At 71.5% G+C, this 52,426-nt stretch carries 42 protein-coding genes and 2 tRNA genes (1 of these 44 running past the window's edge); 35 read left to right on the top strand and 9 right to left on the bottom strand.

The annotated features are described in order from the left end of the window. The 4 genes from ACIRQH_RS25265 to obgE form a co-directional block, all read left to right on the top strand. The coding region (locus tag ACIRQH_RS25265) for an iron-containing alcohol dehydrogenase family protein (protein ID WP_388864574.1) at positions 1–948 on the top strand (948 nt) is incomplete at its 5' end. A 199-nt stretch (positions 949–1,147) separates the two neighbouring features. Beyond that, a complete protein-coding gene (gene rplU / locus ACIRQH_RS25260) occupies positions 1,148–1,468 on the top strand; it encodes a 50S ribosomal protein L21 (RefSeq protein WP_081221565.1) in 321 nt (106 codons plus the stop codon). A gap of 16 nt (positions 1,469–1,484) precedes the next feature. Then, on the top strand, positions 1,485–1,739 hold the full coding sequence (gene rpmA / locus ACIRQH_RS25255; protein WP_107016287.1) for a 50S ribosomal protein L27: 255 nt from the start codon (positions 1,485–1,487) through the stop codon (positions 1,737–1,739). 190 nt (positions 1,740–1,929) lie between these two features. Continuing rightward, a complete protein-coding gene (gene obgE, locus ACIRQH_RS25250; RefSeq protein ID WP_358821420.1) occupies positions 1,930–3,366 on the top strand; it encodes a GTPase ObgE in 1,437 nt (478 codons plus the stop codon). A 229-nt stretch (positions 3,367–3,595) separates the two neighbouring features. Here obgE and ACIRQH_RS25245 read toward each other — a convergent pair whose 3' ends face one another. Continuing rightward, complete coding sequence (locus ACIRQH_RS25245; RefSeq protein WP_404227034.1) at positions 3,596–5,704, bottom strand: hypothetical protein; 2,109 nt, start codon at positions 5,702–5,704, stop codon at positions 3,596–3,598. 535 nt (positions 5,705–6,239) lie between these two features. Here ACIRQH_RS25245 and proB point away from each other — a divergent pair. From proB to ACIRQH_RS25220, 5 genes are all read left to right on the top strand, one after another. Continuing rightward, positions 6,240–7,346: a glutamate 5-kinase gene (gene proB, locus ACIRQH_RS25240; RefSeq protein ID WP_388864579.1), complete on the top strand. Its 1,107-nt coding sequence runs from the start codon at positions 6,240–6,242 to the stop codon at positions 7,344–7,346. Positions 7,347–7,541: 195 nt separating this feature from the next. Further along, the gene (locus ACIRQH_RS25235; protein WP_358821456.1) at positions 7,542–8,000 is read left to right on the top strand and encodes a hypothetical protein; all 459 of its coding nucleotides are present in this window, start codon (positions 7,542–7,544) and stop codon (positions 7,998–8,000) included. Positions 8,001–8,061: 61 nt separating this feature from the next. Next, a complete protein-coding gene (locus ACIRQH_RS25230) occupies positions 8,062–9,348 on the top strand; it encodes a glutamate-5-semialdehyde dehydrogenase (protein ID WP_358821423.1) in 1,287 nt (428 codons plus the stop codon). A 167-nt stretch (positions 9,349–9,515) separates the two neighbouring features. After that, entirely contained in the window at positions 9,516–10,151 is a 636-nt protein-coding gene (locus tag ACIRQH_RS25225) for a hypothetical protein (protein WP_404227033.1), read from the top strand. 124 nt (positions 10,152–10,275) lie between these two features. After that, on the top strand, positions 10,276–11,343 hold the full coding sequence (locus ACIRQH_RS25220) for a hypothetical protein (protein WP_388864583.1): 1,068 nt from the start codon (positions 10,276–10,278) through the stop codon (positions 11,341–11,343). Between the two features lie 34 nt (positions 11,344–11,377). On the opposite strand, the gene ACIRQH_RS25215 is transcribed toward ACIRQH_RS25220, so the two are convergent. Next, positions 11,378–12,535, bottom strand: a complete 1,158-nt coding sequence (locus ACIRQH_RS25215; RefSeq protein ID WP_358821457.1) for a M48 family metallopeptidase — start codon at positions 12,533–12,535, stop codon at positions 11,378–11,380. 103 nt (positions 12,536–12,638) lie between these two features. On the opposite strand from ACIRQH_RS25215, the gene ACIRQH_RS25210 reads away from it, so the two are divergent. The 10 genes from ACIRQH_RS25210 to ACIRQH_RS25165 all read left to right on the top strand — a co-directional run bounded on the left by ACIRQH_RS25210 (position 12,639) and on the right by ACIRQH_RS25165 (position 18,063). After that, positions 12,639–12,797 carry a hypothetical protein gene (locus ACIRQH_RS25210; RefSeq protein ID WP_358821426.1) on the top strand — a complete coding sequence of 53 codons (159 nt, stop codon included), beginning with the start codon at positions 12,639–12,641 and terminating at the stop codon, positions 12,795–12,797. Positions 12,798–12,939: 142 nt separating this feature from the next. Continuing rightward, positions 12,940–13,101 (top strand): hypothetical protein, encoded by a 162-nt coding sequence (locus ACIRQH_RS25205; RefSeq protein WP_095934250.1) that lies wholly within the window; start codon positions 12,940–12,942, stop codon positions 13,099–13,101. Positions 13,102–13,171: 70 nt separating this feature from the next. Continuing rightward, positions 13,172–13,900, top strand: coding sequence for a nicotinate-nucleotide adenylyltransferase (gene nadD, locus ACIRQH_RS25200; RefSeq protein ID WP_358821427.1), 729 nt, complete (start codon positions 13,172–13,174; stop codon positions 13,898–13,900). A 19-nt stretch (positions 13,901–13,919) separates the two neighbouring features. Continuing rightward, entirely contained in the window at positions 13,920–15,707 is a 1,788-nt protein-coding gene (locus ACIRQH_RS25195; protein ID WP_404227032.1) for a LytR C-terminal domain-containing protein, read from the top strand. Positions 15,708–15,817: 110 nt separating this feature from the next. Next, entirely contained in the window at positions 15,818–16,261 is a 444-nt protein-coding gene (gene rsfS, locus ACIRQH_RS25190; protein ID WP_358821429.1) for a ribosome silencing factor, read from the top strand. Then, positions 16,258–16,944: a histidine phosphatase family protein gene (locus ACIRQH_RS25185; protein ID WP_358821430.1), complete on the top strand. Its 687-nt coding sequence runs from the start codon at positions 16,258–16,260 to the stop codon at positions 16,942–16,944. The genes rsfS and ACIRQH_RS25185 overlap by 4 nt, the downstream gene beginning before the upstream one ends. A 118-nt stretch (positions 16,945–17,062) precedes the next feature. Continuing rightward, positions 17,063–17,135, top strand: a tRNA-Ala gene (locus ACIRQH_RS25180). A gap of 282 nt (positions 17,136–17,417) precedes the next feature. Next, complete coding sequence (locus ACIRQH_RS25175) at positions 17,418–17,591, top strand: hypothetical protein (RefSeq protein ID WP_358821431.1); 174 nt, start codon at positions 17,418–17,420, stop codon at positions 17,589–17,591. Between the two features lie 3 nt (positions 17,592–17,594). After that, on the top strand, positions 17,595–17,828 hold the full coding sequence (locus tag ACIRQH_RS25170; protein ID WP_010986886.1) for a hypothetical protein: 234 nt from the start codon (positions 17,595–17,597) through the stop codon (positions 17,826–17,828). A 162-nt stretch (positions 17,829–17,990) separates the two neighbouring features. Continuing rightward, positions 17,991–18,063, top strand: a tRNA-Ala gene (locus ACIRQH_RS25165). Between the two features lie 66 nt (positions 18,064–18,129). Here ACIRQH_RS25165 and ACIRQH_RS25160 read toward each other — a convergent pair. Together ACIRQH_RS25160 and ACIRQH_RS25155 are read right to left on the bottom strand one after the other, a co-directional pair. Continuing rightward, positions 18,130–19,749, bottom strand: coding sequence for an NADH-ubiquinone oxidoreductase-F iron-sulfur binding region domain-containing protein (locus tag ACIRQH_RS25160; RefSeq protein WP_358821432.1), 1,620 nt, complete (start codon positions 19,747–19,749; stop codon positions 18,130–18,132). Beyond that, positions 19,746–21,056, bottom strand: coding sequence for a cytochrome b/b6 domain-containing protein (locus ACIRQH_RS25155; protein WP_404227031.1), 1,311 nt, complete (start codon positions 21,054–21,056; stop codon positions 19,746–19,748). The genes ACIRQH_RS25160 and ACIRQH_RS25155 overlap by 4 nt, the downstream gene beginning before the upstream one ends. A gap of 422 nt (positions 21,057–21,478) precedes the next feature. On the opposite strand from ACIRQH_RS25155, the gene leuS reads away from it, so the two are divergent. The 8 genes from leuS to holA all read left to right on the top strand — a co-directional run bounded on the left by leuS (position 21,479) and on the right by holA (position 33,616). After that, positions 21,479–24,364: a leucine--tRNA ligase gene (gene leuS, locus ACIRQH_RS25150; protein ID WP_358821434.1), complete on the top strand. Its 2,886-nt coding sequence runs from the start codon at positions 21,479–21,481 to the stop codon at positions 24,362–24,364. Between the two features lie 139 nt (positions 24,365–24,503). Continuing rightward, positions 24,504–25,235 (top strand): hypothetical protein, encoded by a 732-nt coding sequence (locus ACIRQH_RS25145; RefSeq protein ID WP_404227030.1) that lies wholly within the window; start codon positions 24,504–24,506, stop codon positions 25,233–25,235. A 72-nt stretch (positions 25,236–25,307) separates the two neighbouring features. Beyond that, entirely contained in the window at positions 25,308–26,153 is an 846-nt protein-coding gene (locus ACIRQH_RS25140) for a DegV family protein (protein ID WP_358821436.1), read from the top strand. Positions 26,154–27,124: 971 nt separating this feature from the next. After that, positions 27,125–27,919 carry a helix-hairpin-helix domain-containing protein gene (locus ACIRQH_RS25135; RefSeq protein ID WP_404227029.1) on the top strand — a complete coding sequence of 265 codons (795 nt, stop codon included), beginning with the start codon at positions 27,125–27,127 and terminating at the stop codon, positions 27,917–27,919. Positions 27,920–28,410: 491 nt separating this feature from the next. After that, a complete protein-coding gene (locus ACIRQH_RS25130; RefSeq protein ID WP_404227028.1) occupies positions 28,411–30,996 on the top strand; it encodes a ComEC/Rec2 family competence protein in 2,586 nt (861 codons plus the stop codon). Positions 30,997–31,000: 4 nt separating this feature from the next. Continuing rightward, the gene (locus ACIRQH_RS25125; RefSeq protein ID WP_388929981.1) at positions 31,001–31,831 is read left to right on the top strand and encodes an arylamine N-acetyltransferase; all 831 of its coding nucleotides are present in this window, start codon (positions 31,001–31,003) and stop codon (positions 31,829–31,831) included. A gap of 367 nt (positions 31,832–32,198) precedes the next feature. Then, positions 32,199–32,444, top strand: coding sequence for a hypothetical protein (locus tag ACIRQH_RS25120; protein ID WP_355863492.1), 246 nt, complete (start codon positions 32,199–32,201; stop codon positions 32,442–32,444). A gap of 185 nt (positions 32,445–32,629) precedes the next feature. After that, the gene (holA, locus tag ACIRQH_RS25115; protein WP_358820789.1) at positions 32,630–33,616 is read left to right on the top strand and encodes a DNA polymerase III subunit delta; all 987 of its coding nucleotides are present in this window, start codon (positions 32,630–32,632) and stop codon (positions 33,614–33,616) included. 253 nt (positions 33,617–33,869) lie between these two features. Here the strand turns inward: holA and rpsT are convergent, their stop codons facing one another. Continuing rightward, complete coding sequence (gene rpsT, locus ACIRQH_RS25110; protein ID WP_358820788.1) at positions 33,870–34,136, bottom strand: 30S ribosomal protein S20; 267 nt, start codon at positions 34,134–34,136, stop codon at positions 33,870–33,872. Between the two features lie 323 nt (positions 34,137–34,459). On the opposite strand from rpsT, the gene lepA reads away from it, so the two are divergent. Continuing rightward, on the top strand, positions 34,460–36,328 hold the full coding sequence (gene lepA / locus ACIRQH_RS25105) for a translation elongation factor 4 (protein ID WP_358820787.1): 1,869 nt from the start codon (positions 34,460–34,462) through the stop codon (positions 36,326–36,328). Between the two features lie 213 nt (positions 36,329–36,541). Further along, a complete protein-coding gene (locus tag ACIRQH_RS25100) occupies positions 36,542–38,413 on the top strand; it encodes an AMP-dependent synthetase/ligase (RefSeq protein WP_388864600.1) in 1,872 nt (623 codons plus the stop codon). 91 nt (positions 38,414–38,504) lie between these two features. Here the strand turns inward: ACIRQH_RS25100 and ACIRQH_RS25095 are convergent, their stop codons facing one another. Continuing rightward, positions 38,505–39,083, bottom strand: coding sequence for a response regulator (locus tag ACIRQH_RS25095; protein WP_388864602.1), 579 nt, complete (start codon positions 39,081–39,083; stop codon positions 38,505–38,507). 12 nt (positions 39,084–39,095) lie between these two features. Further along, the gene (locus ACIRQH_RS25090) at positions 39,096–43,208 is read right to left on the bottom strand and encodes a HAMP domain-containing protein (protein ID WP_404227044.1); all 4,113 of its coding nucleotides are present in this window, start codon (positions 43,206–43,208) and stop codon (positions 39,096–39,098) included. A gap of 181 nt (positions 43,209–43,389) precedes the next feature. On the opposite strand from ACIRQH_RS25090, the gene ACIRQH_RS25085 reads away from it, so the two are divergent. Together ACIRQH_RS25085 and hemW are read left to right on the top strand one after the other, a co-directional pair. Then, complete coding sequence (locus ACIRQH_RS25085; RefSeq protein ID WP_404227027.1) at positions 43,390–45,597, top strand: SpoIIE family protein phosphatase; 2,208 nt, start codon at positions 43,390–43,392, stop codon at positions 45,595–45,597. A gap of 99 nt (positions 45,598–45,696) precedes the next feature. Continuing rightward, positions 45,697–46,929: a radical SAM family heme chaperone HemW gene (hemW, locus tag ACIRQH_RS25080; protein ID WP_358820784.1), complete on the top strand. Its 1,233-nt coding sequence runs from the start codon at positions 45,697–45,699 to the stop codon at positions 46,927–46,929. A 114-nt stretch (positions 46,930–47,043) separates the two neighbouring features. Here hemW and ACIRQH_RS25075 read toward each other — a convergent pair whose 3' ends face one another. Both ACIRQH_RS25075 and ACIRQH_RS25070 read right to left on the bottom strand, forming a co-directional pair. Continuing rightward, positions 47,044–47,850: a DUF3097 domain-containing protein gene (locus ACIRQH_RS25075; protein WP_358820783.1), complete on the bottom strand. Its 807-nt coding sequence runs from the start codon at positions 47,848–47,850 to the stop codon at positions 47,044–47,046. Between the two features lie 31 nt (positions 47,851–47,881). Next, positions 47,882–48,613, bottom strand: a complete 732-nt coding sequence (locus tag ACIRQH_RS25070) for an MBL fold metallo-hydrolase (RefSeq protein WP_388864605.1) — start codon at positions 48,611–48,613, stop codon at positions 47,882–47,884. Between the two features lie 179 nt (positions 48,614–48,792). Between ACIRQH_RS25070 and hrcA the strand changes: the two genes are divergently transcribed. The 4 genes from hrcA to ACIRQH_RS25050 all read left to right on the top strand — a co-directional run. Then, a complete protein-coding gene (hrcA, locus tag ACIRQH_RS25065; RefSeq protein ID WP_358820781.1) occupies positions 48,793–49,809 on the top strand; it encodes a heat-inducible transcriptional repressor HrcA in 1,017 nt (338 codons plus the stop codon). After that, positions 49,810–50,943 carry a molecular chaperone DnaJ gene (gene dnaJ / locus ACIRQH_RS25060; RefSeq protein ID WP_358820780.1) on the top strand — a complete coding sequence of 378 codons (1,134 nt, stop codon included), beginning with the start codon at positions 49,810–49,812 and terminating at the stop codon, positions 50,941–50,943. A 113-nt stretch (positions 50,944–51,056) separates the two neighbouring features. Next, positions 51,057–52,151, top strand: a complete 1,095-nt coding sequence (locus tag ACIRQH_RS25055) for a nitronate monooxygenase (protein WP_404227026.1) — start codon at positions 51,057–51,059, stop codon at positions 52,149–52,151. Next, positions 52,148–52,426 carry the beginning of a 16S rRNA (uracil(1498)-N(3))-methyltransferase gene (locus ACIRQH_RS25050; RefSeq protein WP_404227025.1) on the top strand. It continues 471 nt past the right edge of the window, so only the first 279 of its 750 coding nucleotides appear in the window; the start codon lies at positions 52,148–52,150; its stop codon lies beyond the right edge, outside the window. Before ACIRQH_RS25055 ends, ACIRQH_RS25050 begins: the two co-directional genes overlap by 4 nt.

The following is a 52,426-nucleotide window of genomic DNA, read 5'->3' as shown; positions in this document are numbered from 1 at the left end:
ATCGCTGTCGCGGTCAGTACCGGGTCGGGTGCCAGGCTCCGCGAGCGTCTGACGCCGGCACTGCCGGGCGCGACCTGGTACGAGGTCGGCGGCGGCACCATAGACGACGCCGTGCGGCTGGCCGACGAGATGAAGTCGGGCCACCACGACGCCGTGGTCGGTCTGGGCGGCGGCAAGGTCATCGACTGCGCCAAGTACTCCGCCGCGCGCATCGGCCTTCCCCTGGTCGCCGTCGCCACCAACCTCGCGCACGACGGCATCTGTTCGCCGGTGTCCATCCTGGACAACGACGCGGGCCGAGGCTCCTACGGTGTGCCGACCCCCATCGCGGTGGTCGTGGACCTCGACGTGGTCCGTGAGGCGCCGATCCGGTTCGTCCGGTCCGGCATCGGCGACGCGGTGTCCAACATCTCGGCGGTCGCGGACTGGGAGCTGGCCAACCGGGTCAACGGCGAGAAGGTCGACGGTCTGGCGGCCGCGATGGCACGTCAGGCGGGCGAGGCCGTGCTCCGGCACCCCGGCGGCTGCGGCGACGACGGATTCCTGACCGTGCTGTCGGAGGGGCTGGTGCTGTCGGGCATCGCCATGTCGATCGCCGGTCACACCCGGCCCGCATCGGGGGCGTGCCACGAGATCAGTCACGCGCTCGACCTGCTGTATCCCAAGCGGGCCGCGGCCCACGGCGAGCAGGTGGGGATCGGCGCGGCCTTCGCCATGCATCTGCGGGGCGACCGTGCGGGGTCCCGGCTGATGGCGGACACGCTCCACCGGCACGGGCTGCCGGTGGTGGCGGCGGAGATCGGCTTCGGCGTCGAGGAGTTCGTGCGGGCCGTGGAGTTCGCTCCGCGGACCAGGCCCGGGCGGTTCACTGTCCTGGAGCATCTGGATCTGTCGCCGGACCGCATCCGGGAGGCCTACGCCGACTACGTCGCGGCGGTCTCCGGCTGAGCCGGGCCCGGTTTGACCCCGGTGGGGAGGGTCTCGTAACCTGGACCGTCGGCGTGTCCATTGACACGCCACATCCCCGTAAACCTCATTCCTCCCGGGACCAGGCGCGTTCTGCGCGCTTCGAGCCCTGGTAGAGGCCGCTCGCACCCGCCGGCGGCTGGACTGCGGGGGTTCGGTTCCGAGCGAGAGAGAGATCCGCGTGTACGCCATCGTGCGCAGCGGTGGTCGCCAGCACAAGGTTGCTGTCGGCGACATCGTTGAGGTTGACAAGATTTCCACTGCCAAGGTTGGCGACACGGTCGAACTCTCGACCCTGCTCGTTGTCGACGGCGAAGCCGTGACGAGCGACCCCTGGGTCCTGGCCGGCATCAAGGTCCAGGCCGAGATCGTGGATCACCACAAGGGCGTCAAGATCGACATCCTTCGCTACAAGAACAAGACCGGCTACCGCCGTCGTCAGGGCCACCGCCAGCAGTACACGGCGATCAAGGTCACTGAGATCCCCGCGGCTGCGAAGTAAGGGTAGGGACTGAGACATGGCACACAAGAAGGGCGCATCGTCCACTCGGAACGGTCGCGACTCAAACGCTCAGCGGCTCGGTGTGAAGCGCTTCGGCGGTCAGACCGTCAACGCCGGTGAGATCCTGGTCCGCCAGCGTGGCACGCACTTCCACCCCGGCGTCAAGGTCGGCCGTGGCAAGGACGACACGCTGTTCGCGCTGGCCGCCGGTGCGGTCGAGTTCGGCACGCACCGCGGTCGCAAGGTCGTGAACATCGTTCCGGTCGCCTGATCCAGTCCCGTCGAGGCTGATCCGGTTCCACGCGGACCGGATCCACTGCCTCGGGGCCCAGGCTCCGTAGAACAGAGTTCTTCGCGAGGCGGACCTCACTTCCCCCACGGGAAGAGGGTCCGCCTTTCGCGTGTTACGTAAGAGACATTCCGTACGTACAGAAGTAACCGAAGTGCTGGAGGCACCCCACATGACCACCTTCGTGGACCGCGTCGAGCTGCATGTCGCCGCGGGTAGCGGAGGTCACGGCTGTGCCTCCGTACACCGGGAGAAGTTCAAGCCGCTCGGCGGCCCGGACGGCGGCAACGGCGGCCGTGGCGGTGACGTGATCCTGGTCGTCGACCAGTCCGTCACCACGCTGCTCGACTATCACCACTCACCGCACCGCAAGGCCACCAGCGGCAGGCCCGGCGAGGGCGGCAACCGCTCCGGCAAGGACGGCCAGGACCTGATCCTGCCGGTGCCGGACGGCACGGTCGTGCTCGACAAGGCGGGCAACGTCCTCGCCGACCTCGTCGGACACGGCACCTCGTACGTCGCCGGAGAGGGCGGCCGCGGAGGCCTCGGCAACGCCGCGCTGTCCTCGGCCCGCCGCAAGGCGCCCGGTTTCGCGCTGCTCGGTGTGCCCGGTGGCTTCCAGGACATCGTCCTGGAGCTGAAGACCGTCGCCGACGTGGCCCTCGTCGGCTACCCGAGCGCGGGCAAGTCCTCGCTCATCTCCGTCCTGTCGGCCGCCAAGCCGAAGATCGCGGACTACCCCTTCACGACCCTCGTGCCGAACCTGGGCGTCGTGACCGCGGGTGACACCGTCTACACCATCGCGGACGTTCCCGGCCTCATCCCCGGCGCCAGCCAGGGCAAGGGCCTCGGCCTCGAGTTCCTGCGCCACGTCGAGCGGTGCAGCGTCCTCGTCCACGTCCTGGACACGGCCACCCTGGAGTCCGAGCGCGACCCGATCTCCGACCTCGACATCATCGAGGAGGAGCTGACGCAGTACGGCGGCCTGGACAAGCGGCCCCGCATGGTCGTCCTCAACAAGATCGACGTGCCGGACGGCAAGGACCTGGCCGAGATGGTGCGCCCCGAACTGGAAGCCCGCGGCTACCGCGTCTTCGAGGTCTCCGCGGTCGCCCACATGGGCCTGAAGGAGCTGTCCTTCGCGCTCGCCGAGGTGGTCGCCGGTGCACGTGCCGCGAAGCCCAAGGAGGAGGCGACCCGCATCGTCATCCGTCCGAAGGCGGTCGACGACGCCGGATTCACCGTGGTGCAGGAGGAGGACGGCCTCTTCCGCGTACGCGGCGAGAAGCCCGAGCGCTGGGTGCGCCAGACCGACTTCAGCAACGACGAGGCCGTCGGCTACCTCGCCGACCGGCTCGCGCGCCTCGGCGTCGAGGACAAGCTGACGAAGGTGGGCGCCCACTCCGGCGACGGCGTCGCCATCGGCCCCGAGGAGAACGCGGTCGTCTTCGACTGGGAGCCCACCTCCATGGCCGGTGCCGAGATGCTGGGCCGCCGTGGCGAGGACCACCGCTTCGAGGAGCCGCGCCCCGCCACCCAGCGCCGCCGGGACAAGCAGGCCGAGCGGGACGAGTCGCAGAAGGAGTACGACGACTTCGAGCCGTTCTAGACGGACGGCCGTGAGCCGTCCTCCAGGACCGGCGAGACAGCGAAAGCAGCACCGCGGGCCCGACCTCTCCGGAGGCCGGGCCCGCGTTGCTGCGGCGGCCCGCGTCAGGCCGGCGGATCGCGAGGTCCGCTCTCCCCCTGCCTCCGGTCCGGGGGAGCGCACTAAAGAGGGCCGGCGACTCGTGGTCGAGTCGCCGGCCCTCTTTTCAGCTCTGCTCAGCTGCGCCGTGTCACGCGTTGACCGAGTCCTCGGCGCCGTTGTCCTCGGAGTCCGTGTCCGAGCCGAGGCCCTGCTCGGACTCGTGCGCGGAGTCCTCGGCCGCCCCGCGCTGCGAGGGGATCTCCGCGGCGAGACGGGCGGTCATCCGCACCCGGCGCTCGTCCGCCTTCGTGGACAGGTCCGCGATCGCCGCGTCGAAGCGGGCCAGCGACGGCGGGTCCGAGGGGCCCAGCAGGTGCTCCTTGAGGTCGACGCGGGCCGCCGTGAACTCGTCGCGCTCGGGGTGGCGGACCGCGTCCAGGAGGGCCGGGACGCCGTCCGCGGCCGGCGAGAGGATCGCGCCCGCGGACACCGTCGGGAACCCGGCGCGGAAGGCCGCCTCCGTCATGCCCGAGGTGTTGGCGACCGCGTACGGCTTCTCGCTGGAGAGCCAGTCCGAGACGACCGAGGAGACGTCGCTGATCAGCAGGTCGGCCTCGTTGAAGCAGGTGAAGATCGCCGGACGCGGGCCCGTGACGATCTGGTGCTCCCACTCCGGGAAGGACGCCCAGAAGGCGGACTCCCACGCCGTCGTGGCCCGGGCGATCTCCGCCTCGCGGTCGCCGCGCGGCGCGCCCTGGAGCAGCATCCGCTCCATCTCGTCCGCGCTCGTCCGGAAGGCGGTCGAGGTCAGGGTGTCCAACTCGGCCGTGCGGCGCGCCAGTTCGGCGGCGGCCTCCGTGCCGGGGCGGGCGCCGGAACGCCGGGTGTTGGCCTCGCGGATCATCGCCATGATGCGCTCGTTCGCCGCGCCGGCGCGCGGGTCGACGGAGCCGGTCATCGGGTGCGGCTTGTACAGCAGGCGCACCCCCTCGTCGGCGAGCAGGTGGCGCACGATGTTCTCGCCGGCCAGCACCACCGAGGTGTTGCCCGGGTTGCCGTCCCAGCCCTCCCAGGTGGGGGCGTAGAGGACGGTCGTGTACGTGCCGGTGGGCGGGCCCGAGGAGAGGCGTATCGGCGTCAGCTGCGGCCTGCCCACCTCGACGATGTCCTTGTCCCCGACGCCGACCTCGGCGAGCGCGTACCGCTCACGGGCGGCGGGACCGGCGACCCACACCTCGTCGTACGCCTTGGCGTACGGGTTGCAGGAGGACAGCTTGTCGCTCTCGCCGTGGTTGATGAACGCGTGCTTGATCGTGGGGATGCGCAGGACCTGGGAGGTCTTCGCGGCGTTGGCCGGGTGCAGCATCATCTTGAGCGTCGAGTTCTCCAGCGAGAACATCGTGGAGACCTTGGGGAAGCACATGATCGGGACGTCGGTCGCGTCGATCTTCTGCACCATGAAGCGCTCACGCAGCACGATCAGCGGCCGGGCGTCGATCTGCGAGAGCGTCGAGAGCCACATGTTCGCCTGGTACGCGGACGTGGTGCCGCCCGAGAAGTACATGGCCACGGTGGGCTGGTAGTCCGCCAGCCACGAGTCGACCCACTCCATGACCTTCGCCTCGCTCTTGGCGCGCTTCTTGGGAAGCAGCCAGGTGCCGAGGTAGACGGTGCCGCCGAGGGCCAGGGCGACGGCGATGCCCTCGCCGATGCCGCCCCAGAGGGCGTTCGTGGTGGCGGCGGTCACGAGCAGGCCGGCCGTCGCCGGGACGGAGAGCGCCAGCAGCCGGTGTCCCTGGCGGCGGGCCAGGATGCGCGGCGGCGCGGCGGTCAGTCGCAGCGCGGACGCGTCGATGTTGCGGGTGACGACCGGCAGCGTCCTGGTGCGGCGCACCAGGACCGAGACGGCGTGGCACGCGAAGTGCAGGGCGTAGAGGACGCATATCGCGATCAGCAGCGGCGCCTGCTCGTGCGTCGGGTTGATGCCGTCGATCCGCAGCAGCCCCACCATGATCAGCATGTCGCGCAGCAGCTGGCGGACGGTGACGTCGAAGCGCACCTTGCCGAGCAGCGAGAGCAGGCCGGGGTCGCGGTACTGCAGATACACGTCCAGAAGGAGACCCGCCGCGCTCGCGGCGACGAACACCGGGACGTTCGGCAGCAGCGCGGAGACGATCTGGGCCGTGAGGAAGGCGAACATCGCGAACAGCGCGGAAAGCTGCACGATGCGACGGGGGGCGAGGCCTGCGGAGGGCACGGGCTGGGCTCCTGCGAGGGGGATGCAGCGGATGGGGGATCGTGCGGCCGAGCTGTCACCAACAGACGGCCGACGACTGACCGTATGACCTGAAGACCCGGCTAGCAATCTTCCGTGGGAACTATCACTGCATAGGGCACATAATGCCCGGCGACTCTGTGAGCGAGCCCTCAATGGGCCGTGTGCCGACTGGCCCGGCGCGGGTGGGCGACCCCTCCGGTAGCCCCCGGAAACACAGGCCGACAGCACCCCGAGACCTCTCTCCGACACACCCCTGAACCCCCGCATCTGCACACCCCTGAACCCCGCACTCGCACGCCCCGGGCCCCCTCTCCGGCGCGCCCCCGCGCGCACCCCGCACCCCTGAGCCGGCGCGCTCCGGGAACCACGCTCCGTCGCGGGCCGTGAACCCTGGGCGTCCGCCCGTCGGAACGGGCGATCGCCGGGGAGACCCGCTCGCGTAGATTGCAGGCACCGGGCTGGTCGGAACATTGGGGATGGCGTGTCAGCGGCAAGGAATACGGTGCGGGCGGACGTGGCCGAGGCCCACAGGATCGTCGTCAAGGTGGGCTCCTCGTCGCTCACCACCGCCTCCGGCGGCCTCGACGCGGACCGGGTCGACGCCCTCGTCGACGTCCTCGCCAAGACACACGGCGGCGGCGCGCGCGAGATCGTCCTCGTCTCCTCCGGAGCCATCGCCGCCGGACTCGCGCCGCTCGGGCTGCGCCGCCGCCCCAAGGACCTCGCCCGCCAGCAGGCCGCCGCCAGCGTCGGCCAGGGCCTCCTGGTGGCCCGCTACACGGCCTCGTGCGCCCGGTACGGCATCCGCGTCGGCCAGGTGCTCCTCACCTCCGACGACACCAGCCGCCGCTCCCACCACCGCAACGCCTCGCGCACCCTCGACAAGCTGCTCGCGATGGGCGCCCTCCCGGTCGTCAACGAGAACGACACCGTCGCCACGGACGAGATCCGCTTCGGTGACAACGACCGCCTCGCCGCCCTCGTCGCCCATCTCGTCCACGCCGACCTGCTCGTCCTCCTCTCCGACGTGGACGGCGTCTATGACGGGGACCCCAGCCGGCCCGGCACCTCCCGGATCGCCGAGGTCCGCGGCCCCGCCGATCTCGTGGGCGTCGAGACCGGCAGCGCGGGCAAGGCCGGTGTCGGCACGGGTGGCATGGCCACCAAGATCGAGGCGGCCGGGATCGCCGCCGCCGCCGGCATCCCGGTGGTGCTGACCAGCGCCGTCCACGCGGCGGACGCCCTCGCCGGGCGGGACACGGGCACCTACTTCCACGCCACCGGAAAACGCTCCGCCGACCGGCTGCTCTGGCTCCAGCACGCCTCCACCCCGCAGGGCGCGCTCACCCTCGACGACGGCGCCGTCCGCGCGGTCGTCCAGGGACGCAAGTCGCTGCTGCCCGCGGGCATCGCCTCCGTCGAGGGCGAGTTCACCGCCGGGGACCCCGTCGAACTGCGCGACAGCACCGGCAGGGCCGTCGCACGGGGACTGGTCAACTTCGACGCCAAGGAGATCCCCCAGCTGATCGGCCGCTCCACCCGGGAGCTGGCACGGGAACTGGGACCCGCCTACGAGCGTGAGGTCGTCCACCGTGACGACCTCGCCCTGCTCAACCCCTGAGTCACCCGTCCCGGCGTTCACGGCCGCATCCTGGATCAACTGTCCGCTACACCCGTAAACGGCCGATTCCGCCGCCCCCACCGGGGGACGTTCCGTAAAACCGCCACACGACGGCTTCTCACCTGCTCAACTTTGTGACAGGGAGAGTCCGGGATTCGGTACGACCATCGGGTTAAGGAGGCCGTCGTGAGACGAGTGCGCCCTGGGGCGGCGGCGTCCCGCGGTGGTCCCGCCTCCCGTGCGGCGGGCGAGGAGAGAGCCCTCACGAGCGTCGCGGCCGGTGACACCTACGAGGGCGAGCAGCCCGTCGAACAGCCCCGGCTCTGGCACGTCACGCTGAGCGTCTCGGGCGGCGAGGCACCGTTGACCGAGGTCAGGCGCGGTCTCGAACAGCTCGCTCACGACCACCCCTTCCTGCTGACCAGCCGGTACGCCAACGACCACGCGGAGATCCGCTACTGGGAGGAGGCCCGCGACCTGCACGACGCGGCGGCGGTCGCGCTGCGCCTGTGGGGCGAGCACCGGCAGACCGCCAAACTCCCGCCCTGGGAGATCGTCGGCCTGGAGGTCATCGACCGCGAGACCTACCACCAGCGCATCGCCGAGGGGTACGGACCGCTGCCCGCGACCCCCGTCGGAGTTCACCCCTTTTGAGCCTGTCTCGGGGTGTGGGACAACCGCCGAACCGTCGTGCCGGGCGCACTACGCTTCCCCCATGACCACGCTCTCGCCGTACGACTCGATGTCCCCGGTCACCCAGGCCGCCTACCGCGCGAAGTCCGCCGCCGCCGACCTGGCGCCCCTGCCGCGGGCCGAGAAGGACGACGCGCTGCTCGCGATCGCGGACGCGCTCGAGGTCCGTACGAGCGAGATCGTCGCCGCCAACGCCAAGGACATCGCGAAGGCCCGCGAGGCCGGCACCAGCGAGACCGTCATCGACCGGCTCACGCTGACCCCCGAGCGGGTGCGCGCCATCGCCTCCGACGTGCGGGACGTCGTGGCCCTGCCCGACCCGGTCGGCGAGGTCGTCCGCGGCTCGACCCTCCCGAACGGCATCGACCTGCGCCAGGTCCGCGTCCCGCTCGGCGTCGTCGGCATCATCTACGAGGCCCGCCCGAACGTGACCGTCGACGCGGCCGCCCTCTGCCTGAAGTCCGGCAACGCGGTCCTGCTGCGCGGCTCCTCCTCCGCCCACGAGTCGAACAGCGCCCTCGTGCGGGTCCTGCGCGACGCGGTGGGCGGCGCCGGACTGCCCGCCGACGCCATCCAGCTCGTGCCCGGGGAGGGCCGCGAGTCGGTCCGCGAGCTGATGCGCGCCCGCGGCCTGGTCGACGTCCTCATCCCGCGTGGCGGCGCGTCCCTGATCCGCACGGTCGTCCAGGAGTCCACCGTGCCGGTCATCGAGACCGGCACCGGCAACTGCCACGTGTACGTGGACGCCCAGGCCGACCTGGACATGGCCGTCGACATCCTCATCAACTCCAAGGCCCAGCGCCCCAGCGTCTGCAACTCCGCCGAGACCCTCCTGGTCCACCAGGACATCGCCGCGGAGTTCCTGCCGCGCGCCCTCGACGCCCTCGCGGACGCCGGTGTCACCGTGCACGCGGACGAGCGCGTCCTCGCCTACGCGAAGGACTCCCGGGCCACCGTCGTCGAGGCCACCGCCGAGGACTGGGACACCGAGTACCTGTCCTACGACATCGCCGCGGCCGTCGTCGACTCCCTCGACCGGGCCGTGACACACATCCGGCTGTGGAGCTCCGGTCACACCGAGGCCATCGTCACGACCTCGCAGCAGGCCGCCCGGCGCTTCACCCAACTGGTCGACTCCGCGACGGTCGCGGTGAACGCCTCGACCCGCTTCACCGACGGCGGCCAGTTCGGCTTCGGCGCCGAGATCGGCATCTCCACGCAGAAGCTGCACGCGCGGGGCCCCATGGGGCTGCCGGAGCTGACGAGCACGAAGTACATCGTCACGGGCGACGGCCACATCCGCCGCTGATCCGCCGCGACCACAGGGCCCACGGGAGTGCCGGGGCGCCGGGGGCCCGTGGGGCGACCGCACCGGCCTACAGGGGCGCACGGGGCGCACGAGGGGTGGTGCGCGGCCTGCCGCCCGCGCACGACGTGTCTCGTCAGGTGGATGAATTTCCGTACCGTCTGCCCAAATTGACCCCCCAGGTCTACTCTGGATCCGTGCCGGAGGACGTGGGGGGCACGCCGTTCCCTGACGGCTGGGAGCCCGACGACAACCGTGACCGCGGGGGTGCGGACGAAGAGTTCGCCTCCGTGGTCTTCGACGAGGACTTCGTCCGGGCGGCCGTGATCCACGAGCCGACCGCGGTGGAGAGGCTGCTGTCCGCCGCGCAGGCCCGCGCGGAGGCGTCCGAGGCCGAGGCGCGCCGGGCGCACGCCCGCGGCGCCCGCTCCGACGACTACGAGGACGGCTTCGGGCCGGACGACCTCGGCGATTTCGGCCACGATCCCGACCTGGACGACCTCGACGACAGCGACCTCCTCGAAGGCCGCTACGGCGCCCCGGGGACGTACGGCCGGCTCTACGGGAAGCACGCCCGCTGGCACCGCCCGGTCGCCTGGATACTCGCCCTCGTCATGGGCGTCGGCATGGTCGCCCTGGCCTTCACCGCGGTCTACCGCGGCGCTTCCGGCGCCCACGACGAACAGATCCCCTCGCCCGCCTCCACCGGCCTCGAACAGGGCCGCGAGAAGGTCACCGGCACCGTCCCCTCCGCCTCGGCCGACTACTCCCAGCCGGCCGTCTCGGCGGTGCCGCGAACCCCCTGACGGCGAGTCGCCCGGCGGAGCCGTGACGATCCCTCGAACAGCCCGGCCGTCCTGGTGGGAACCTGTCAGAACTTGTCGCACACCGCAGCGTTTACCGAGGCTCCCTGAGACCTACTCTGAAGGTATGGGCGGGCCTGGAGACCCACCTGAGGGGACACCCGAGGGCGCCCCCGCCGGTGGAGAGGACGAATACCGATCCGTCGTCTTCGACGAGTCGTTCGTCCGTGCTGCCCGCCTCCAGGAGTTCTCCGCCCAGGAGCGCATGGCCGACCACAGCCCGGCCGTGCGCCGCCGGCCACCCCTGCGGCGCGGACTGTCCCGGCAGGCACTGGTCCTCGTCCTGCTGATCGCCATCGCCTTCGGCACCGCGATCTACATGGGTGTGCGCCACCCCTACCAGACCCCCACCACCCAGCCGGCCGAACCGCTGCGGATGACCGTGATCCCGCTCGCCCCGCAGACCGCGGTGCCCGGCTCCACGGACCCCGAGAAGCTGTACGCCGACAGCCCGGCCGCCCAGTTCCGCATCGGCGCCGACGGCATCACGCTGCCCGCGTCCCGGCGCACCGCGCACTTCTCCGACAGCCAGGTCGTCAGCGCCCTGACCACCGCCAAGGACTACCTCGTCGAGTCCGCCCTCGACCCGAGCGTCCTGACCGGCGGCGCCACCCGGCCCGTACGGATCCTGCTCGACCCGCGCCAGCTCGACCAGTTCGACCAGAGCTTCGAGCACCCCATGGCCGACGGGCGGCACGCCCCGACCGGCTGGCTGATCCGCTTCGACGCGACCCGGGCCCGGCTCGCCGACCAGCGGATCCGGGTCCAGGGCACCCTCCAGGCCGCGGAGTTCGACGCGAACACCCTGGAGGTCATCGCCGACCACACCTTCGTCTACGCGCTCAGGCCGGCCGGTGCGGAGGCCAAGGCCAAGGCCTCCCTGTTCACCGTCCGGCGCGAGCTGCACTTCCGCTTCGACCGCGACGACCTGCGCATGCACCAGGTCCAGCTGGCGGTGTCGTACGTCCAGGCCGGCCCGCTCACCTGCTCCGACGACTCGGTGAGCCGGCTGCACCCGCTGCTCGCCGGCCAGACGGCCCGGGCGGGCGGCCCCGCCGGAACCGACCCGTACGCCACCGGAAGCGCCACGGCCCTGTGCGGGACCCTGGCCCGGAGCGCCCAGCCGAAGCTGTAGCCGGCGAAATGACCGCAGCCGTCCGACGGCCCGGTCAGCCGCGGCTGTCGGTGCCCTCGTCGTCCGGGCGGCCGTCCCGCGGCGCGTCCGCGGCCCCGCCGTCCTTGCCGCCGCCGGTGTCCTTGCCGGCCGCGGAGTCCGTGCCGCTGCCGCCCCCGAAGCCGCCGAAGCCGCGCCGGACCCGGCCGCCGAGGTCGCCCGCGCCGCCCGCGATGTCGCTGACCAGCTTCATCAACGGGTCCTTGGAGTTCTTCATGTCGGTGGCGTAGCTGGCCGCCGACTGCCGGAAGGAGTCCGACACCGAGGTGTCCTTGTCCTCGTCGCGCCGCGGGTAGTGACCGTCCATGATCCGCTGGTGGTCGCGGGACTCCGCCCACTTCTTCAGCTCGGCCGCGCGGACCGCGGTGAAGGGGTGCGTACGGGGCAGCACGTTGAGGATCTTGAGCACGGAGTCGCGCAGGTCGCCCGCCGACTCGTACTCCTCGGCCTGCGCGAGGAACGCGTCCACGTTCATCTCGTGCAGGTGGTTGCCGCCCGCGATCTTCATCAGGCCGCGCATCGAGGCCCGCAGGTCCTGGCCGACCAGGAGGCCCGCACGGTCCGCGGACAGCTCCGACTTGCGGAACCACTCGCGCAGCGCGGTCACGATCGCCATGATCGCGAGGTTGCCCAGCGGGATCCAGGCGACCCGGACCGCGAGGCTGGTGAGGAACAGCAGGATCGTCCGGTAGACGGCGTGACCGGACAGCGCGTGGCCGACCTCGTGCCCGACGACCGCCCGCATCTCCTCCTCGTCCAGCAGCTCGACGAGTCCGGTCGTCACCACGATGATCGGGTCGTCCAGGCCGATGCACATCGCGTTCGGCTGCGGGTCCTGGTTCACGTACATCGGCGGGACCTTCTCCAGGTCCAGGATGTAACAGGCGTCCCGCAGCATGTCGTTGAGGTGCGTGAACTGGGCGTCCGAGACCCGCACCGAGTCCGACAGGAACAGCAGCCGCAGGCTCCGCTCGGGCAGCAGACCGCTGAGCGCCTTGAAGACCGTGTCGAAGCCGCTCAGCCGGCGCAGGGCCACCAGGGCCGAGCGGTCCGCCGGGTGTTCGTACGCCCGCGACGAGATCCCCTCGAAGCGCCTGCGCTGCCTGCTCGGCACCTTCTCGTGCCCGTTCCGCTCGTGGCCGCCGTCGGACATGTGATCCCCCATGTGCGTCTGAGTGCCTTATGTGCCCCCGAGGCAGGGCCCAGCCTAGGCGGAGATACCGTGGACGGGCAGTACAGCGAAGGAGTCGTACGTCATGGAGCACATCCCCACAGCCGCCTGGCTCACGGAGGCCGCGCACGCGGCGGACAAGCAGGGCCCGGGCAATCTGCTCCGCGTCGTGCTGATCGTCATGGTCATCGGCGTGGTCCTGGCCGCCTGGTTCCTGCTGCGCGGGTACAAGCGCGAGGACTGATCCGGTTCGGGACGGCCGCCGGCCCGGGCGGTCGCGGGCAACCGGCTTCCCCAACGGCGGAGTCGGCGTGTTCGCGGCCGGGGTGCCCGCATACGATGAGCCGACGTCTTTATCCCGCCGACACCGGATAGGTCCTGCCGAGATGAGCTTCCACAGCACCGCCGCCCAGTTGGTCACCGTCGCCGCCGAGGGCGAGAACGGCGGCAACCACGAAAGCCTCAGCCCGTACCTGACCGGCGGCGGGGCCCTGTTCATCCTGCTTCTGCTGCTGTGGATCACCACCCGCTTCAACCGCGACCGCTGAGCCCCACCGGCCCCGTTCAGGGGCCCCTGTCGGCCGGAGCCCGTCGGCCGGGCCGGTAGGGTCTGCACGCATGGGAGAGCAGGACATGCCTACCGGTCCGGCGAGTGACACGGACAGCGGCGCCGACGGCGCCGCCACGGGCGGCGCGAGTGGCACGGCCGGCAGCGCGGCGAAGCGGCTGACGGCCGGCCCCAAGGGCGGCCCCTCGAATCCGGGCAAGCGCCGCCTCGGCGTCATGGGCGGCACGTTCGACCCGATCCACCACGGTCACCTGGTGGCGGCCAGCGAGGTCGCCGCCCAGTTCCACCTCGACCAGGTCGTGTTCGTGCCGACCGGCCAGCCGTGGCAGAAGACCGACCGCAAGGTCACCCCGGCCGAGGACCGCTATCTGATGACGGTCATCGCGACCGCCGAGAACCCGCAGTTCTCGGTGAGCCGCATCGACATCGACCGCGGCGGCCCGACCTACACGACGGACACCCTGCGCGACCTGCGCTCGCTCAATCCCGACGCGGACCTCTTCTTCATCACCGGCGCCGACGCGCTCGGCCAGATCCTCACCTGGCGCTACACCGAAGAGCTGTTCTCCCTCGCGCACTTCATCGGGGTCACCCGGCCCGGTCACACCCTGACCGACCCGGGTCTCCCGGAGGGCGGTGTCTCGCTCGTCGAGGTTCCCGCGCTCGCCATCTCGTCCACAGACTGCCGTGCGAGAGTCGCCAAGGGCGATCCCGTCTGGTACCTGGTGCCCGACGGTGTGGTGCGCTACATCGACAAGCGTGAGCTGTACCGCGTCTAGTGAGCCGAGAGGGGCACCGGTGAACGACCGATACGACGGATACGCGGGCGGCGAACCGTACGAACTCGTCGGCTACGACGAGTTCGGGCAACCCGTGTACCGGCAGGTGCCGCAGCAGCCTGCCCAGGGGTACGACGGCTACGGCGCCCAGCAGCAGGGCTACGGCTACGACCCCTACGCGACGGGCACCCAGGAGCCCGTCCAGCCCTACGACACGGGCCGGCAGCAGCCGGCGTCCCCCTATGACACCGGTCAGCAGCCGACGGTGTCGCCCTATGACACAGGTCAGCAGCCCACGGTGTCGCCCTATGACACCGGTCAGCAGCCGACCGCCCCGTCGTACGGCTCCTACGACGCGTACGGCACCGGTGCGCCCGGCGCCGGCGGGCCCGCCGGGACCACGTACGACCCCTACGGCCGGCAGGGCGCGGGCACCGGCCAGCAGCCCCGGGTCGCCGAGCAGACCGCGTACATCCCGCAGCAGGCCGGGCCCCCGAAGGACGACGACAGCAGTACCGACCGGGACTACCGAACCGAGCAGTTCGCCTTCGTCGAGGAACCGGAAGCCGAGTCCGAGGACGTCATCGACTGGCTGAAGTTCACCGAGAACCGCACCGAGCGCCGCGAGGAGGCCAGGCGCCGCGCGCGCGGCCGGGTCGTCGCGCTGGTCGTGGTCCTCGCCCTCGTCGCGGTCGGCGGCGCCGGCTACCTCTGGTACGCGGGCAAGCTGCCCGGGACGGCCTCGGACACCAAGCCCGGGACCACCACGGCCGTCACCGCCCAGAAACGCGACGTGATCGTCGTCCACCTGCACAACACCAAGGGCGGCGGCACCTCCACGGCGCTACTCGTCGACAACACCACCACCCGCCAGGGCACCACCGTCCTGCTGCCCAACTCCCTGGCCCTGACGGACGACGACGGCTCGACGACCACCCTCGCCCAGTCCGTCGACGGCGACGGCTCGTCCGGCACGCGGGACGCGGTCGACACCGTGCTCGGCACCAACATCCAGGGCACCTGGCGGCTCGACACCCCGTACCTCAACAACCTCGTCGAGCTCGTCGGCAACGTCGACATCACCACCAACGCCGACGTGCCGGACCCCGAGTCCAAGAAGAAGGGCGAGCCCCCGCTCGTCAAGAAGGGCACGGGCCAGACCCTCAGCGGCAAGATGGCCGTCGCCTACGCCACCTACCGGGCCCCGGGCGAGGCGCAGAACGCACAGCTGCAGCGGTTCGGCCAGGTCATGCAGGGAGTGCTGCGCAAGCTGTCCTCCGACAAGCAGGCCGCGACGACCACGGTGCAGACGCTGGCCCAGATCCTCGACCCGTCCCTGACGGACCAGGACCTCGGCGCCTTCCTCGCCAAGCTCGCCGACCTGGCCAAGGGCGGCGACTACAAGACCGCGCTGCTCCCGGTGCAGCAGGACGGCACGCTCAGCGAGAACGCCTCCAACAGCGTGATCAAGGACATCCTCGGCGGTACGGCGAAGAGCCCGGACGCCGACGCCGCGGTCCGCGTCGGCATCAAGAACGCCACCGGCGCCAAGGCGGCCACGGGACAGGCCCGCGTCGTCCTGGTCAACGGCGGCTACACCTACCTGGACGCCGGTTCCGCCGGCGCGGCCCAGAGCGTGTCGCAGATCACCTACGGCGACGCGGCCAAGAAGGGCGACGCCGTGGAGGTGGCCAAGACACTGGGCCTGCCGACCAGCACGGTCAAGAAGGGCACGGTCACCAACAACGCCGACGTGTCCGTCGTCCTCGGCCAGGACTACAAGATCGACACCGTGTCCAAGGGGTGACCGGCCACGCCCCGGGGCGGCCCGGGGCGTGGCCGGCCGAACGCGTGGGGGGTCCTCGGCGGTCCGTGAGACCCTTGAGTCACAACTGACCGCCGACGGAAAGCCGCGTAGTGACCGCCACGGACCGCTCCATCGAGCTCATCAAGACCGCCGCGCAGGCGGCCGCAGACAAGCTCGCGCACGACATCATCGCTTACGACGTGAGCGATGTGCTCTCGATCACCGACGCCTTCCTGCTGGCGTCCGCCCCGAACGACCGCCAGGTCAAGTCGATCGTCGACGAGATCGAGGAGCGCCTGAACAAGGAGCTCGGCGTCAAGCCGGTGCGCCGCGAGGGCGACCGCGAGGCCCGCTGGGTCCTGCTCGACTACGTCGACATCGTGGTGCACGTCCAGCACAGCGAGGAGCGCGTCTTCTACGCCCTCGAGCGCCTGTGGAAGGACTGCCCCGAGCTGGACCTCCCCGAGGAGGCCAAGGCGACCCGCGGCAAGGGCGCCGAGCACGCCAAGTTCCAGGCCGAGGAGGACTCCGCCGAACTGGAGGAGCTGCGGTGAGCAGCGGGGCCGAGAAGAGGCCGGGCGCCGAGAGCGGCGGCAGGCCGGGCCGGGGCCGCCGCGTCATCCTCTGGAGGCACGGCCAGACCTCGTGGAACGTGGAGCGCCGCTTCCAGGGCACCACGGACGTCGCGCTGACCGAGACGGGCGCCGGGCAGGCCCGGCGTGCCGCCCGGCTGCTCGCCTCGCTGAAGCCCGACGCCATCGTCGCCTCGGACCTCCAGCGGGCCGCGAACACGGCCGCCGAACTGGCCGCGCTGACCGATCTCGAGGTCACCCACGACGAGGGCCTGCGGGAGACCTACGCGGGCGTCTGGCAGGGCCTGACGCACGACGAGATCATCGCCCGCCACGGCGAGGAGTACGCCGCGTGGAAGCGCGGCGAGGCGGTGCGCCGCGGCGGGGGAGAGCTGGAGAGCGAGGTCGCCGACCGCGCCGCCCCCGTGGTGCTGCGGCACGCGGAGAAGCTCCCCGACGACGGCACGCTCGTCGTCGTCAGCCACGGCGGCACGATCCGCACCACCATCGGCCGTCTGCTCGGCCTGGAGTCCCAGCACTGGGAGAGCCTCGGCGGGCTGTCCAACTGCTGCTGGTCCGTCCTCGGCGAGGGCGCCCGCGGCTGGCGGCTCCTCGAGCACAACGCCGGCACGCTGCCCGAACCGGTGCTCGGCGACGACGACTGAGCGGTGCTCCGGAAGGCCTCCGTCCGGTCCCGCGGGCCCGGACGGACCGGATTTCACTTTCCGGCTGGTCGCAGGCTAAAGTTCTTCTTGTTCGGCCCGCAGGGCGGGAAGAACGTACGGGGCTATAGCTCAGTTGGTAGAGCGCCTGCATGGCATGCAGGAGGTCAGGAGTTCAATTCTCCTTAGCTCCACAGATCGACTCCGTTTCGAGTTCTCGAAGGGTCGATGATCGCTTGTAAAGATCCCGTCCCCGGCAGGGGGCGGGATTTTTCGTTGTTCTCCGCTTGAGTCAGTTGGCGCCGCCGGGCGTATATCTCTGCGGACACCCTCCTGGCGTGCACGTATGCGCGGGCCGTGACTGCCGCGCCGGGTGCCGTGTCCGGACTGGTACGAAGGCGTCGCTGACCGTATTGCCGCTGCCGTGGCAGAATCAAACGGCCGGAGGGGGCGCGGCCCGACGGGAGGGAGAACCGATGCCTGCCAGCATCCTCGAGGAGGTCGACGATCTCCCCGAAGCGGTACTGACCCGGAAGCCAGCCACCCTCCTCGACTGCCTGTCCTGCGGATCGGTCCACATCGCCCAGGTTCTCGGCGACAACGGCGGGATCTCCTACGTGTGCACGGCCTGCGGCCACAGCTGGAGCTGATCGATGGGTGCACACAGGCGGAAGTGCGATTGGTGCGGCAGTGGTACGCCGATCGTCCGCGACATGGAGCCGGTCAACCACGACTACCAGTACTGGTGCGAGGAGTGCGCGCGGGCACTGATCATAAAAGGCGACCCGATCGAGACGTATCGGGAGCTGGAGGGCGAGCCGATCTACGGACGGCTCCTCGACGAACACTGCACCCTCAAGCGGTTCTACTCGTTCGCCACGGCCTGACCGGGGAGTGCTCGACCCCAATCACCGAATCCGACATATGCCGTCAATCGGCGCGTGCGGGAAACGATTTGGTGGTTCCCCAGGGGGACCGTGTAATGTTGGCGTCGCCGCCGGGGAAACCGGGCGGAACGGCCGAGAAGCGGTTTTACCGCTCGGTCGCGAGGGGCTATAGCTCAGTTGGTAGAGCGCCTGCATGGCATGCAGGAGGTCAGGAGTTCAATTCTCCTTAGCTCCACAGCAGTTGAAAGCGGGCCACCCGGATCGGGTGGCCCGCTTCTTCGTGTTCAGCGTGCTCGCGCGCTCACCGGCCGCTGCCCAGCGCGCGGCGGCCGCGCCCCTGGGACAGCACCGGCAGGTTGTTGCGTGCCGGCGCGGCGGACCGGGTGTCCTCCTCCAGGCGCAGGGCGAGCGCCGGGCAGCGCCGCACCGCCCGCAGGGCCTTCGCCTCGGCGTAGCGCGGCACGGAGGCCTGCGCGACGGTCGGGAAGCCGTCGGCGCCCAGTTCGAAGACCTCGGGGAGGATGTCGGCGCACAGGCCGTGCCCGCGGCACAGCGTCCAGTCGACGTAGATCTTCTGGCGGCTGGAGCCCGTCTCCTGCTCGTCCTGGCCGCCGGGGATGCCCGTGGGGAGCCTGCCGCCCTCGAAGAGCGGCAGAACGCCCTCCACGGGCCGTCCGCAGCCGTTTCCGAGGACGTGGGCGGCCAGGTCGTCCGTGAACGCCTTGAGGGTCGACTCGATGAACATCGCCGAGCCGTCCGGGTGGGAGCACGCGCCGCGCCGCTTCACGGACTTGGCGACCTGCTTCACGGCCTCAAGGGCCGCGGGGCCACCACCGTTCAGGATGTCCTCCAGGCCGCGGGCCGCGGCAGGCAGGCCGAGATAGCAGGGACCGCACTGTCCCGCGCTCTCCTCGGCCAGCCACTGGGCCACCCGCAGCGATTCGCCGAGCGGGCAGGTCTGCTGGGTGATCGGCATGATCGCGCCGGCGCCGAGCGCGCCGCCCACCGCGGCCAGGTTGTCGCGCGAGACGATCGCCTCGTTGACCGCCGCCGCGTCGAGCCACTTGCCGTGGTAGCCGCCGGTCAGCACGCCCTGCGGCATCGGCGGGGCGCCGGCCAACTGAAGGACGTAACGCAGCGGCACGCCGGTGGGGACCTCGATCACCATGGGGCGCGCGACCGCGCCCGAGACCGTGAGCATGACCGTGCCGGGCTCGTCGTACAGGCCCGTGTTGCGGTAGCGGTCCGGGCCGATGCGGGCGGCGATGGCCAGTTGGGCGAAGGTCTCCGCGTTCGACAGCAGGGTGGGCGCACCGCCCACGCCGCTCTGCGACGCGCTGATCTTGCGGCCCGGCGGGATGGCGGGGCCGCCGTCGATCGAGCGGACCAGCGAGGCGGCCGCGCCGGTGACCATCCGCACCGGATTGCGCTGCACGCGTGCGCGCAGCGGCGATCCGCGCCGGTTGCTCAGGCCGCGCTCGGCCAGTGCGGCCTCCATGGAGCGCTGTGTCGACTCGCGGGTCACACCGATCACGAGGGTGCGTGCGCCCATGGCCTCCGCGGCCAGCAGGGCGCCGTCCAGGATGAGGTGCGGGGCACGGTTGATGAGCACCGTGTCCTTGCGGCAGGCCGGTTCGTCCTCGCTTCCGTTGACGACGACCACCGGGCGGATGCCCTTCTTGATGGCCGATTCGGCGACCGAGCGCAGCTTTTTGGCGAAGGGGAAGCCGGCGCCACCGCGCCCCTTCAGGGAGATCGCCTCGGCGAGTCCCGCGAGTTGTTCCCCGCCCATCGGTTCGAGCGGACCGTGCACCTTCAGGTGCATGGGCAGATCAAGACGTTCAACCAGGTCGAAACCCGACGTGAGCTGCGGAAGTCCGACGACGCGGACCTCCGGGACGTCGGGCAGGGCCTCGTTCACTTAAAGCCTCCGGAAGGGGCGTTCCATGATTCACCGGAGCCAGGAGCGTCGAAGGCGCCCGGCAGTACGTCAGGCGTGGGACCGCTGTCGTACGTGTCGTTGGTGTTGTACGTGCGATAGGCCCCGTTCGACTCACCGGTGTCGTACACGTCACTCATGCCGTACGCGTCGACGGCCGGATTGTCATAGACCGGGATGTTGTATCCGGTGTCGGCCAGCGGGTCGTAGGCCGACTGCGGGGCCTCGCCGACGGGGGGCGGCGAGGGGATGGGCCAGCTGCCCGACGTGCTGCCGGTGTCGACGCGGGGGAACACCTCGGTCGGCTGCATGTTCAGCGGCATCTGGAACTGCTGCGTCCCGCCGACCCCGAAGCCGTCACCCCCAGGGGTGGACACGGCCCGGTAGGCCGCGGCGAAACCAGCTGTGTCCGCGTTCGTCGCGCTGGGGTCCGAGGCGGATTCGTACGGCGCGGAGGGGGAGTCCGTGCGCTGGGAGGGGACGAAGTTGCCGCCGACGGGCGGGCGGGCGGAGCGTGCCGAGAAGCCGGGCAGCGGGGCCTCCGCGTTGGCCGCGCGGGAGGCGTCCAGGTCCTCGCGGAACCCGCGGGCACCGGGGCCGTTGTTGTCGCCCATGACCGCCAGGACGCGGGCGGCGACCTTGCGTTTCACGGGGGCGGGCGCCGCCCGCAGGGCCAGCGCCGCCATGACCGCGACGAGGCACAGGCTGTAGAGGATGGTGAAGATCGGCTTCGCCTGTCGACCCGCGTAGAGCCCGTGGATCAGCGCCGCGCACCAGGCGGGGTAGGCCAGCATGTGCACCGCGCGCCAGCGGGCCGCGACCGGTGCCGGGGAGGCGAAGGCGCTGCGCAGCGCACCGGTGATCGCGGTGAAGACCATGAGCAGCCCGGCCAGCGAGCCGAAGCCGATGAGCCCGGCCGTGCCGGTGACGCCGAGCCCGAAGGGGACGAAGGTGGCGAGCAGGGTGGTGTGGTCGAGCGCCAGTTTGACCGTGACGTGCAGCAGCAGGAAGACGACGGAGGAGACGGCGGTGGTCCGGTGCACGGCCTGTGCCACCAGCCGCTGGCGGGTGTTCAGGAAGATCCGGTCGGTGGCGACGAGGCCCCAGATCACCGAGCACGACAGGGCGACCAGCGTCAGTACGCCGGCGCCGAAGTTCAGGAAGTCACGGACTCCATTGCCTCCCGCCAGAACGACCACGGGGATGAGGAGAAGGGCGGCAGCACTGGCCGCCCCGTAGGCCGAACGGCCCGCTCGGGGAAGCGAGCTGTTGTTGCGACGAGGGTTCACGGAGGGTTACTCCCAACGGTTCGGGGAAGCGGTCCCGAAGCCGCACTCTAAGTCGAGAGATACGGGCGAGTTCGAGGTTTGAGTTATTGCGTTGTTACCAAAGGGCCATGAGGTCCTTGTGTTGTCCGCTGGTGTCCGTTACGCGAAGTAATATTTGAACTTTATTCAGCTTTTTCGGTGCTCGGAACGGGTGGCACGCAGTGCCGGACGGCCCCGAAACCTCGTCGCGGCCCGCGCAGGCGCTGCGGTACCCTGACGCCATGCGTGCCGTACGCCTTCTGCTTAGCGAGCCGCGCTGATCAGTCCCGAACCACTGACGAATCGTGGTCGGAATCGGCGCGGCGTCCCCTCCTGTGCGAGGGGCTTTTTCATTTCCTGAGTGTCAGCCGCTGGCAGAGACGATCGATGGAGCTTTGAGGATCATGAGCGAGACGAACACCGCTGCCACCGCCGAAGTGGTAGCGCCGCACCGCTACACGGCCGCCCTGGCGGCCGACATCGAGGCACGCTGGCAGGACTTCTGGGACGCCGAGGGCACGTACGAGGCGCCGAACCCCGTCGGGGACCTGGCGGGCGACCCCGACCTGGTCGCCAAGCCCAAGAAGTTCATCATGGACATGTTCCCGTACCCCTCGGGTGCGGGCCTGCACGTCGGGCACCCGCTGGGCTACATCGCGACCGACGTCTTCGCCCGCTTCCAGCGCATGACCGGTCACAACGTCCTGCACACCCTGGGCTTCGACGCCTTCGGCCTGCCCGCCGAGCAGTACGCCGTGCAGACCGGCACGCACCCGCGCGCGTCCACCGAGGCCAACATGGAGAACATGAAGGTCCAGCTGCGCGCGCTGGGCCTGGGCCACGACAAGCGCCGGTCGTTCGCCACGATCGACCCCGAGTACTACAAGTGGACCCAGTGGATCTTCCTGCAGATCTTCAACTCCTGGTACGACGACGAGGCCTCCAAGGCCCGCCCGATCGCCGAACTGGTCGCACAGTTCGAGTCCGGTGAGCGCGGCGTCCGCGGCGACCGCTCCTGGAACGAGCTGAACGCCGCCGAGCGCGCCGACGTCCTGAGCGAGTACCGCCTGGCGTACGCCTCCGAGGCCCCGGTCAACTGGTGCCCCGGCCTGGGCACCGTCCTGGCCAACGAGGAGGTCACCTCCGACGGCCGTTCCGAGCGCGGCAACTTCCCCGTCTTCAAGGCCAAGCTGCGCCAGTGGAACATGCGCATCACCGCCTACGCGGACCGCCTGCTGGACGATCTGGACGCCCTGGACTGGCCCGAGGCCATCAAGCTGCAGCAGCGCAACTGGATCGGCCGCTCCGAGGGTGCCCGCGTCGACTTCCCCGTCGACGGGGAGGCCATCACGGTCTTCACCACCCGCCAGGACACCCTGTTCGGCGCGACCTACATGGTGCTGGCGCCCGAGCACCCGCTGGTGGAGAAGTTCACCCCGGCCGCCTGGCCCGAGGGCACCCACGAGGCGTGGACCGGCGGCCACGCGACGCCCGCCGAGGCCGTCGCCGCCTACCGCGCGCAGGCCGCCTCGAAGTCCGACGTCGAGCGGCAGGCCGAGGCCAAGGACAAGACCGGAGTCTTCACCGGCGTGTTCGCGACCAATCCGGTCAACGGCGAGAAGGTCCCCGTCTTCATCGCCGACTACGTGCTGATGGGCTACGGCACCGGCGCGATCATGGCCGTCCCCGCGCACGACACCCGCGACTTCGCGTTCGCCCGCGCCTTCGAACTGCCCGTGCGCTGTGTGGTCGAGCCCTCGGACGGCCGCGGCACCGACGCCTCCACCTGGGACGACGCCTTCGCCTCCTACGACGCGAAGATCGTCAACTCCGCCGGCGACGAGATCTCCCTGGACGGCCTGGGCGTCGTCGACGCCAAGGCGCGCATCACCGAGTGGCTGGAGCGCCGGGGGATCGGCCGGGGCACCGTCAACTTCCGGCTGCGCGACTGGCTGTTCAGCCGCCAGCGCTACTGGGGCGAGCCCTTCCCCATCGTCTACGACGAGGACGGCATCGCCCACCCGCTGCCCGAGTCGATGCTGCCCCTGGAGCTGCCGGAGGTCGAGGACTACTCGCCGCGCACCTTCGACCCCGACGACGCGAACACCTCCCCCGAGACCCCGCTGTCCCGCAACGACGACTGGGTGCACGTCACCCTGGACCTGGGCGACGGCCGCGGCCCCCAGAAGTACCGCCGTGAGACCAACACCATGCCCAACTGGGCCGGTTCCTGCTGGTACGAGCTGCGCTACCTGGACCCGCACAACGACCGGAAGCTGGTCGACCCGGTCGTCGAGCAGTACTGGATGGGCCCCCGCGAGGGCCAGCCGACCGGCGGCGTCGACCTGTACGTCGGCGGCGCCGAGCACGCCGTGCTGCACCTGCTGTACGCCCGCTTCTGGTCCAAGGTCCTGTTCGACCTGGGCCACGTGTCCTCGGCCGAACCGTTCCACAGGCTGTTCAACCAGGGCATGATCCAGGCCTACGTGTACCGCGACAGCCGCGGCATCGCCGTACCGGCCGTCGAGGTGGAGGAGCGCGACGGCGCCTGGTACCACCAGGGCGAGAAGGTCTCCAGGCTGCTGGGCAAGATGGGCAAGTCCCTGAGGAACGCGGTCACTCCGGACGAGATCTGCGCCGAGTACGGCGCGGACACCCTGCGCCTGTACGAGATGGCGATGGGCCCCCTGGACGTGTCCCGCCCCTGGGACACGCGCGCGGTGGTCGGCCAGTACCGCCTGCTGCAGCGGCTGTGGCGCAACGTCGTCGACGAGGCGACCGGCGAGGTCACGGTCGTCGACACGGCCGAGGCCGACATCGACGAGAGCACGCTGCGTGCCCTGCACAAGGCCATCGACGGAGTGCGCCACGACCTGGAGGGCATGCGGTTCAACACCGCCATCGCCAAGGTCACCGAGCTGAACAACCACCTGACCAAGGTGGGCGGCCCGGTCGCGCGCCCGGTCGCCGAGGCCCTGGTCCTGATGGTGGCGCCGCTGGCGCCGCACATCGCCGAGGAACTGTGGCGCCGACTGGGCCACACCGCGTCGATCGTCCACCAGGACTTCCCGGTCGCCGACCCGGCGTACGTCGTGGACGAGACCGTGACCTGCGTCGTGCAGGTCAAGGGCAAGGTCAAAGCCCGTCTGGAGGTCTCCCCGGCGATCTCCGACGACGAGCTGGAGAAGGTGGCGCTGGCCGACGAGAAGGTCGTCGCGGCACTGGGCGGCGCGGGGATCCGCAAGGTCGTCGTGCGCGCGCCGAAGCTGGTCAACATCGTCACCGCGTAGCCCGACGGCTTCGTCGCCGCGGCTCGGGGTAGTCCCCTACGGGCAGGTTCGGGGTTCTTCCGGAACTCCGAACCTGCCCGCAGCGTTTACCGTTGAGAGCGCGGCCATGGCTGCCGCGACCGGTCCGAGGAGGAGTGTGATGGGAACAGTGATCACCGTGATCGCCCTGCTCTTCCTGCTGTTCGTGGTGCTGGGCGCGTACGCGACGGTGAAGGTCGTCGGAGCCGCCAAGCGCGGTGTCGACCGCACCATCACGCAGGCCCGCCGCACCGTCGAGGACCACACCCTGCGCGCGAAGACCTTCGCCCAGTTCGGCCCCCAGGGCGAGCTGGCCCAGCTCCGGCTGAAGCTGCGCACCTCGATGCGGGCCACCCAGGAAGCCCTCCAGGCGAGCGTGGCGGAGGACGAGTCCCTCAAGGAGTCCCTGAGCCTCTTCGAGCGGCTCAGCGCACACGGACACGAGCTGGACGCCGAGCTGAAGCGCCTGGAGGCCGAGCCCGACCGGGGCGCCCTCGCCGCCCGGCTGCCCGGACTACGCGAGCGCACCGAGCGCATCACGCGGTCGGCGGACTCCCTGCGCTGGGCCGCCCGCGACCGCGCCCACCGCTTCGCGGACGACGACCTGGACACCCTGAGCAGCCAGATCGACATGGAGGCCGGAGCGCTGCGGCACTGGACGAAGGAGCCGGGGCCCGCCGCTTCCTGGCCCGCCGCCCCCGCGGCGGACGCCGCCACCTCCGGCGGACAGACCTGGCCGGAGACCCCGCAGTCCCGCACGGCGGAGCAGCAGACGCGCTCAGCCATCACGCCCCCGGGCCAACGACCCACCTATCCCTGGCAGAAGAAGCCCCGCCCCGAGAGCACCACGTGATCGGGTCGCCCCGGTCACAGGCCTCGGGGGCCGGGCTGCCACCCACCCGTCCCGACAGGTAACCTCCAGCTCATGTCCCGCCATGTCGCGATCGTCACCGATTCCACGGCCTACCTGCCGACGCGGACGATGGAGCGCCACGGCATCACAGCGGTCCCTCTGACCGTCGTCCTCGGTGACCAGGCGCTCGAAGAGGGCACCGAGATCTCGGCCCGCTCCCTGGCCCAGGCCCTCCAGAAGCGCCGCCCCGTCACGACGTCCCGGCCGAGCCCCGAGATGTTCGCCGAGACCTATCGCCGGGTCGCCGCGTCCGGCGCCACCGGCATCGTCTCCCTGCACCTGTCCTCGGAGTTCTCCGGCACCTACGACGCCGCCGTGCTCGCCGGGCGGGAGGCACCGGTGCCGGTGCGGGTGGTCGACACCGGGATGGTCGCGATGGCCCTCGGGTTCTGCGCGCTGGCCGCCGCCGAGTCCGCCGAGGGGGGCGGCACCGTCGACGACGCGGTGACCGCGGCCGAGAAGCGGGCCGCGGGCATGTCCGCGTTCTTCTACGTCGACACCCTCGACTACCTCCGCCGCGGCGGCCGGATCGGCGCCGCGCAGGCCCTGCTGGGGTCCGCGCTCGCCGTGAAGCCGCTGCTCCAGCTCGACGACGGCCGCATCGAACTCCTCGAAAAGGTCCGCACGGCGTCCAAGGCCATCGCCCGCCTCGAGGAGATCGTCGCGGAGCGGGCCGGCAGCGCCCAGGTCGACATCGCCGTCCACCATCTGGCCGCCCCCGAGCGGGCGTCGGCCCTCGCGGACCGGCTGCGCGCACGCGTGCCCGGCCTCGTCGAACTGCACGTGAGCGAGGTGGGTGCGGTGATCGGGGCGCACACGGGACCCGGGCTGCTCGCGGCGGTCGTCTCACCTCGCTGAGGCACCCGACTCCGTGCCTCCGGCGGACCGAACGGGGCGGCACTCCTGTGGCGCGTCCGGCCCTGCCCGCGTCCGTGTGAGTGACGGAGATATCCACAAGTGGGCCCTCGTCCACCGGAATTGAGCAAGATCATCGCGAGAGGGCCGGGGTATCGGATCCTCGCCGCATGGCACTTCGATCGAGCTCACGCACCGCGACACCCACCAGCGGCCCGGGCCGCGGCCCCGTCTCCGACGGCCGCAGCCGCCACCGCCGACACCCACGAAGCCGCACGCACCGCCACGATGCGTCGGCGGCAGCCCTGCGCCTGCGCGCGGAGGCGCTTCTCGCCCAACGGACCACGGGAATCCGGGAGTTGGGGAGCGATTCGCCGGGGGTGGATCGGAATGTCGGAGACGGCTCGGGGGCGCTTGAGGACCGGGCGGGTCCGGCGGCACCGGTGCGACCCGAGACTTTGGAGGGCCGGGGGAAACCGGAGGACGTGAGGGGGCCGCGGCGTCCGCGCGGGAGCACCGTGCGGGGGACGGGGCTTCTGGGTGGTGGCGAGGGGCTTCGGAAGAGTGCGAGGACTGTTCAGGACGAGGGCGGCGACCGTTCGGGGCAGGGCGGTGACAGCTTCCTTGCCGCACGTGGAACCGGGGCGGCTGTTCCAGGTGGGGAGCGTCACGCGGCGGTGAGTGGGCCGGCGAGGCAGGACCTCCGAGGGGTGGGGGCGTATGCCGAATGGCAGCTTCGGGCGCGCGCCGCGTCGTTACGACCTGACGCGACGCGCGCCGGTTCGACGGAGGGGGCCTCGGGCGACGTGGACCCGTACGCCCGGTCCCGCGCTTGGTCCCCTGCGCGCCAGGGCGCCGAGACCGGCCCGCCGTCCGACGCGCGCTCCGGTCCGCAATTCGGCCCGCTTCTCGGCCCGCGCTCCGACTCTCGGCCCGCGTCGCGTCGCGACACGTCTCCGGGCGCGGTGGCGGGCATGGGTGCCGGTGTCCGTGCCGGTGAAGGTGGCGGAGCGTGGCAGGAGCGGGTGGGGCCGGCTGTGCGGGAGAGGCTGCCGTTGTGGCTCCAGTCGCGGTGCGGTCTTGAGCGCAGGAGCGTGGCGGCGCTGACCGTGCTGCTGGTCGCGGCGGCTGTCTTCGCCGTCCAGCACTTCTGGGTCGGCAGGCCGCAGCCGGTGCGTGCCCCTGAGGTGGTGCGGGCGGCGGCGCCGTTCGGGGCCAGGAGTGGCGAGCGCGAGCAGCCGGGTGCGGCACGGGGAGCGGGTGCCTCGACCGGAGCCTCCGGCCCCGCCGGTGCCGCCGGGAGCCGGATCGTCGTCGACGTCGGTGGCAAGGTGCGGGCTCCCGGGCTCCAGCGGCTGCCGACGGGATCCCGGGTGGAGGACGCCCTGCGGGCGGCCGGCGGGGTGCGGCCCGGTACGGACACCGGCGGGCTCAATCGGGCGCGTCTGCTGGTGGACGGGGAGCAGATCGTGGTCGGAGCGTCGGCGTCCCCACCGGGGGCGGGGCTTGCTGGAGCCGGGCTCGCCGGAGCGGGGTCCGCCGGGGCGGGAGGAGGCGCGGCCGGTGGCGTGCCCGCCGCGCCGGTCGCCCTCAACACGGCCACGGTCGATCAGCTCGACACGCTGCCCGGCGTCGGCCCTGTGCTGGCCCGGCACATCATCGACTACCGCACGGCGCACGGCGGGTTCCGCTCGGTCGACGAACTCCGCGAGGTGAACGGAATCGGTGACCGCCGCTTCTCGGACCTCCGGGACCTGGTGCAGCCATGAGTGATTCCGGATCGAGGAGCGGTGAGAGCGGCGCCGGGTCGGTGGCTGCTGCCGCGCCGCTCGGACCGCCGCCGGGTGCGCGCCCGGTCGGCCCGGCGACGAGCCCACGGCGCAATGGCACGGCGAGCAGTGGGCGGACACAACGCACCGTGGGCCGGACTGGGGAGGACCAGGCGGCGGAAGGACTGACGGGGCACGGAGGGCCGGCAGTGCCGGAAGTACGGGGAGCGCGGGGAGGCCCGAGAGGACGGGGACGGGGACGGGGAGGGCTGGGAGGTCGGAGGGACCTGGGAGGGCCGGAACGATGGAGGGACCCGGGAAGTCGAGGTGGACCGGGAAGTCCTGGCGGACCGGGAAGTCCGGGTGGACCGGGGAGCCCGGCTGGACCTGCGGGGCCGGGGAGTCGGGGTGGGCCCGCGGGGCCGGGGAGTCCGGGTGGGCCCGGAGAATCCGAGGGCTCTGGCGCCGGGCAGTCGGATGTTCTCCGCTCGGTGGGCCGCAGGTCCGTTCACGCCGAATCCGGGAACAGGCTCGGCGCCGCACACCCCCGGGTGGAGGGGCCGGTGGATCTCCGGCTCGTACCGCCCGCCCTCGCGGTCTGGGTGACCGCCGCCGTGCTGGTGGGGGCGTCACCGGGGTGGGTCACGGGCGTGGCCATGGTGTCCCTGGTGGTCGGAGGCGCGTTGTTGCCGGCCGGGCGTGCCGATGCGACTGCGGGGTCGCGAGGTGACACCGCCGGGCCGCTCGGCGACTCCGCGCGCCGACGCGCGGCACCTGTGGCCTGGCGGCGCGGGGGAGCGCGGCCGGGTGCGTGGCCCCGCGTCTCCGCGGCCGCCGTGCTGCTCTGTGTCGCCGCGGCTGCGGCCTCCGCGGGCCTGCACGGCGCGGACGTGCGGCGCGGCCCGGTTCCAGCACTCGCGAAGAGGTTCGCTCATGTGACGGCCGATGTGGAGGTCACCTCCGACCCACGGTTCACCCGGCCCCGGATCACCGGGGACCACATGGCGCCGACGGCGCTGCTCTTCGACGCGCGGGTCAGGAGGATCGTCGAGGCCGACGGCACGGTGCTCGCCACCCGGACGCCGGTGCTGGTGATCGTCGACGCGCGCTCGCGGCGCGGGCCAGCCCAGACGACCGGTGAACGCTCACCCTGGTTGTCGTTGTTGCCGTCCACGCGGGTGCGGGTGGCGGCGCGGGTCGTGCCCGCTCTGTCCGACGGGGGCGACATCGCGGCGGTGCTGCGGGTGCGGGGGAGTGCGCCGCCGGAGGTGGTGGGGGAGCCGTCCGGGCCGCAACGGTTCGCCGGTCGGCTCCGGGAGGGGCTGCGCGAGGCGACCGACGGCCTGGAGACGGACGCGCGGGCACTGCTGCCGGGCCTGGTCGTCGGGGACACCGCACGGGTCACACCGGAACTGGACGAGGCCTTCAAGGCGACCGACCTCACCCACCTCCTCGCCGTCAGCGGGGGCAACTTCACGATCCTGCTCGCCCTGTTCATCGGCCCGGCGGGCCTCGCCCAGCGGGTGGAGCGACGCGGCCTCGCGCCCCGGATCGGTGTCCCGCTCCGGGCGACCGCCCTGCTCGGCGGCGCGATCACCCTCGCCTTCGTGATCGTGTGCCGGCCCGATCCGAGCGTGCTCCGGGCAGCGGCCTGCGGATCGATCGCGCTGCTCGCCATCGCGACCGGGCGCCGCAGATCGCTGATCCCCGCGCTGGCCACCGCGGTACTGCTGCTGGTGCTGTACGACCCCTGGCTGTCCCGCAGTTACGGATTCCTGCTTTCGGTGCTCGCCACCGGCGCCCTGCTGACGGTCGCGCCGCGCTGGAGCGCGGCGTTGCGTCGGCGCCGGGTGCCTCCCCGGTTGGCGGAGGCGCTCGCCGCGGCCGCCGCGGCGCAGGCTCTGTGCGCACCTGTGGTCGCCCTGTTGTCGGCACGGGTGAGTCTGGTGGCGGTGCCGTGCAATCTGCTCGCCGAGTTCGCGGTCGCGCCGGCCACGGTGCTCGGCTTCGGGACACTGGCGACGGCCTCCGTGGCGATTCCGGTCGCCAAGGTCCTGGCGTGGTGCGCCAGTTGGCCCGCCCGCTGGATCGCGGACATCGCGCGCACGGGGGCGGCGCTGCCCGGCGGGGGAGTGGACTGGCCGGGCAGTTGGGCGGGCGCGGGTCTGCTGGCGCTCGTCACGGTGGCCGTCGTGCTCGTCGGGCGGAGACTGCTGCGGCATCTCTGGCTGAGCGGTGCCTGCCTCGTACTGTTCCTGCTCGTCGTGGTGCAGCCGCCGCCGTTGACGAGGGTGATCACGGGATGGCCGCCGCCCGGCTGGAGGTTCGCGATGTGCGACGTGGGACAGGGAGACGCCACAGTGCTGTCGGCGGGTGACGGCAGCGCCGTGGTGGTGGACGCCGGTCCGGACCCGGTCGCGGTCGACCGCTGTCTGAGCACCCTCGGCGTCACCAGGATCCCGCTCGTCGTGCTCACGCACTTCCACGCCGATCACGTCGCGGGACTGCCGGGTGTGCTCGACGGGCGGTCGGTGGGCGCGATCGAGACAACCGGGTACGAAGAACCGCCGGATCAGGCCGAGTTCGTGCGACGGGAGGCGGCCGCGCGACACATCCCCGTGACCCGGGTCGTGGCCGGGGAGCGGCGGCGCACCGGCCGTCTCGACTGGCAGGTGCTGTGGCCGCCACCGGATCCGGCCCCGACGCCGGACGGTCCGAACGACGCGAGCATCGCCCTGCTCGTCCGGTCGGCCGGGCTGCGGCTGCTGTTGCTCGGAGACCTTGAACCACCCGCGCAGCAGGCCCTGTTGAGATCGCCGGCGGCCTTGGAGGTGAGCAAGGTGGACGTTCTCAAGGTCGCCCATCACGGGTCCGCCTACCAGGATCCCGAGCTCATACGCCGGGTGGCGCCGCGTCTCGCGCTCATCTCCTGCGGCAGGCACAACGTCTATGGGCATCCCGCCCCGAGCACGGTGGAGGCGCTGCGGGCCGGGGGTGCGGTGGTGCTGCGGACCGACGAGGACGGGTCGCTCGCCGTCACGGGTGCGGGCACAGGCCTGAGTGTGGCGGGACACTGAGGTCATGAATTCCGCACAGGCCGACGCCTACCTCCGCCGTATCGGGGCTCAGCACCCCGCGTGGCCCACGTCCGACGTGCTGCGCGAGCTTCAGCTGCGCCACCTGAGGACGGTGCCGTTCGAGAACCTGTCGATCCACCTCGGTGAGGAGATCGTGCTGGACGAGAAGAGGCTGCTCGACAAGCTGGTGGGCGCTCGCAGAGGGGGCTTCTGCTACGAACTGAACGGCGCCTTCGGGGCGTTGCTGAGCTCGCTCGGTTTCGACGTGACGTTGCTCGCGGCGCGGGTGTACGGGGACGACGGGAAGCCCGGGATTCCCTACGACCATCTCGCGCTGCGGGTGCGGACGGTGGACGGAGGCGACTGGATCACCGATGTCGGGTTCGGGGCGCACAGCCATTATCCGCTGGCCTTCGGGGAGCGGGGCGAACAGCGGGATCCGGCCGGGGTGTTCGGGGTCGTCGAGTCCGGGCCGGACGCGGCGGGGGTGCGGGGCGCCGGAGATGGGCGAGAGAGCAAGGACCTGGACGTCGTCATGGGCGGCAAACGCCAGTACCGGCTGGAGATGCGGCCGCGGGTGCTGGAGGACTTCGTCGTCGGGGCCTGGTGGCACAGCACGTCGTCGCTCTCGAACTTCTCGCGTTCGCTGGTCTGCTCGCGGGTCACGAAGGACGGGGGACGGATCACGCTCAGCGGCAGGAAGTTCACGGTGACGGCCCCCGACGGGGCGAAGGAGGTGGCGGAGGTCGCCACCGACGAGGAGGTGCTGGCGGTGTACCGGGAGCGCTTCGGTATCGAGCTGGACCGGGTTCCGGAGGTCGGGGCGGCGGGGTGACTCCCGTTCCGGCCCGGGGAGGGGGCCGGGCGTCGGGACCGCTCCGGACGCGGACGCCCGGCCCCGGCCGGGTGCAGTGCGGTCGGGCTCCAGTTCCTCCGGGTACCGGCTCGTCCGGCTCCGCACCTCCTGGTACCGGCCCGTCCGGATGCCGTCGGCGCAGGGTCCGGGGCCGGCTCCCGGTGCCGAGCCCGAGCTGGTGCCCGGGCCCGCGCCCGCGCGCCCGAGCTGGTGCCCGCGCCCGAGCCGGTGCCCGCGCCCGGGCATGTCCCCGTCCTGCCCCCGTCCCTGGCCCCGTTCTGGACCCCCGCTCCTCCGGAGGCCGCCCCGGGGGCCGGTCGCTTCGGGCGTACCGGAAAATGTCCGTGTGAGCGAAGTGAGACATGTGCTGGTGCTGCCCGACCGTGACGCCGCGGAAGAGGCGGCGGAGGCCGTCGGTGACAGGTTCGGACTGCACGAGGAGCCGCAGCTCGTCCGGGACGCGCTGGCCGGCGAGGACGACGCCGAGGACGCGCAGTGGCTCCTCGTCCTGACGGACGCCGACGAGCGGCTGGACCCGAAGGAGCTGGACGAGTTCGCGGGGGAGTGGGACGGCTGGCGCGAGGAGCCGTAGGCCCGGGCGGCCGGATGACCTGAGTCGTCGGGCTCTGTCTGTCCGGTCGCGCACGGCGTCCGTCTCAGGGGCACTGTGCGCCGCTCCGGGGTCGGTTTCCGGGGTCGCTTTCCCAGGGCGGGATCGCGTGGGGTCGGTGGGCACGCGGGGTCGGGTTGTCAGCGGCGCGTGGGATGCTTTCGGGGATGGCCAAGAAGACCGCACAAGACGATCCCCTCGCCCCTGTCACGCTCGCCGTGGGCCAGGAGGACCTCCTGCTCGACCGTGCCGTCCAGGAGGTCGTGGCCGCGGCCCGGGCCGCCGACGCCGACACGGACGTACGGGACCTCACCTCGGACCAGTTGCAGCCCGGCACGCTCAACGAGCTGACGAGCCCCTCGCTGTTCGCCGAGCGCAAGGTCGTGGTCGTACGCAACGCGCAGGATCTGTCGGCGGACACGATCAAGGACGTCAAGACGTATCTCGGGGCGCCCGCCGAGGAGATCACCCTGGTGCTGTTGCACGCGGGCGGCGCCAAGGGCAAGGGGCTGCTGGACGCCGCGCGCAAGGCGGGGGCGCGGGAGGTCGCGTGCCCCAAGATGACGAAGCCGGCGGACCGGCTGGGGTTCGTGCGGAGCGAGTTCCGGGTCCTGGGGCGCTCGGCCACGCCGGAGGCGTGCCAGTCGCTGGTGGACTCCATCGGGAGCGACCTGCGCGAGCTGGCGTCGGCGGTGAGGCAGCTGACCGCGGACGTCGAGGGGACGATCGACGAAGCGGTCGTCGGCCGCTACTACAAGGGGCGGGCCGAGGCATCCAGCTTCACCGTGGCCGACCGGGCCGTCGAGGGGCGGGCCGCTGAGGCGCTGGAGGCGTTGCGGTGGTCGCTGTCGACCGGTGTGGCTCCCGTCCTGATCACCAGCGCGCTCGCGCAGGGGGTGCGGGCGATCGGGAAGCTGTCCTCGGCGCGGGGCGGCAGGCCCGCCGACCTCGCCCGTGAGCTGGGGATGCCGCCCTGGAAGATCGACCGGGTGCGGCAGCAGATGCGCGGATGGACGCCGGACGGGGTCTCCGTGGCCCTGCGAGCCGTGGCGGAGGCGGACGCCGGGGTCAAGGGTGGCGGCGACGACCCGGCCTACGCGCTGGAGAAGGCGGTCGTCACGATCGCCCGCGCGGCCCGCTCCGGCCGCGGCTAGGGACCGTCCCCTGCGGACAGGCCGCCGTCGCCGTCCCCGCTCTCCTCACCACATGCCGAAGGCCCCGCTCGTCTCCCGTAGCGGGAGGAAGCGGGGCCTTCGGCTGGAGCTGGGTGGATCCACGCCCGCGTGGCGAACGCAGATCGTGCGCGGATCCGGGGTGTCGGTCGGGAGCGGGAGAGAGGGCCCGCTCGGGTCCGGCCGACGGTTACGTCAAGTAGGTCAGAGGGTGAGCCCGAGGGGCTCAGCCGACTCAGGCCTTGAGGGCGGCGACCTTCGAAGCAAGCGCCGACTTCTTGTTGGCGGCCTGGTTCTTGTGGATGACGCCCTTCGCGACGGCCTTGTCGAGCTGGCGCGACGCGGCGCGCGTGTACTCGGTGGCCTTCTCGACGTCACCCGCGGCCGAAGCCTCGCGGGCCTTGCGGATCGCGGTCTTCAGGGAAGACTTGACGGCCTTGTTGCGCAGCCGGGCCTTCTCGTTGGTCTTGATCCGCTTGATCTGGGACTTGATGTTCGCCACGAATGAGCCTTTACAGGTTCAGGCAGGCGAGACAGCACGTCTCACCCGCCGTTTGATTTTCTTGGGTGCGTCTCCTGCAGAGAGGGCACGAGACACAGCCACCCAGGCTACCAGCCCCCGTACGACCGGCCCAAACCGGCCTTCCGCCGCCCGCCGGGGAGAGTCCGGGGCGGACGCGGACACCGGCGCGGGGCGCCCCGAACGGGCGGGGCGATCCCCGCACACAAGGCCCAAACCGGTCGCAGCTCCCCGCGCGTGGGACGATGGAGCCTACGTATCGATCCGACCCGAGGCGACAGGCGCCTCAAGAGACAGGACCCTGCGTGCCCGCGACCCCTAACAATGTGCCCGAGCCGAGCCGTACCGACCCGGCTCTGATCCGCAATTTCTGCATCATCGCGCACATCGACCACGGCAAGTCCACGCTCGCCGACCGCATGCTCCAGCTGACCGGGGTGGTCGACCCCCGGCAGATGCGTGCTCAGTACCTCGACCGCATGGACATCGAGCGCGAGCGTGGCATCACGATCAAGTCCCAGGCGGTCCGGCTGCCCTGGGCACCGTCCGAGAATCCGGGCAAGACCCACATCCTCAACATGATCGACACCCCCGGGCACGTCGACTTCACGTACGAGGTGTCGCGGTCGCTCGCGGCCTGCGAGGGCACGGTCCTGCTGGTCGACGCGGCCCAGGGCATCGAGGCGCAGACTCTCGCCAACCTCTACCTGGCGATGGAGAACGACCTCAAGATCATCCCCGTACTGAACAAGATCGACCTCCCGGCCGCCCAGCCGGAGAAGTTCTCCGAGGAGCTCGCGAACCTCATCGGGTGCGACCCCGAGGACGTGCTGAAGGTCTCCGCCAAGACCGGCCTGGGTGTCGAGGCACTGCTCGACAGGGTCGTCGCGGAGATCCCCGCCCCGGTCGGCGTCCAGGACGCCCCGGCCCGCGCGATGATCTTCGACTCCGTGTACGACTCCTACCGCGGTGTCGTGACGTACGTCCGTGTCATCGACGGTCAGCTCAACAAGCGTGAGCGCATCCGGATGATGTCCACCGGCGCCACCCACGAACTGCTGGAGATCGGCGTCTCGGCCCCCGAGATGAAGGCGGCCGACGGGCTCGGTGTCGGTGAGGTGGGCTACCTCATCACCGGCGTGAAGGACGTCCGCCAGTCCAAGGTCGGTGACACGATCACCACCCTGCACAAGGGCGCCACCGAGGCGCTCGGCGGGTACAAGGACCCCCGGCCCATGGTCTTCTCGGGCCTGTATCCCATGGACGGCTCCGACTACCCCGAGCTGCGCGACGCCCTGGACAAGCTCCAGCTCAACGACGCGGCGCTGGTGTACGAGCCGGAGACCTCGGCGGCACTGGGCTTCGGCTTCCGTGTCGGCTTCCTCGGACTGCTGCACCTCGACGTGATCCGCGAGCGGCTGGAGCGCGAGTTCGGGCTCGACCTGATCGCGACCGCCCCGAACGTGGTCTACCGCGTCGAGATGGAGGACCGCAGCGAGCACACGGTCACCAACCCGAGCGAGTTCCCCGAGGGCAAGATCGACAAGGTCTACGAGCCCGTCGTGCGCGCGACCATCCTCGCGCCCTCGGAGTTCATCGGCTCGATCATGGAGCTGTGCCAGACCCGGCGCGGCACCCTGCTCGGCATGGACTACCTCTCCGAGGACCGGGTCGAGATCCGCTACACCCTGCCGCTCGCGGAGATCGTCTTCGACTTCTTCGACCAGCTGAAGTCCAAGACCCGCGGCTACGCCTCGCTGGACTACGAACCCACCGGCGAGCAGGCCTCCAGCCTGGTCAAGGTGGACATCCTGCTGCACGGCGACAAGGTCGACGCCTTCTCTGCGGTCACGCACAAGGACGCGGCGTACGCGTACGGTGTCCGGCTCGTCGCCAAGCTGCGCGAACTGATCCCGCGGCAGGCCTTCGAGGTGCCGATCCAGGCGGCCATCGGCTCCCGGGTCATCGCCCGCGAGACCATCCGTGCCATCCGCAAGGACGTCCTCGCCAAGTGCTACGGCGGTGACATCTCGCGTAAGCGGAAGCTGCTGGAGAAGCAGAAGGAAGGCAAGAAGCGGATGAAGATGGTGGGCTCTGTGGAGGTTCCGCAAGAGGCCTTCATCGCCGTGCTGTCCAGTGACGACAGCGGCGGCTCCGCCAAGGGCAAGAAGTAGTCACCCGGGATGCCGAGTTTCAGGGCCCGTCGCGCTTCCGCGCGGCGGGCCCTGTGCTTGTCTGCGGAGTGTGTCCTGGTCGAAGTGGCGGGCCGAAGCCTCTTACGCACCGGCCGGACGCGTTCTACTCTGATCCCTGCTCGGTAGTTACTCGCGAGTTAACCAACAGCCGCAATTGAGCCAGCCGCAACGCCGCGGGCCCCGGAGGATGTCGTGAGCGACACACAGACCCTGATCGAGAACCGTCCGCCGTCCGTCGCGGCCCTCTTCCTGGAGCGCGTGGCGGCCACACCGGACGCCGAGGCCTACCGCTACCCGGTACCGGCCGGGGGCGACGGCCCCGACGAGTGGAAGTCCCTGACCTGGGGCGAGGCCGCCGAGCGGGTCTTCGCCATCGCCGCCGGTCTCATCGAACTCGGCGTGGAGTCCGAGCAGCGTGTCGCGCTCGCCTCCTCCACCCGGGTCGAGTGGATCCTCGCCGACCTCGGCATCCTGTGCGCCGGCGCGGCCACCACGACCGTCTACCCGCAGACCAACGCCGAGGAGTCGGCGTTCATCCTCTCCGACTCCGCGAGCAGGGTGCTCGTCGCCGAGGACGCCGCCCAGCTCGCCAAGGCGCGGGACAAGCGGGCGGACCTTCCCGAGCTCGGCCACGTCGTGGTCATCGACGGCGAGGGCGTGGAGAGCGACGACTGGGTCCTCACGCTCGCCGACCTGGAGAAGCGCGGCGCCGCCTACCTGGAGAAGCACCCCGAGCTGATCAAGGAGCGCGTCGGCGCGATCACCGCCGACCAGCTCGCCACCCTCATCTACACGTCCGGCACCACCGGCCGCCCCAAGGGGGTCCGTCTGCCGCACGACAACTGGTCGTACATGGCGAAGGCGATCGCCTCCACCGGTCTGGTCGGCCAGGACGACGTCCAGTACCTGTGGCTGCCGCTCGCGCACGTCTTCGGCAAGGTCCTCACCTCCGGCCAGATCGAGGTCGGGCACGTGACCGCCGTCGACGGCCGCGTCGACAAGATCATCGAGAACCTGCCGGTGGTGCAGCCGACGTACATGGCGGCCGTCCCCCGCATCTTCGAGAAGGTCTACAACGGGGTCGCGGCCAAGGCGCGGGCCGGCGGCGGCGCCAAGTACAAGATCTTCCAGTGGGCCGCCGAGGTCTCCCGCGAGTACGCGAAGGTCAGCCAGGACAACTTCCGCCGCACCGGCTCCGCCTCCGTGCCGTTCGCGCTCGGCGCCAAGCACAAGGTCGCCGACACGCTCGTCTTCGCCAAGATCCGCGAGGCCTTCGGCGGCAACCTGCGCGCCTGCGTCTCCGGCTCCGCCGCCCTCGCGCCCGAGATCGGTTACTTCTTCGCCGGCGCCGGCATCCACATCCTGGAGGGCTACGGACTCACCGAGTCCTCCGCCGCCTCCTTCGTGAACCCGGGCGAGGCCTACCGCACCGGCACGGTCGGCAAGCCGCTCCCCGGCACCGAGGTGCGCATCGCGGACGACGGCGAGATCCTGCTGCGCGGCCCCGGCATCATGGAGGGCTACCACGGGCTGCCCGAGAAGACGGCGGAGGTGCTGGAGGCCGACGGCTGGTTCCACACCGGCGACATCGGCGAGCTGTCCCCGGACGGCTACCTGCGGATCACCGACCGCAAGAAGGACCTCATCAAGACCTCGGGCGGCAAGTACATCGCGCCCGCCGAGGTCGAGGGCCAGTTCAAGGCGGTCTGTCCGTACGTCTCCAACATCCTCGTGCACGGCGCCGACCGGAACTTCTGCACCGCCCTCATCGCGCTCGACGAACCGTCGATCATGGACTGGGCGAAGGACAACGGTCTGGAGCGCAGGTCGTACGCCGAGGTCGTCGCCGCGCCCACGACGGTCGCCATGGTCGAGGCCTACGTGAAGGAGCTCAACGGAGGTCTCCAGCGCTGGCAGACCATCAAGAAGTTCCGTCTCCTGCCCCGCGACCTGGACGTCGAACACGGCGAGATCACCCCGAGCCTCAAGCTCAAGCGCCCGGTCGTCGAGCGGGAGTACAAGCACCTGATCGACGAGATGTACGCGGGCGCCCGCGAGGCGTAGTCCCCTGGCCCGGTCCCGCGCCGGCAGCTTCCTCCGCCCCCGGTCCGCCGGGGGCGGAGTCGTGTGCGGAGTCATGTGCGGCCGCCGGGTTCTAGGGCCGGTTCCGGCGCATGTCCCTCAGCAGCGCCTCCATCTGCCGGAGCTGCTCGCGGAGTTCGCCGGCGTCACGGAGGGTGCCGGCCGCGAGCTGCGTCTCGATCCCGCGCAGCCGGTCGGCGAGTTCGTCGAATCGTTCCTCCTCGCGGGCGAGCAGGCGCTCCAACTGCCGGTTCTTGCGGTGCAGATCGAGGAAGACGGTCACCTTGGCGCGCAGCACCCACGGGTCGAACGGCTTCGTCAGATAGTCGGCGGCTCCGGTCGCGTACCCGCGGAAGGCGTAGCCCGCGTCGGCGTCCGTGCCCGTCAGGAAGATGATGGGGACGTCCTTGGTCTGGTCGAGCCGCTTGATGTTCGCGGCCGTCTCGAAGCCGTCCATGCCCGGCATTCGGATGTCGAGCAGCACGACGGCGAACCGCTGCCGCAGCAGCGCCTTCATCGCCTCCTCGCCCGAACGCGCCCTTATCAGCGGCTCGTTGAGGGAGCCCAGGACGGCCTCCAGCGCGACCAGGTTGTCCTCCATGTCGTCGACCAGGAGGATGCTCGCGCGCTCGCCGTTCGTTGCCTCACTCATGATGACGGTGCCTCACTCGGTCCGCGTGCTGTCGGTGCTTCGCCCCCGCGGTGCGTCGGCCGCCGGTTCGGCGGCGACCGCGCCCGGGCCCGCGGCACGCCGCTCGGGTTCCGTGGCGCCGGGGGCGTACCGCTCCCCGTCGTCGTCCGTGACCTCGGAATCGAGGAGGGCGCAGACGACGGTGAGGAGCCGGTCGAAGTCCACCGGTTTCGGAACGTAGTCGTTGGCACCCCGCGCGATGGACTTCTCGCGGTCGCCGGGCATCGCCTTCGCGGTCAGCGCGACGATGGGCAGTCCCGTCCAGCGGGGCGTGCGGCGGATGGCGGAGATCGTCTCGTAACCGTCCATCTCCGGCATCATGATGTCCATCAGGACCAGTTCGACGTCGGGATTGCGCTCCAGTGTCTCGATGCCCTCGCGGCCGTTCTCCGCATACAGCACGGGCATGCCGACGCGGCCGAGCACATGGGTCAGCGCGAAGACGTTGCGGATGTCGTCGTCCACGATCAGCACCCGTCGGCCCGGCAGGACCCGGCCCGCCCGGCCGGCCTGCCAGGCCTCCAGTTTGGTGGGGGCCGGCCAGGTGTCGTCGGCGCCGTGGACCGTGTAGGGCTCGGTCGACAACTGCTCGGTGAGCGCGACGGGAGGACCGTCGCGGGTCGGTCCCGTCGCCGCGTGCCCGGGGCTCACCACCGGCACGTACAGCGTGAAGGTGGAGCCCTTGCCGGGCGTGCTCTCGGCGACGATGCGGCCGCCGAGCAGCCCGGAGATCTCACGGCTGATGGACAGCCCGAGGCCCGTGCCGCCGTACTTGCGGTTGGTGGTGCCGTCCGCCTGCTGGAACGCCTCGAAGATCACGGGGAGCTTCTCCGGCGCGATGCCGATGCCGGTGTCGGAGACGGCGAAGGCGATCACGGTGTCGCCGTTCTCGCGGGTGCGGTCGGGGTCCGCGACGCGGTCGACGCGCAGCTCGACGCGGCCGCTCGCGGTGAACTTGATGGCGTTGGCGAGCAGGTTGCGCAGGATCTGCTGGAGCCGCTGCTCGTCGGACCACATCTCGCGCGGCACGTCCTCGCCGACCGCCACCTCGAAGGCGAGCCCCCGGTCGTGGGTGAGCGGGCGGAAGGTGGCGTGGACGTAGTCGAGGAGCTTGATGAGCGGCAGCCTCTTGGGGCGTACGTCCATCCGGCCGGCCTCGATCTTCGACAGGTCGAGGATGTCGTTGATGAGCTGGAGGAGGTCCGAGCCGGAGCGGTGGATGGTCGTCGCGAACTGCACCTCCTGGCCGGAGAGCCTGCCGTCGGGGTTGTCGGACAGCAGCCGGGCGAGGATCAGCAGGGAGTTGAGCGGTGTGCGCAGCTCGTGCGACATGTTCGCCAGGAACTCCGACTTGTACTGCGAGCTGGTGGCGAGAAGGGCCGCCTTCTCCTCCAGTTCGGCGTTGGACCGCTGCAACTCCGCCTGTTGTGACTGGAGTTCGTCGGAGCGGTCCTGGAGCTGGATGGCGAGCCGCTGGGACTCGCCGAGCAGGGACTCCGTACGGGAGTTGGCGATGATCGTGTTGATGGCGACGCCGATGGTGTTCACGAACTGGTCGAAGAAGGCGAGGTGGACGTCGGAGAAGCGGGAGAACGAGGCCAGTTCGATGACGCCGAGGAGCTTGTCCTCGAAGAGGATCGGGATGATGACGACGCTGGCGGGTGCCGCTTCCCCGAGCCCGCTGTTGATCTTGATGTAGTCGGGCGGGGCCTCCTCGACGAGGATCCGTTTCTTCTCGCGGGCCGCCTGCCGGACCAGGCCGTGCACCGGCATGCCGCCGGTGTCGACGGTCGCGCCCTGTGCCGCGCCGTACCCGGCGATGAAGGCGAGTCCCTTGGCGGGCACGGCCGTGCGCAGCGCGGGTTCGTCCTCCTCGGGGTCGGCGAGGAAGAAGGCGCCGTACTGTGCGTTCACCAGCGGGGTCAGCTCGCGCAGGATCAGGTCGGCGACCTCCATCAGGTCGCGGTGGCCCTGCATCAGCGCGGCGAGGCGGGCGAGGTTCGACTCCAGCCAGTCCTTCGCGCGCGTCGTCTCGCGCAGGTTGGCCACCATCAGGTTGATGTTGTCCTTCAGTTCGGCGACCTCGCCCTGCGTCTCCACGCTGATGGAGCGGGACATGTCGCCCTGGGCCACCGCGGACGCCACCTCGGCGATCGCGCGGACCTGGGTGGTGAGGTTGGAGGCGAGTTCGTTCACGTTCGTCGTCAGGCGCTTCCAGGTGCCGTACACGCCCTCGACCCGTGCCTGGCCGCCGAGGCGGCCCTCCGAACCGACCTCGCGGGCCACCCGGGTGACCTCCGAGGAGAACGACGACAGCGTGTCCACCATCGTGTTGATGGTCGTCTTCAGTTCGAGGATCTCGCCGCGGGCGTCCACGTCGATCTTCTTCGACAGGTCGCCCTGCGCCACCGCCGTGGCCACCTGGGCGATGTTGCGGACCTGCGAGGTCAGGTTGTCGGCCATGTAGTTGACGTTGTCGGTCAGGTCCCGCCAGACGCCCGAGACCCCGAGGACCTGGGCGCGGCCGCCGAGCCGTCCGTCCGTGCCGACCTCGCGTGCCACGCGGGTCACCTCGTCGGCGAACGCGCGCAGTTGCTCCACCATCGTGTTGACGGTGTCCTTCAGCTCCAGGATCTCGCCCCGGGCGTCGACCGTGATCTTCTTCGACAGGTCGCCGTTGGCGACGGCGGTGGTGACCTGCGCGATGTTGCGGACCTGGGACGTCAGGTTCAGGGCCATGAAGTTGACGTTGTCGGTGAGGTCCTTCCAGACGCCCGACACCCCGCGGACCTGGGCCTGGCCGCCGAGGTTGCCCTCGGTGCCGACCTCGCGGGCGACGCGGGTGACCTCGTCGGCGAAGGCGGAGAGCTGGTCGACCATGGTGTTGATGGTCGACTTCAGTTCGAGGATCTCGCCCTTCGCCTCGACGGTGATCTTCTTGCCGAGGTCGCCCTGTGCCACGGCCGTGGAGACGAGGGCGATGTTGCGGACCTGCGAGGTCAGGTTGTCCGCCATGAAGTTGACGTTGTCGGTGAGGTCCTTCCAGACCCCCGACACCCCCCGCACCTGGGCCCGGCCGCCGAGGTTGCCCTCGGTGCCGACCTCACGGGCGACGCGGGTGACCTCGTCGGCGAACGCGGAGAGCTGGTCGACCATCGTGTTGATCGTCGACTTCAGTTCGAGGATCTCGCCCTGCGCGTCGACCGTGATCTTCTGGCTGAGGTCGCCGTTGGCGACCGCCGTGGTGACCTGTGCGATATTTCGAACCTGTGACGTCAGGTTGGACGCCATGAAATTCACGTTGTCGGTGAGGTCCTTCCAGACCCCCGACGCCCCCCGGACCTGCGCGCGGCCGCCCAGCCGGCCCTCGGTGCCGACCTCGCGGGCCACCCGGGTGACCTCGTCGGCGAACGCGGAGAGCTGGTCGACCATCGTGTTCACGGTGAGCTTCAGTTCCAGCAGCTCACCGGTCGCCTCGACCGTCACCGTACGGGTCAGGTCGCCGCGCGCCACCGCCGTGGTCACCAGGGCGATGTCCCGCACCTGGGCCGTCAGCCGGGAGGCCATCGTGTTGACCGCCTCGGTCACGTCCCGCCAACTCCCGGACAGACCCGTCGCCTTGGCGCGGCCGCCGAGCCGCCCCTCCGTGCCCACCTCGCGGGCCACCCGGGTGACCTCCCCGGTGAACAGGGAGAGCTGGTCGACCATCTTGTTCACGGCGCGTCCCAGCCGGCGTAAGTCCCCGCGCAGTTGACGGTTGCCGTCGTGCAGGTCGACGCGCTGGGTCAGATCGCCGCCGGCCACCGCGTCGAGCACACGGGTCGCGTTCGCCGCGGGCGCCACCAGCGCGTCGAGCAGCTGGTTCACGTCGTCGACGCGCGTCGTCCACTTGCCGCCGCCGGGGCTGGCCGCGAGCCGCTCGTCGAGGCGTCCGTAACGGATCAGCTCCCTGCGGACGCGCTGCACCTCGGAGTTGAAGTGGGAACTGCGGTCCATGATCTGGTTGAACATCGTGCTCAGCTCGGCGACCAGACCGTGTGCTGTCTCCGGCACCTTGCTGAAGTCGCCGTCCCGCGCCGCGGTCATCGCGGCGAGCAGGGGACGCAGATCCGATGCTCGAATCTGTCCGTCTTCGAGCACATGCATACCACTGTTCTCACTCATGACGGCCCACTTCGGTGACTCGACGCTTATGGGCGCGGCCAGTCTGTCACCCTGTCCGCACCGGCTGAGGTGTATTCGTCCGAACTGCTCAGGGAGCCGCACAGTGGGGGCCATTCCGACGCAACGCGAGTCCGTGGCGTGCGCCCCGGGTGCGCCCGCGCACCACCGCGCGGGCCAGGACACCGTGGCCCGTACGACCCTGCCGGGCACTCCGCTCGCCCCCGGAGCCGCCCGCCGCTACCTCCGCGACACACTCCTGGGCTGGGCCGAACTGGCCCTGCCCGGGGCCGAGATCATCGACGACCGGCTCACCGGCGACGCCGCCGTGGTGGTGAGCGAACTCGTCACCAACGCCGTCGTCCACGCGGGCACCGACGTCGAGCTGCTGTGCCGCCTGGAGCACGCGCCCGACGGTCCGCCCGGCCCGCTGGTCGTCGAGGTGACCGATCACCACCCCGCCCGCGCGATACGCGACGACAGCCCCGAACGCCCTTATGGGACACCGGAGTACGGGCGGGGCCTGCGTCTGGTCTCCGCCCTCTCCGAGGCCTGGGGGATCACCTACCGCCCGGGCATCAAGACGGTGTGGGCCCGCCTGCTGCTCGACGGGGGCGCCGACGCCCTGCCCGGCGCCGACGCGTTCGCCGCGGCGGACACCCCGTCCTCGGCGGACGTGTTCGCGGTGGCGGGAGGCGGCCTCGCAGGCAGAGGCGGCCACACGGGGACGGACCGCGTCGCGGGTACCGGCGGGACGCCCGGCACGGAGCCCGCGCCGGCCGGTGCCGCCTCCGGGAACCGCCTCGCGGGCGCACGCGGCCCCGGTGGACGGGGCCCGGCCGGCCCCACCTCGACCGCGTCCGTCTTCGCCGCGCCCGTCCCGGGAACGCCCGGAGCGTCCGTTCCGGATGGGGACACCTTCGACCCGTCCGGCTTCCACGCGGCGGCGCCGGACGGCACCGTCCACGGGGCATCCGCCACCGGTGCGCGGAACCCCTCCGAGGGGCGGGACTGGCTCGACCGCGGGGCCCTCTCCTTCCTCGCCGAGGCCTCCGACCTGCTGGCCGGACAGCTCGACGAGGACCTCGTCGCCGCGCTCGCCGGACAACTCCTCGTCCCGCGCCTCGCCGACTGGTGCGCGGTGTGGCTGGAGGACGAGGCCACCGACCGGGCGGGCGGACTCGGCCTCGCCCTCGGGCCCCGCCTGGCCCGCGTCTGGCACGGCAGCGAGAACCTCATCGAGGACCTGCGTGACGCCCTGGAGCAGGACCCGCCGCGGCTGCCCGACGCGGTCCGGTCCCGCGCCGTCCCCGTGCCCTGGCCCGGGGAGGCGCTGGGCCCGCGCGGAGCGAGCGGCGCGGCCCTGGCGTACCGGCTGATCGCGGGCGGCCGTCCGCTGGGCACGCTCGTCATCGGACGGGCCGGACCCGCCGGTTTCGCCGACGAGGTCACCGGGCTCGTCGAGGACCTGAGCCGACGGATCGCGCTCGCCATCGGCGCGGCCCGCCAGTACGCGCGCCAGGCCACCATCAGCCGGGTCCTGCAGCGGGGGCTCCTGCCGGGCGCGGTCGCCGAGATCCCGGGCGTGCGCAGCGCCCTCGTCTACGAGCCGCTCGACAAGGGCGGCCCCAGCGGCGACTTCTACGACGTGTTCCCGGCCGGGGACGGCCGCTGGTGCTTCGCCGTCGGCGACGTCCAGGGGAAGGGCCCCGAGGCCGCCGTCGTGATCGGCCTCGCCCGGCCCTGGCTGCGGCTGCTGGCCCGCGAGGGCTACGACGTGGCGGACGTCCTCGACCGCCTCAACCAGCTCCTCCTCGACGACGCGACCGAGGCCGCCGACGCGGCGGCCCGCGCGCTCGTGGCGGCCGGCGGCCCCGGGCTCGGCACCGACCTCGGCCCGCAGACCCGCTTCCTGTCCATGCTCTACGGCGAACTGGTCCCCTTCGAGGGCGGCGTGCGCTGCACCCTCGCCTCGGCCGGACACCCGCTGCCGCTGCTGCTGGCCCCCGACGGCGACGTACGGGAGGTGGCCAGGCCGCAGACCCTGCTCGGCGTCTTCGAGGACCCCGGCTACACCTCCGAGTCCTTCGACCTGCACCCCGGCGACACCCTGCTGTGCGTCACCGACGGCGTGACGGAGCGGCGCGAGGGGACCCGGCAGTTCGACGACGACGACGGGCTCGCGCACGCCCTCACGGGGTGTACGGGCCTGAACGCCGAGCTGATCGCGGAACGCATCCGCGCACTCGTCCACGAGTTCGGGAGCCGCCCGCCGGAGGACGACATGGCCCTGCTGGTGTTACAGGCCGAGTAGCCCCGCCGGCCCGCTCCCCACGGTGCCGGTCCCGCGATCCGGCCGCCCGCGTCCACAGGCCGGGACCGTTCACTCCGCCCGTGCTGGACAATGGAACGCATGCCTTCCGCACTCCCCGACGGCGAGCCCGTCCCCGACGACGGGGCGCTGCCCGCGCACGCCCTGGCCGGGGCGGCCGAGCGGCCCCTCGGGTTCTACCTCCACGTTCCGTACTGCGCGACCCGCTGCGGGTACTGCGACTTCAACACCTACACGGCGACCGAGCTGCGGGGCACCGGCGGCGTGCTCGCCTCCCGCGACAACTACGCGGACACCCTGACCGACGAGGTCCGCCTCGCCCGCAAGGTCCTCGGCGACGACCCGCGTCCCGTCCGCACCGTCTTCGTCGGGGGCGGCACGCCCACCCTGCTGGCCGCCGACGATCTCGTCCGGATGCTGGGGGCGATCCGTGACGAGTTCGGGCTCGCGGACGACGCGGAGATCACCACGGAGGCGAACCCGGAGTCCGTCGACCCGGAGTACCTCGCGACGCTCCGCGCGGGCGGCTTCAACCGCGTCTCCTTCGGCATGCAGAGCGCCCGCCAACACGTGCTGAAGGTGCTGGACCGCACCCACACCCCCGGCCGCCCCGAGGCCTGCGTCGCCGAGGCCCGCGCGGCCGGCTTCGAGCACGTGAACCTCGACCTGATCTACGGCACCCCGGGGGAGTCGGACGACGACTGGCGGGCCTCCCTCGAAGCGGCCCTCGGCGCCGGCCCCGACCACGTCTCGGCGTACGCGCTCATCGTCGAGGAGGGCACCCAGCTCGCCCGCCGCATCCGCCGCGGCGAGGTCCCGATGACCGACGACGACGTCCACGCCGACCGCTACCTCATCGCCGACGAGGTGATGTCGAAGGCGGGCTTCGACTGGTACGAGGTGTCCAACTGGGCCACCTCCGAGGCGGCCCGCTGTCTTCACAACGAGCTGTACTGGCGCGGCGCCGACTGGTGGGGAGCGGGCCCCGGCGCGCACAGCCACGTCGGCGGCGTCCGCTGGTGGAACGTGAAGCACCCCGGCGCCTACGCGGCGGCGCTGGCCTCCGGCCGCTCCCCGGGCGCCGGGCGCGAACTGCTCTCCGGCGAGGACCGCCGCGTCGAGCGCATCCTGCTCGAACTGCGGCTGCGCGAGGGCTGCCCGCTCTCGCTGCTCCGCACCGACGGCCTCGCGGCCTCCCGCCGCGCCCTGTCCGACGGCCTCCTCGAACCGGATCCGTACGACGACGGCCGCGCCGTCCTCACCCTGCGCGGACGCCTCCTCGCGGACGCGGTCGTCCGGGACCTGGTCGACTGACCGGACGACGCCGGACTCCACCGGACGACGCCGGACCCCACCGGCCGGCACGAACACCGCCGGCCGGCATGGGACGCGTGTCCGGGCCGAGCGGCGCCCGGCCGTGACCCCCGCCTACTCCGGCGCCGTGACGAAGTCGATCAGTTCCTCGACCCGGCCCAGGAGTTCGGGCTGGAGGTCCTTGTAGGAGTGGACCCGGGACAGGATGTGCTGCCAGGCCGCACCGGTGTTCTCCGGCCAGCCCAGGGCCCGGCACACGCCCGTCTTCCAGTCCTCGCCGCGCGGGACCCGGGGCCAGCCCGGGATGCCCACGGAGGACGGCTTCACGGCCTCCCAGATGTCGATGTAGGGGTGGCCGAGCACCAGGGCGTGCTCGCTCGTCACCGCCGCGGCGATCCGGGACTCCTTCGAGCCGGGCACCAGGTGGTCGACGAGCACGCCGAGCCGGGCGTCCGGGCCCGGCGCGAACTCCTCGACGATCGCGGGCAGGTCGTCGACGCCCTCCAGGTACTCCACGACGACGCCCTCGACGCGCAGGTCGTCGCCCCAGACCCGCTCGACCAGTTCGGCGTCGTGGCGGCCCTCCACGTAGATGCGGCCGGCCCGCGCGACCCGGGCGCGGGCGCCGGGCACCGCCACCGAGCCGGACGCGGTGCGGCTGGGACGGACGGGCGCAGCGGCCGTCGGGCGGACCAGCGTCACCACCCTGCCCTCCAGCAGGAAGCCGCGCGGCTCCATCGGGAACACCCGGTGCTTGCCGAAGCGGTCCTCCAGGGTCACCGTGCCCGCCTCGCAGCCGATCACCGCGCCGCAGAAACCGGTGCCGGGCTCTTCGACCACCAGACCCGGGTCCGCCGGAACCTCGGGCACGGGCTTGGGCTTCTTCCACGGCGGGGTCAGGTCCGGAGTGTACTGGCGCATTCGCATGACGATAGGAGAAGCGTGCCGGGCCTCACCGCGACACGCCGAAACGCGCGGCCAACGCGTCCCGCTGCGAGCGCACGAACGCGGCGTCCACCAGCGCTCCGTGACCGGGCACGTACACGGCGTCGTCCCCGCCGAGCGCGAGCAGCCGGTCGAGGGCCCCGGGCCAGCGGGACGGAACGGCGTCGGGGCCCGCCTGCGGTTCGCCGGACTCCTCGACCAGGTCACCGCAGAACACCACCGCCGGGTCCCCCGGCACGACGACCACGAGGTCGTGGGCGGTGTGGCCCTCACCCGTCCGCACCAGCCGCACCCCGACGCCGCCACCGAGTTCCAGGTCCCGGGCGCCCCGGACCTCGTGCCGGGGGCGTACGAGGGCGTCCGCCGCCTCCTGCGCCGCCCGGGGATCCAGCCCGTTGCGCACCGCGTCCGCGCGCAGCTCCTCGCGGCCCCTCTCGTACACCCCGGACGAGCCGTCCGCGACGAACGTCTCGGCGCCCTCGAACGCCGCGGCACCGAAGACATGGTCGAAATGCGGGTGGGTGAGTGCGAGGTGCGTCACGTGCCGGCCCGGGCCGAGCAGTCGTTCCGCGTCGACGCGCAGCGCCTCGCCCTCCGCGAGACGTGATCCCGCGTCGATCATCAGCGCCGCGTCCTCGCCGACGACGAGCCCGACGGTGCAGTCCCAGTCCGGAAGCCGCCGCCGGCCGATCCGGGGCGCCACCCGTTCCCACCCCAGCTCTTCCCAAGTCAGCCTCATACGGCGACGCTAGCGGTGACCGGGTGTCGCGCACGACATCGCAGGCCCGCCCTTGCCGGGGTCGTGCCTCACCGCCGTACACTGGCCCGGGGAACGCTGGCACTCGGGCGCGTTGAGTGCCAGGCGAAAAGCCACGAAGGCCACGAAGACCACGGAGTCGACTTCTGGAGGTGTGCGCGATGCTCAGTGAACGCAGGCTCGAGGTGCTCCGCGCCATCGTCCAGGACTATGTGGGCACCGAGGAGCCGGTCGGCTCCAAGGCGCTCACGGAGCGCCACCGGCTCGGCGTCTCGCCGGCGACCGTCCGCAACGACATGGCGGTCCTGGAGGACGAGGGCTACATCGCCCAGCCGCACACCAGCGCCGGACGCATCCCCACGGACAAGGGATACCGGCTCTTCGTCGACAAGCTCGCGGGCGTCAAGCCGATGACCGCGCCCGAGCGGCGCGCCATCCAGAACTTCCTGGACGGAGCCGTCGACCTCGACGACGTCGTCGGCCGGACGGTGCGGCTGCTCGCGCAGCTCACCCGGCAGGTCGCCGTCGTGCAGTACCCCTCGCTGACCCGCTCGACCGTGCGGCACGTGGAGCTGCTCTCGCTCGCCCCGGCGCGCGTGATGCTCGTGCTGATCACGGACACCGGCCGGGTCGAGCAACGCATGATCAACTGTCACGTGCCGTTCGGTGAGACTTCTCTCGCCGATCTGCGGGCCCGGCTCAACAGCCGGGTCGCGGGCCGCCCCTTCGCGGACGTCCCGCAGCTCGTGCAGGACCTCCCGGACGCCTTCGAGTCGGAGGACCGGGGTACGGTCACGACAGTGCTCTCCACCCTGCTGGAGACACTGGTCGAGGAGACCGAGGAGCGGCTGATGATCGGCGGGACCGCCAATCTCACCCGTTTCGGACATGACTTCCCTCTCACCATCCGGCCGGTGCTCGAAGCGCTGGAGGAGCAGGTCGTGCTCCTCAAGTTGCTTGGAGAGGCCGGGGATTCGAGCATGACCGTGCGAATCGGTCATGAGAACGCGTATGAGGGACTCAACTCCACGTCCGTGGTCTCGGTCGGCTACGGTTCGGGCGGCGAGGCAGTAGCCAAACTCGGCGTGGTCGGCCCGACCCGCATGGATTACCCGGGAACGATGGGAGCGGTACGAGCGGTGGCACGGTACGTCGGACAGATCCTGGCGGAGTCCTGAGTGGCCACGGACTACTACGCCGTACTCGGCGTGCGCCGCGACGCGTCCCAGGACGAGATCAAGAAGGCGTTCCGGAGGCTCGCACGCGAGCTGCATCCGGACGTCAATCCCGATCCGAAGACGCAGGAGCGCTTCAAGGAGATCAACGCCGCCTACGAGGTGTTGTCGGACCCGCAGAAGAAGCAGGTCTACGACCTCGGCGGTGACCCCCTGTCCCAGCAGGGCGGAGGCGCCGGCGGCTTCGGCGCGGGCGGCTTCGGGAACTTCTCGGACATCATGGACGCCTTCTTCGGCACCGCGTCGCAGCGCGGACCGCGCTCGCGCACCCGCCGCGGCCAGGACGCCATGATCCGACTGGAGATCGAGCTGGACGAGGCGGCCTTCGGCACCACGAAGGACCTCCAGGTCGACACCGCCGTCGTCTGCGCGACCTGCAACGGCGAGGGTGCCGCACCCGGGACCTCCGCGCAGACCTGTGACATGTGCCGCGGTCGCGGCGAGGTGTCCCAGGTGACGCGGTCCTTCCTCGGCCAGGTCATGACCTCGCGGCCGTGCCCGCAGTGCCAGGGCTTCGGCACCGTGGTCCCGACCCCGTGCCCCGAGTGCGCGGGCGACGGCCGGGTCCGCTCCCGCCGCACCCTCACGGTCAAGATTCCGGCCGGTGTGGACAACGGCACGCGGATCCAGCTCGCGGGCGAGGGCGAGGTCGGCCCCGGCGGCGGCCCCGCCGGCGACCTGTACGTCGAGATCCACGAGCTGCCGCACTCGACGTTCCAGCGTCGTGGCGACGATCTGCACTGCACGGTCACGCTCCCGATGACCGCCGCGTCCCTCGGCACCAAGGTGCCGTTGGAGACCCTCGACGGCATGGAGGAGGTCGACATCCGTCCGGGCACGCAGTCCGGCCAGTCGATCCCGCTGCACGGCCGGGGCGTCACACACCTGCGCGGCGGCGGCCGCGGCGACCTCATCGTGCACGTCGAGGTCACCACGCCGACCAAGCTCGACCCGGAGCAGGAGCGGGTCATGCGCGAGCTCGCCCAGCTGCGCGGCGAGGAGCGGCCCACCGGCCAGTTCCAGCCCGGGCAGCAGGGGCTCTTCTCCCGGCTGAAGGACGCCTTCAACGGTCGCTGACGCGACGGCGGTACGGGGCGGTGTTCGCGCCCCGTACCCGCCCGCCGCGCCACCGCGTAACCGAGCGGACGGCCGGATTCGGACTTGTACGGAGGACGTGACAACATGCCGTCATGTCCTCCGCGCTGACCGATCTCTTCCCTCACCCGATCGTGCAGGCCCCCATGGCGGGCGGCGTCTCCGTCCCCCAGCTCGCGGCCGCCGTGTCCGAGGCCGGCGGGCTCGGATGCCTCGCCGCCGGGTACAAGACGGCCGACGGCATGTACCAGGAGATCAAACAACTGCGCGGGCTGACGGGCCGTCCCTTCGGCGTCAACCTGTTCATGCCGCAGCCGGAGTACGCGGACTCCTCGGCGGTCGAGGTCTACGCCAACCAGCTCGCCGGTGAGGCGGCCTGGTACGAGACCGAACTCGGCGACCCGGACAGCGGACGTGACGACGGCTACGACGCCAAGCTCGCCGTCCTCCTCGACAACCCGGTGCCGGTCGTCTCCTTCCACTTCGGCGTCCCGGCCCAGGACGTGCTGGAGTCCCTGAACCGCGCCGGCACCCTCACCCTGGTCACCGCGACCACGGCCGAGGAGGCCCTCGCCGTGCAGCGTGCCGGCGCCGCCGCCGTCATCGTCCAGGGCATCGAGGCCGGCGGACACCAGGGCACCCACCGCGACAACCCGGAGACGGACGGCGCGGGCATCGGACTGCTCTCGCTGGTCGCCCAGGTCCGCGAGGCCGTGGACATCCCGGTCGTCGCCGCCGGAGGCATCATGCGCGGCAGCCAGATCGCCGCCGTCCTCGCCGCCGGCGCGGACGCGGCCCAGCTCGGCACCGCCTTCCTCGCCACCCCCGAGTCCGGCGCGAACCGCGTCCACAAGGATGCGCTGACCAACCCGCTCTTCGTGCGCACCGAGCTGACCCGCGCCTTCTCCGGACGCCCGGCCCGCGGCCTGGTCAACCGCTTCCTGCGCGAGCACGGCCCCTACGCCCCCGCCGCGTACCCCGACATCCACCACCTCACCTCGCCGCTGCGCAAGGCGGCCGCGAAGGCGGCCGACGCGCAGGGCATGGCGCTGTGGGCGGGCCAGGGCCACCGCATGGCGCGCGACCTGCCCGCCGGACAGCTGGTGGAGGTGCTGGCCGCCGAACTCGCCGCCGCCAGGACAGCGTTGTCGTCGCCCGGCGACGCCCCGGAGGGGGGCACGGCCCGATGACGGCACCGGTGTTCCTGGTCGAGCACTTCGACGCGCGCGGCGGCGGACGCTACGTCCTCGACGGAGCCGAAGGACGGCACGCCGTCTCCGTGAAGCGGCTGCGCGCCGGCGAGGACGTCGTCCTCACCGACGGGGCCGGACGCTGGGCGGACTGCGTCGTCCTCGACACGGAGGGCAAGGACCGGCTCGTCGTACAGATGGACTCGGTGAGCGAGGAACCGGCTCAGGAGCCGCGGATCACCGTCGTCCAGGCGCTGCCCAAGGGCGACCGCGGC

It is taken from the genome of Streptomyces sp. NPDC102279 (assembly GCF_044766365.1).
Taxonomy (GTDB): Bacteria; Actinomycetota; Actinomycetes; order Streptomycetales; family Streptomycetaceae; genus Streptomyces.
This window is presented reverse-complemented; position numbering and strand designations above follow the sequence as displayed.

What these genes read in the sequence shown, in the direction of transcription:
- rpmA (WP_107016287.1), top strand. Translation starts at nt 1,485, where the DNA reads ATGGCACACAAGAAGGGCGCATCGTCCACTCGGAACGGTCGCGACTCA.
- obgE (WP_358821420.1), top strand. Translation starts at nt 1,930, where the DNA reads ATGACCACCTTCGTGGACCGCGTCGAGCTGCATGTCGCCGCGGGTAGC.
- ACIRQH_RS25230 (WP_358821423.1), top strand. Translation starts at nt 8,062, where the DNA reads ATGACCACGCTCTCGCCGTACGACTCGATGTCCCCGGTCACCCAGGCC.
- ACIRQH_RS25220 (WP_388864583.1), top strand. Translation starts at nt 10,276, where the DNA reads ATGGGCGGGCCTGGAGACCCACCTGAGGGGACACCCGAGGGCGCCCCC.
- ACIRQH_RS25215 (WP_358821457.1), bottom strand. Translation starts at nt 12,535, where the DNA reads ATGTCCGACGGCGGCCACGAGCGGAACGGGCACGAGAAGGTGCCGAGC.
- ACIRQH_RS25210 (WP_358821426.1), top strand. Translation starts at nt 12,639, where the DNA reads ATGGAGCACATCCCCACAGCCGCCTGGCTCACGGAGGCCGCGCACGCG.
- ACIRQH_RS25205 (WP_095934250.1), top strand. Translation starts at nt 12,940, where the DNA reads ATGAGCTTCCACAGCACCGCCGCCCAGTTGGTCACCGTCGCCGCCGAG.
- nadD (WP_358821427.1), top strand. Translation starts at nt 13,172, where the DNA reads ATGGGAGAGCAGGACATGCCTACCGGTCCGGCGAGTGACACGGACAGC.
- ACIRQH_RS25175 (WP_358821431.1), top strand. Translation starts at nt 17,418, where the DNA reads ATGCCTGCCAGCATCCTCGAGGAGGTCGACGATCTCCCCGAAGCGGTA.
- ACIRQH_RS25170 (WP_010986886.1), top strand. Translation starts at nt 17,595, where the DNA reads ATGGGTGCACACAGGCGGAAGTGCGATTGGTGCGGCAGTGGTACGCCG.
- leuS (WP_358821434.1), top strand. Translation starts at nt 21,479, where the DNA reads ATGAGCGAGACGAACACCGCTGCCACCGCCGAAGTGGTAGCGCCGCAC.
- ACIRQH_RS25145 (WP_404227030.1), top strand. Translation starts at nt 24,504, where the DNA reads ATGGGAACAGTGATCACCGTGATCGCCCTGCTCTTCCTGCTGTTCGTG.
- ACIRQH_RS25140 (WP_358821436.1), top strand. Translation starts at nt 25,308, where the DNA reads ATGTCCCGCCATGTCGCGATCGTCACCGATTCCACGGCCTACCTGCCG.
- ACIRQH_RS25135 (WP_404227029.1), top strand. Translation starts at nt 27,125, where the DNA reads ATGGGTGCCGGTGTCCGTGCCGGTGAAGGTGGCGGAGCGTGGCAGGAG.
- ACIRQH_RS25125 (WP_388929981.1), top strand. Translation starts at nt 31,001, where the DNA reads ATGAATTCCGCACAGGCCGACGCCTACCTCCGCCGTATCGGGGCTCAG.
- holA (WP_358820789.1), top strand. Translation starts at nt 32,630, where the DNA reads ATGGCCAAGAAGACCGCACAAGACGATCCCCTCGCCCCTGTCACGCTC.
- ACIRQH_RS25095 (WP_388864602.1), bottom strand. Translation starts at nt 39,083, where the DNA reads ATGAGTGAGGCAACGAACGGCGAGCGCGCGAGCATCCTCCTGGTCGAC.
- ACIRQH_RS25090 (WP_404227044.1), bottom strand. Translation starts at nt 43,208, where the DNA reads ATGACCGCGGCGCGGGACGGCGACTTCAGCAAGGTGCCGGAGACAGCA.
- hemW (WP_358820784.1), top strand. Translation starts at nt 45,697, where the DNA reads ATGCCTTCCGCACTCCCCGACGGCGAGCCCGTCCCCGACGACGGGGCG.
- ACIRQH_RS25075 (WP_358820783.1), bottom strand. Translation starts at nt 47,850, where the DNA reads ATGCGCCAGTACACTCCGGACCTGACCCCGCCGTGGAAGAAGCCCAAG.
- ACIRQH_RS25070 (WP_388864605.1), bottom strand. Translation starts at nt 48,613, where the DNA reads ATGAGGCTGACTTGGGAAGAGCTGGGGTGGGAACGGGTGGCGCCCCGG.
- hrcA (WP_358820781.1), top strand. Translation starts at nt 48,793, where the DNA reads ATGCTCAGTGAACGCAGGCTCGAGGTGCTCCGCGCCATCGTCCAGGAC.
- ACIRQH_RS25055 (WP_404227026.1), top strand. Translation starts at nt 51,057, where the DNA reads ATGTCCTCCGCGCTGACCGATCTCTTCCCTCACCCGATCGTGCAGGCC.